Genomic DNA, 55,875 nt, shown 5'->3' on the forward strand with positions numbered 1-55,875 from the left:
GCAACCCGGCATGCCTGGCGTCGCAAAGGTGGGATTCTCGTACGCTGTGCCCGCGAAGAGTCCCCTCACGACGGTCGTGCCGGCCTGCCCCCCTTCCGCCGGCGCCCCGCGACAACCCCTCCGGCGGCCTGTCGGCCCCGGTCGGAAAGGACATGGTGCACTGATGAGAAGGCTGACCCGTACGGTCGCCGCCGCCGCGCTGGCCACCGCCCTCGCGTTCGCCGCCGGCTGCAGCGGCGACTCGGACTCGTCCGACGACGCTGCCGGTGGGAACGGTGGAGCGCTGGAGAAGGTGACCTACCTCACCTCCTTCGGCCAGTTCGGCCGTGACTCCTACGCCTGGGTGGCGAAGGACAAGGGCTTCTTCAAGGACGCGGGCTTCGACGTCGAGATCAAGGCCGGTCAGGGCACCGGCGGCGTGATCCAGACCGTCGTCGGGGGCCAGGCCGACTTCGGCCCGATCGACCTGACCGGTGGACTGCTCCAGCTCGGCAACGGCCAGGCCAAGGACTTCATCGCGGTGGCCGCGATCCAGCAGCGCACCATGGCCGGCATCGCCACCCTCGACGGCAAGGGCATCGCCTCCCCGAAGGACCTGGAGGGCAAGAAGCTCGCGGACACCCCCGGCTCCGTGGTCCGCAACCTCTTCCCGACGTACGCCCGGATGGCCGGCGTGGACGCGAGCAAGGTGACCTGGGTCAACGGTGAGGCGCAGACGCTGATCGGCACGCTCGCCACCGGCCAGGTGGACGGCATCGGGCAGTTCGTCGTCGGCCAGCCGACCATCGAGTCGGTGGCCAAGGGCAAGAAGGCCGTCATGCTGCCGTACAGCAACGTGATGCAGGACCTCTACGGCAACGTGCTGATCACCTCGGCGAAGAACGCCAAGGAGAAGCCGGAGATGGTCAAGAAGTTCACCGCCGCGCTGATGAAGGGCCTGGAGTACAGCCTGGCCAACCCGCAGGAGGCGGCGGAGATCCTGAAGAAGAACGTGGACGCGACCAACACCACCGCGGCCGCCGCCGAGCTGCAGCTGATGGCCGGCTACGTCCGGTCGAGCAACTCCGGCACCGTCCTGGGCACCCTGGACAGCGGCCGGGTGGCCAAGAGCATCGCGATCCTGCAGGGCGCCGGCGCCCTGAAGCAGAACATCACCCCCGACCAGATCATCGACTTCAGCCTCGCGCCGAAGGCCTGATCGTCGAGGTCATCCGGGGCGCGTCCCGCCGGGCTCCGGCGGGGCGTGCCCCGGCTCCGTGCCGGCCCGTGGGCCGGCGGAACCGAAGGAGGACACCATGACCGAGGTCCGGTCGGCGGAGCCGGCGGCCGAAGCCACCCCGGCAACCGCCGGGCCCGCGGCGGGCGCGCGCCGGGGTGCCGGGGTACGTGCCGGCGCGGGCGCCGCCCTGCCCACGGTCGGTCTGCTGGTCGCCCTCGCGGTGTGGTGGCTGGTCGCCCGGCTGGAGCTGGTGCACCCGGCGGCGCTGCCGCCACCGGCGGACGTGCTGACCGCGTTCGTCGACAAGCCGGCCCTGATGCTGGAGCACACCGGCGACACCACGCTGGAGATCCTGATCGGCTTCGCGCTCTCGGCGGCGGCCGGTGTCCTGATCGGGCTGACCCTGGCCTCGTCCCGGATGGTGGAGCGGATGTTCACCCCGCTGCTCGTCGCGGTGAACGCGGTACCGAAGATCACGCTGGGCCCGCTGCTCGTGGTGGCGCTCGGCTGGGGCCAGCGGCCGATCCTCACCATGGTCTTCCTGCTCTGCTTCTTCCCGATCGTGCTCTCCACCGCGACCGGGCTGACCACCACCCCGGCCGACCTCGCCGAGCTGGTCCGCTCCTGGAACGCGTCGCGCTGGCAGGCGTTCCGCAAGGTGCGCTTCCCGGCCGCGCTGCCGCAGATCTTCGTCGGGCTCAAGGTGGCCATGCCACTGGCCGCGATCGGCGCGGTGATCGGCGAGTTCCAGGCCGGCGAGGGCGGCCTCGGCTACGTCATCCAGCAGTACGCGGGAATCGGCGACACCGCCACCGCCTGGGCGGCGATCATGCTGGTCGCGCTGGTCAGCATCCTGCTCTACACCGCCCTCGTGGTGGTCGAGCGCTTCGCGCTGCCGTGGGTCCGCGAGACCACCAGCAGCCGGTAGCCCAGCCGCGGCGACGCGGGCCGGCCCCCGATCCGGGAGGCCGGCCCTTCGCGTTCAGCCCGCCAGCCGCCAGCGCCCGTTGCGCGCCACCAGGGTGGTGAGCGCCTGCGGCATCAGGCCGGAGTGGTTGTCCGGGGTCATCCGGATCGGCCCGGAGAGGCCGTCCAGCTGCGAGGTCTCGAGCACGTCGCGGATGCCGTCCCGGTCGACCCGCTCGGCCGGGCTGCCGGTGCGCAGCTCGGCGTCGGCGATCAGCTGCACCGCGTCGGCGGCGAACGACGAGGCGCCGTTGTAGCCGCCGAAGCGGGCCGTGTAGTCCTGGAACCACTGCCGGCGGGCCGCCTTGGCGGGCGTGGTGGCGATGACGTCGTCGATTACCATGGTCTGGGTGAAGACCAGCGTCGCCCGCTCGGTGGCCCGGGCCGCCGAGCCGAGGAAGAGGTCACCGGCGGCCCCGGCGTCGAAGTAGAGCGAGCCGCTGAAGCCGGCCTGCTGCGCGCCGGTGGCGGCCAGGGCGGCCTGCTCCGGCGGGGTCCAGACGACCAGGGCGTCGGGCTTGCGGGCGGTGAGGGTCCGGACCGGCTGGCTGATCTCGGTGTCGGTGATCCGCACGGCCGCCGGGCGCAGCTTGATGCCGACCTTGTCCAGCTCCCGGTCGAGCGCGGTCAGTCCCTCGCGACCGTAGTCGTCGTCGCTGTGCAGCAGCCCGACGTTCCGGACACCCTTGCGGCGCAGTTCGGTGGTGAGGGCGGCGGCGCTGTCGGCCGCGTTCGGGCCCAACTTGAACACGTACCGCCGATCAGCCACCGGGTTGGATATCGCACCGGACCCGGCGAGCGCGATGGTCGGGATCTTCTTCTCGTTGATGGTCCGCACCGCGCCGATCGCGCATTCGTTGCAGCCGCCCATGATGATGGCGCTGACCCGGGAATCGTTGCTGAAGTCACCGATGTTGCGTAGTGATTCGCTGGCGTCGGAACGGTTGTCCTTCACCTTCAGGTCGATCCGCCGGCCGTTCAAAGCGCCGGAGGAGTTCAGTTGTTCGACCTTCAGTTCCAGGGCGCGCTGGTAAGCCTTCCCGACCGGGGCCGCGGCGCCGGAGAGTTCGAGGTCCGCGGCGATCACGATCGGACTCGCCGCCTCGTCCTCCGCGCCGAACTGGCAGCCGGTGAGGGTGCCGGCCAGCACGACGGATGCGAGCGCCGCGATGGTCGCGGAGCGGATGGGGGTCAAGTCGTCCTCCAGGTGCGGGCGCGGGCGCTGCCCGGTCACCGCCGCTAGTCCGTCCTCAGTAGAGCGACGGGAAGAGTCTGCCGTACGGTGTGCGCGAAGCCTGCAAAACCTTGCCAACGGCGGGCGCTGCGGTCAAGCGCGGGCTCGGTGGGCCGTTTCGGGACGGGCATCCCACATGGTGGGGTCACACGATGTTTGCAAACGGTCACTGTCCATACACGGGTGACCACTCTGGAGTCACATGCCCTGTTCACGGGCTTGCGGAAATGAAGGTATCAGTTGACCGGAACACGGGTTGCGTGCCGTCCGACCGTTTCCTGCCCCGCTGCGGCTTCCCAAACAGATCCTTCTCTGATGAAATCGCGGCCGTGCCGCGCGTGCCGCCGCCCACCGGGCCCGGCACTTTTCGACGGGTCAGGCGTGGAAGAAACGACGGAGGCGATGTCGTGAGCACCGGACCGACGACCCTGCCCGCGAAACGTGCGGACAACCGGCCGACCCGTCGTCGGATGCCTCGGCTGCGGGACGCCCGGATCCGTTCGAAGCTGGCGCTGATCCTGGTGGTGCCGGTCGCCGCGGTGATCGCGCTGGCCACCGTCCGACTCATCTCGGTCGGCGAGGGCGCCTACGAAGCGAGTCAGGCCCGGTCGCTGACCGCGCTCTCCATCGACGTCTCCGCGCTCACCCAGGATCTGCACGCCGAGCGGATGGCCGCCGCGGCCTACCTGGCCGTGCCGCAGCAACCCGCGGACGCGTACAACCTGCGGGTGCGCCAGAGCGACCAGCGGATCGCCGCGTACCGCGAGGAGCGGGACCGGATCAGCGACGTGCCGGCCGCGGTCGGGGAGCGGTTGACCGCCATCGACGACCACCTGGAGACGCTGACCGGCACCCGGCAGGAGGTGCTCGACCGCCGGCAGATGGCCGTCGCCGAGGCGGTTCTGCGCTACGGCGTCATCCTCGCCGACCTGGTCTCCTACGGCGACGGCCTCGCCCAGCTGCCCGGCGGCGAGAGCCTGGCGGACAGCCGGCGAGCGGTCGCCGCGTTCGCCCGGGCGAAGTCCGCGGTGGCCGAGGAGGAGGCGGTCGCCTTCACCGCGCTCAGCGCCGGTCAGCTCGACGAGGAGCAGTTCTCCTCGTTCGTCGCCACCCAGACCAGCCAGCAGGAGGCGCTGCTCGCCTTCTCGTTGGCGGCCGGCCCGGCGCAGCGCGCCCTGGTCAACAGCACCGTCTCCGGCGACGCGGTCGGTCTCGCCGACCGGGTGGCGTCGGACATCACCCGCTCGGTCGGGCAGCGTCCGCTGGTCACCGCGCGGGACGCCACCGCCGCCATCGGCGCCGTCAACGACCTGATGCGCTGGGCCGAGATCCAGCTGCAGGACCAGCTCTTCGCCCAGACCGACCAGACCCGGTCGGACGTCATCCGGCAGGCCGTCGTCGAGTCGGTGCTGGTGCTGCTGACCCTGCTCATCGCGGTGTCGCTCGCGGTGGTGCTGGCGCGGTCGCTCAACCACTCGCTGCGCCGGCTGCGCGAGGGCGCCCTGTCGGTGGCCAACCACGACCTGCCGGACGCGGTGCAGCGGCTGCAGAACATGGGCAGCGTCGGCGAGGGCGGGGTGGACGAGATCGTCCGGCAGGTCCGCGACCCGATCAACCTGCAGAGCCGGGACGAGGTCGGCCAGGTCGCGCTGGCCTTCAACGTCGTACACCGGGAGGCCGTCCGGGTCGCCGCCGAGCAGGCCGCCCTGCGGACCAGCGTCTCGGCGATGTTCCTCAACCTGGCCCGGCGCAGTCAGACCCTGGTCGACCGCATGATCGGCGAGCTGGACGCGATCGAGCGCAGCGAGGAGGACCCGAAGCGGCTGGCCCAGCTCTTCGAGCTCGACCACCTGGCCACCCGGATGCGTCGCAACGACGAGAACCTGCTGGTCCTGGCCGGGGCCGACTCGGCCGTGCCGCGCCGTGACGACGCGCTGCTGGTCGACGTGCTGCGGGCCGCGCAGTCCGAGGTGGAGCTCTACAACCGCATCGAGTTCGGCACCGTGGACACCGACATCTCCGTCGCCGCGAACGCGGTCAACGACGTGGTCCGGCTCGTCGCGGAGCTGCTCGACAACGCCACCCGCTTCTCGCCGCCGAACACCACCGTGGTGGCCGACGGCCGCCGGATCCGCGACTACGTGCTGATCCAGATCGAGGACCGTGGGCTCGGCCTCAGCGACGAGCAGATGGACTCGCTGAACCGCCGGTTGGCCGCCCCGCCGAGCGTGGATGTCGCGGCGTTCCGGCTGATGGGTCTCGCGGTGGTCAGCCGGCTCGCGTCCCGCTACGGCATCCGGGTCGAGCTGCGCCGCAACGTCGAGGGTGGCACCGTCGCGCAGGTGACGCTGCCCGCCGCGACCGTGGTGCTGCCGTCGCAGCGGGGTCGCGAGCAGGTGCTCACCCGGCCCCGCCAGCCGATGGCGGTCGAGCAGGCACCGCACGCCCCGGTCGCCGTCGCCGAACCGCGTACCGGCCTGACGTCGGCTGCGACGCTGACCGACCAGTGGCGTACCAGCGCGCCGGCGCCGGCGCCGTGGCAGGCCCCGGTCGACGCCCGGGAGAGCGCCTCGCCGGTGTCGGCCGGCGGCCTCACCGACGCCTACCCGACCGTGCCGGCGCCCGCGGTCCCGCCGGCCGTGCCGTCGGCCCGCCCGGGATTCGGGGCGGGCATCGGCTTCAACGAACCGCCGACCCCCTCCCGGCCTCCGTTGCCGCGGCGCGGGTCGGCAGCCGAGCCGCCCGCCGCGCCGCCGCTCACGCCCGTCGCCACGTCGTCCATGCCGCCGGCTCCGCCCGCTCCGCCCGCGATGTCGCCGGCCCCGCCCGCGATGTCGCCGGCCTCGCCGGTGATGCCGCCGGCCCCGCCCGTCATGCCGCCGGCCCCGCCCGCGATGTCGCCGGCCTCGTCCGTCATGCCGCCGGCCCCGCCGGCCGCGGCGGCGCCAATCAAGGCCCGCCCCGAACCGGTGGGCGAGGCCCCGATCTTCCGGGAGATGGAGGCGGTCTGGTTCCGGTCGCACGGCGACGACGCCACCGCCATCTTCGCCCGGCCCCGGTTCGACGAGCCCGGTGGCGGCGCGTCGGGCAGCGAGGCACCCGCCACCCCCGCACCGGCCACCCCCGCACCGGCCACCCCCGCACCGGCCACCCCCTCGCCGGCCGCTCCGAGCGCCGGCCGGGCCGCGGCCAAGGCCAGCACTCCGCTGCCCACCCGGACGCCGGCCGGCAGCGGCACCGCACCGGCGAACGAGCCGCCACCGTCGTACACTCCGCCGGCGAGCACGCCCACCGCGGCGCCGGCGTCCGCGTCCGGCACCGATCCGGACGCCTGGCGGACCGCGGCCGACGAGGGCTGGTCACGCGCCAGCCGGGCGGCCGAGCCCGCCGCCGCCGGCACCACCCGCTCCGGGCTGCCGAAGCGGGTTCCGCAGGCGCAGCTCGTGCCGGGCGGCATCGAGCCGCGCGGCGGCCGGGAGCGCAGCCGGCGCACCCCGGATGAAGTACGTGGTCTGTTGTCGGCCTACCACCGCGGCGTTCAGCGCGGCCGGACGGCCGGAACGGACCAGACCCGCACCTCGACCAAGGAGAACCGATGAACAGGCCAGCGGCCATGCAGGACATGGGTTGGCTGCTCACCAACTTCGCCGACAGCGTGGCGGGCATCGCCCACGTGGTGGCGGTGTCCGCGGACGGGCTGCTGCTCGCCTCCTCCCGGGATCTGCCCGGGGACCGGGCGGACCAGCTCGCCGCGATCACCTCGGGCGTGGTGAGCCTGACCGAGGGTGCCGCCCGGATGTTCAGCGCCGGTGGTGTGCTGCAGACCGTCATCGAGATGGACAGCGGGTACCTCTTCCTGATGTCGATCAGCGACGGCTCGTCGATGGCGGTGCTCGCCGCCCGCAGCTGCGACGTGGGGCAGGTGGGTTACGAGATGGCGCTGCTGGTCGAACGGGTCGGCGCCGCACTGGTGCCGCTGCCCCGGGACGCGGTGCGCTCGTAGCGCCGCGGAGCGCGTCGGCCGCGCATCGACCAGGGACGGGGAGACCGGGGCCGGGGGGCTCCGGGGCGGAGAGGAGGTGATCGCGGATGGACCAGCGGCGTGACCCACGTGGTGCGCTGGTACGTCCGTACGCGGTCACCCGCGGCCGTACCGAACCACGGCAGGACATCGCCCTGGAGGCGGTCCTGATGGCCACCCCCACCCAGGTCGCCGAGTCCCGCTTCGCCGGGCATGACAAGTACCGCATCGCCACCGTCTGCGAGGGCCGGGCGCAGTCGTTGGCGGAGATCGCCGCGTACACCCGGATGCCGCTCGGCGTCGCCCGGGTGCTGGTCGCCGACCTGGTGACCGAGGGCCTGCTGACGCTACACACTGCTGCTCCCGCCGAAGGGTTCGAGGAGCGGATGGAACTGCTTGGAAGGGTGCTAAGTGGACTTCGCAGGCTATGACCCCGCCGGGGGGCGCCAGAGCCGCGGCATCGTATCCGCGAAGATCGTGATCGCGGGTGGATTCGGCGTCGGCAAGACGACCCTGGTCGGCTCGATCTCCGAGATCACTCCGCTGACCACCGAGGCGGTGATGACCGCTGCCGGCGTCGGGATCGACGATCCGTCCAAGGTGCCCGGCAAGGAGACAACCACCGTCGCGATGGACTTCGGCCGGATCACCATGGCCGACGATCTGATCCTCTATCTCTTCGGCACGCCGGGCCAGACCCGCTTCTGGTTCATGTGGGACGAGATCATCCGGGGCGCGGTGGGCGCCGCGGTGCTGGTGGACACCCGCCGGATCACCGACGCCTTCGCGCCCCTGGACTACTTCGAGAACCGCAACCTGCCGTACGTGGTCGCGCTGAACCGGTTCGACGACGCCCCGCAGTACGAGGTGGAGGAGATCCGCGAGGCGCTGGCCATCTCGCCCCAGGTGCCGCTTGTCATGACCGACGCCCGGCGGCGTGATCCGGTCAAGCAGGTGCTGGTCACCGTCGTCGAGCACGCCATGGCGCGGCTGCAGGCCGAGCACGGCCGGGGCTACCCCGCGCCGGTCGGCTGAACCGTCACCCGGAACCAGGTGGGCTGAACCGTCGCCCCGGCGCCGGTCGGCTGAGCCGCCGAGGTCGGGGTGCCGGCGCTCAGTCGACGCGCAGCCGGTAGCCGCGCTTGACGACGGTCTGCACCACGCGGGGAGCCCGCAGGCCGGCGCGGAGCCGGGCCACCGCCATCTCCACCGCGTGCTCGTCGGCGCCGCGTGGCAGCGTCCGCAGCAACGCGGTCCGGGACAGCACCCGCCCGGGCGACTGGGCCAGCGCCCGCAGCACCGCCATCGGGGCCGGTGCGAGCGGGCGCAGCTCGCCGTCGATCACCGCGGCGTGCCCGCGCAGGGTGAGCAGGTGCCCGGCCGCCTTGCAGGTGATCGTCCGCCGGGGCAGTTCCTCGACGATGGTGCGGACCAGCGAGCCCAGCCGGGCCCGGTCCGGCGCGCTGACCGGCACACCGCGGCGCAGCAGCGGATCCGCGGTGACCGGCCCGACCGAGGTGGCCAGCACGTGGGTGCGGAACGCGTCGAGCACCGCGTCGATGCGGTCTCCGGCGGCCCGTATGAGCGCCTCCACCGCGGGCGCCGAGGTGAAGGTGACCGCGTCCACCAGCCGGCCGGCGATCAGGTCGATGAGCCGGTGCAGCGGCGCCGGGTCGGTCGGCGGGGCCCACCGGTAGACCGGGACCTCGATCACCGTGGCGCCGGCCGCCTCCAGGGCGAGCGTGCACTCCGGCTGCCGCTCGCCGTGCAGCTGCACCGCGACCACCTGCCCGGCCACCCCGCGCCGGCGTAGGTGGTCGACCACCTCGTGGTAGCTCTCCGAGTCGGGGGACCACTGGTCCAGCAGGCCGGCGGCCCGGATCGCGCCGCGCGCCTTCGGCCCGCGAGCCACCACGTACGCCTCGGCCAGCACCGAGCGCAGCGGGTCGGCCAGGCCCCACCCCTCGGCCGCCTCCAGCCAGCCGCGCATGCCGATGCCGGTGTTCGCCATGAGGATGTCCGGCGGGCGGTCCAGGCAGGCGCGGGTGGCCTCGCGTAGTTGGGTGTCGTCGGCCAGCGGCACGATCCGTAACGCCGGGGCGAGCACCACCCGGGCGCCCCGGCTCTGGAGCAGCCCGGCCAGCTCGTCGCGCCGACGGTCGGCGGTCACGCCGATGGTGAAGCCGGCCAGTTCCTCCCGCATCACCCCTCCTGTCGCTGCCGTGCCTGGGTCTGCCGGTCCCGGCAGCGCGACTCGTGCCGGGGCGCGGCGAGCCCGGGCAGGTCGAGCCGGCGGGCGGAGCACGGGGCGTACGCCTGCTCGGATCGCGACGCGGTGACGCGCGGCGCCGTCCGCCGCCGGCGGAGCCCGCCGTGCCGGGTGCGCAGCGGCCGGGGGAGCGCGGTGGTGCAGCCGGCGCGTCCGAGCGGCAGCGGGCCGTGCCGGCCGGCACGGGACGGGCGGTGCGGCCCTGCCGTCCGAGCCGAGCACCCCGGTCGAGTCGTCGACCGTGCACCGTCTGTCATGTCGGCAAAGCGTGCCGCCGGGCGGTTTCCGGCCCGGGTCTGCGCCGTTTCCGTCCTGTCAAGAGGACCTCACACCGCTCGATGCCGCCGGGCCACTCAGTCTGGTTTAGGATGTGGGATGACATTCCTGCATTCTGGGAGGGTGCGATGACGGTCGCGGACGCCTTCGACGCCGTCGCCGGCAGCTACGACGAGGCGCGGCGCCGGCTGGTGCCCTGCTTCGACGCCTTCTACGGCACCGCGGTCGAGGTGGCCATGCCCCCGCTGCGGGCCGCGCTGGCGGCCGGGCGTACCCCTGAGGTGCTGGACCTCGGCGCCGGCACCGGGCTGCTGTCGCTGTTGCTCGCCGCGGCCGTGCCGGGAGTGCGGCTGACCCTGGTCGATGCCGCGCCGGCGATGCTGGCGGTCGCCGCCGACCAGTTGCGCGCGCGAGGTGTGGCGCACCGCACGGTCCCCGCCGACCTGGCCGACCCGTTGCCGGCGGGCCGGTACGACGCGGTGGTCAGCGCGCTGGCCATCCACCACCTCGACGACGCCGGCAAGCGGGCGCTCTACCGGCGGCTGCCGGCCGCCCTGCTGCCCGGTGGCGTCTTCGTCAACGCCGAGCAGGTGGCCGGCCCGACCCCCGACCTGGACCGGCGCTACCACGAGGTCTGGCTGGAACGGATCACCGCGCTCGGTTCGGACGCCGAGGAGATCGCGGCCGCGGGTGCCCGGATGGCGTACGACCGGCCGGCGCCGGTCGCCGCCCAGTGCGGGTGGCTGACCGAGGCGGGCCTGGTCGACGTGGACTGCTTCTTCAAGGAGTGGCGGTTCGCCGTGTTCGGTGGCCGGGTGGCGTGAGTCTTGCTCGGTGGCCGGGTGGCGTGAGCGGCACGGCGGTTGGTGGGGAATCCGCCCGGATGGGCGTTCTGGCGAACCCCGAGCGGGGGCGGATGACGCGCGGGATGACCGCTGGTCATACCGGGGGTAGCGTTCCGGGCATGACAGCCAAGGTGACACTTTCGTTCTCCGACGACACGATCGAGGAGGCCCGGCGGTTCGCCAAGCGCGAGGGGCTGTCGCTCTCGGCGTGGATGGACCAGGCGGCCCGGGAGAAGGCGCTGCGCGAGGTCTTCACCGCGCACGCCGCCGCCGTCGGCCGCGCCGGCCTGGATCTGGAGTCCGCCGCGCTCGCCGACGCCCGCGAGGTGGGCATGGTCGACGACCTGCTCTTCGGCGGACGCCCGAGTGCTGCGTAGAGGTGAGGTCTGGCGGATCGAGGGGGCCCGGGAGCGGCTCGGGTTGGTGATCAGCTCGGACGTCTACAACTCCACCGACGTGCCCATCGTGATCGTCGCCGAGGTGGTCGAGCAGGCGCTGCTGCGCGACTCGCCGCTCGCCGTGCCGATGGGCGGGTACGTGGTGATGCCCGACCGGGTCTCCTCGCCGATGAAGAAGTGGTTCACCGAGTGCGTGGACGTGGCCGACACCGAGACCATGGTCCGGGTCGGCCGGGCGCTGCGTATACTGCAACAGCTCTGAGCCAGCTCCACGGCGCCGGCCGGTCACCGGTGCGGTCCGCGTGCGCCGCGCGGGCCGGGACCCCGTTTTGACCAGCCGACCGGGCGCCGGGTATCGTTGCCTGCTGTTGTACGACATCCAGAGGCGTGCCACATCAGGTACGCTTGGTCGTTCGTGCGCGCCTGGTGACCTCGGCGCGCGACCCCAGACCGACGACGAGACAAGGTAGACCTGTGCGTACGTACAGCCCGAAGCCGGGTGAGATCGAGCGTCAGTGGCACGTCATCGACGCCTCTGATGTCGTGCTGGGCCGCCTGGCCACCCACGCCGCCACGTTGCTGCGTGGTAAGCACAAGCCGACTTTCGCGCCGCACGTCGACACGGGCGACTTCGTCGTCATCGTGAACGCGGGCAAGGTTGCGCTGACCGGCAACAAGCGCCAGACCAAGATTGCTTACCGGCACTCCGGCTACCCGGGTGGTCTGAAGCAGGTCGGCTACGAGGAGCTGCTCACCAAGCGTCCCGAGCGGGCCATCGAGCTGGCCGTGAAGGGGATGCTCCCGCACAACAAGCTCGGCCGTCAGCTCATCAAGAAGCTGAAGGTCTACGCCGGTGCCGAGCACCCGCACGGCGCTCAGCAGCCGGTGCCGTTCGAGATCAAGCAGATCGCGCAGTGAGCGCGGGCGAAGGAAGCAGCATGACCGACATCACCGCCACCGAGGTTGCCCCCGAGGCCACCGAGGCGCCGGCGCCCGTCGCCCGCGCGCCTCGTGGTGACCGGCCGATCCAGACCGTGGGTCGCCGCAAGGAAGCCATCGTCCGGGTCCGCATCGTGCCGGGCAGCGGCAAGATCACCTGCAACGGCCGGGACCTCGAGGCCTACTTCCCGAGCAAGGTGCACCAGCAGCTGATCAAGGACCCGCTGGTCACCGCCGAGAAGCCGGAGTCGTTCGACGTCATCGCCAACCTGCGCGGTGGCGGCATCACCGGTCAGGCCGGCGCGCTCCGCCTGGCCATCGCGCGGGCCCTGATCGTCAACGAGCCCGACGACCGCCCGGCCCTCAAGAAGGCCGGCTTCCTGACCCGGGACGCCCGGGTCAAGGAGAGCAAGAAGTACGGCCTCAAGAAGGCCCGCAAGGCTCCCCAGTACTCGAAGCGCTGATCTTCAACAGCGCCTTGTACGTCTGACGGACGGCCGGTCCGCCTCCCCTCGTCGGGAGGTGGGCCGGCCGTTTCGCTTTCTCCTCTTATCGGCAGGGTCATCGGAGGTTGGCGGGTATGGGTCGGTTGTTCGGCACGGACGGCGTCCGCGGGCGGGCGAACGTGGATCTCACGCCCGAGTTGGCGCTCGCGGTGGCGGTCGCTGCCGCGCACACGCTCGCCGAGACGGACCGGAGCCATCCGCCGCTCGCGGTGGTCGGCAGGGACACCCGGGCCAGCGGCGAGATGCTGGAGGCCGCGGTCGTGGCCGGGCTGACGAGCGCCGGCGCCACGGTGATCCGGGTCGGCGTGCTGCCCACCCCGGCGGTGGCCTACCTCACCGCGGAGGCCAAGGCCGACCTCGGTGTGATGCTCTCCGCGTCGCACAACCCGATGCCGGACAACGGGATCAAGCTCTTCGCCGCCGGCGGGCACAAGCTCCCCGACGAGCTCGAGATGAAGATCGAGGCAGCGGTCGAGGCGAACGCCACCACCGCCTGGGACCGGCCGGTCGGCGCGGGCGTCGGCCGGGTGCACGACCTGCTCGACGGCGCCGACCACTACGTCCAGCACCTGGTCGGCACCGTGCCGCACCGGCTCGACGGGATCAAGGTCGTGGTCGACTGCGCGAACGGCGCGGCGGCCGAGGTGGCTCCGGTGGCGTACCGGGAGGCCGGCGCCGAGGTGATCGCCATCCACGCCGAGCCGGACGGGCTCAACATCAACGACGAATGCGGCTCGAACCACATCGACGCGCTGCGCGCCGCGGTCGTCGAGCACGGCGCGCACCTGGGCATCGCGCACGACGGCGACGCCGACCGGTGCGTGGCGGTGACCGCCGACGGTGACGAGGTCGACGGCGACCAGGTCATGGCGGTCCTCGCGCTGGCCATGCGGGAAGCCGGCACACTCACCGACGACACCCTGGTCGCCACGGTGATGAGCAACCTCGGGCTGCGGCTGGCGATGTCCGCCGAGGGCATCCGGCTGATCGAGACGAAGGTCGGCGACCGGTACGTGCTGGAGGAGCTGCGCGCCTCCGGGCTGGCGCTCGGCGGCGAGCAGAGTGGGCACATCGTGATGCCGGCGTACGCCACCACCGGCGACGGCGTGCTGACCGGGCTGCACCTGATGTCCCGGATGGCGGCGACCGGCAAGTCCCTGGCCGAGCTGGCCGCCGTGGTGACCAAGCTCCCGCAGGTGCTGATCAACGTCCCGGTCGGCGACCGGACCGTCGGCGCCGCCGCGCCGGCCGTCCGGGCCGAGGTCGAGCGGGCCGAGGCCGAGCTGGGCGGGACCGGCCGGGTGCTGCTGCGTCCGTCGGGCACCGAGCCGCTGGTCCGGGTGATGGTCGAGGCGGCAACCGAGGCGACCGCCCGGTCGGTCGCCGAGCGGATCGCCGACCAGGTCCGCGCCGCCAGCCCCGCGAACGCCTGACCGCCCGCGTCGCGGCCGGTGCCACCCTGAGCCCGCCGGTCAGAGGCGGAGGCGGGCGGCCCGGTCGTACGTGTCGGCCGGGTCCTCGCCCTCGGTGAGGTCGCGGTCCTCGACCACGCTGCCGTCGCCGAGCCGGACCAACCGGTCGCAGCGGGCCGCGATCGACCGCTCGTGGGTGGCCAGCAGGATCGTCATGCCGTGCCGCTCCCGCAGGTCGAGCAGCAGGTCGAGGATCTGGGCGCTGGTGGTGGAGTCGAGGTTGCCGGTGGGCTCGTCGGCCAGCAGCAGCCCGGGCGCGCCCATCAACGCCCGGGCGACGGCGACCCGCTGCTGCTCGCCACCGGAGAACTGGGACGGCATCGCCCGCTCCCGTCCGGCCAGGCCGACGGCGTCGAGCAGCTCACGGGCCCGGGTCGCGTGGTCGGCCCGGCCGCGCCGCGGCAGCACCGGAGCGATCACGTTGTCCAGCACGGTCAGCGCCGGCAGCAGGTGATAGCGCTGGAAGACGAACCCGACCCGCCGCCGACACGTCGCCGCCCTCGCGGGCGGACGGCACCGGACCTGCCCGGGCGGCCGGCTGACCCACCGGTCGGGCCGCCGGGCCCGCCGGTCAGTGGCGTTCGTGCAGCCCACGCAGCCGGGTGACCGCCTCGGCGAGCACCTCGGGGCGTTTGCAGAAGGCGAACCGGACCAGCCGCCGGCCCGCCTCGGCGTCGTCGTAGAAGACCTGGGTCGGCACCGCCACCACGCCGCACCGCTCCGGCAGCGAGCGGCAGAACTCCACCCCGTCGCGCCCGCCAAGGGCGCTGACGTCGGCGGTGACGAAGTACGTCCCCTCCGGCGCGAGCACGTCGAAGCCGGCGTCGGCGAGGCCACCGACCAGTTGGTCCCGGCGGGCCTGCAGGCCCGCTCGGAACCCGTCGAAGTAGTCGTCCGGCAGGGCCAGCGCCACCGCGACCGCGGGCTGCAACGGCGCGGCGTTGACGAAGGTGAGGAACTGCTTCACCCGCAGCACCGCGGCGACCAACGCGGCGGGTCCGCTCGCCCAGCCGACCTTCCAACCGGTGCAGGAGAACGTCTTGCCGGCCGAGGAGATCCGCAGGGTGCGCTCCCGCATGCCGGGCAGGGTGGCCAGCGGCACGTGCGAGCTGGCGGCGTCGGTGAAGACCAGGTGCTCGTACACCTCGTCGGTCACCGCGTACACGTCGTGCTCCTGGCACAGCTCGGCGATCAGCGTCAGCTCGGCCGGGGTGAAGACCTTCCCGGTCGGGTTGTGCGGGGAGTTCAGCAGCACCAGCCGGGTCCGCGGCCCGAACGCCGCGCGCAGCGCGGCCGGGTCGAAGGCGTACCGGCCGTCGTCGGCGGGGCGCAGCGTGACCGGCCGGCGGACCGCGCCGGCCAGGGCGATCGAAGCGGCGTACGAGTCGTAGTACGGCTCGAAGCAGATCACCTCGTCGCCCGGCTCGCAGAGGGCGAGGATCGCGGCGGCGACCGCCTCGGTGGCTCCCGCCGTCACCACGATCTCGCCGTCCGGGTCGTAATCGAGCCCCCAGAAGCGGCGCTGGTGCGCTGCCACCGCCGCGCGCAGCGCCGGGATGCCGGGCCCGGGCGGATACTGGTTCTGCCCCGAGCGCAGCGCGTCGGCCGCCGCGGCGAGCATCTCCGGCGGGCCGTCGGTGTCCGGGAAGCCCTGCCCCAGGTTGACCGCGCCGGTGCGAACGGCCAGCGCGGACATCTCGGCGAAGATGGTCGTGCCGAACGGCCGCATCCGGGCCACCAGCGGGTCGACATCGGTGCTCGTCGTCACGTCCGCCAGCCTACGGCCCCACGTCCCGGGCTTGACCGGCCCGCTCAGCGGAAGCAGCTGGCCCGCCATCCGGTGCTGGTGGTCTCCTCCGTCAGCGGCTCGCCGCCGTCCACGGTGACCGAGCAGGCGATCGGCCGCTCACCGGAGTCCTTGGTCCTGCTCGCCTGCACCATCACCCGGTCCTGGCGGTCGGTGCGGATGCTCGCCCGCCACGGAAGCCGCGCCGCCTCCAGCCAGACCCGCTCCCCGTTCGCGTCGTAGTAGAGGATGTCGGCCCGCCCCTGCCCGGTCACCTCGTAGACCACGCTGCTCCGACCAGGACCGGTGGACGGAGTAGTCGCGGGCCGGGTCGAGGGCGTCGGAGGCTCCGGCGCGGCGGTGCTGGCCCCCGCGGCGTCGTCGCCCTCGTGCCAGGGGTCGTCGGCGGGTGGTGCGGCCTGGGGCTGGTCGCCCGGCCGGAGCAGTGCGTACCCGCCGAGCCCGACGCCGCCGCAGAGCAGCAGCGCCACCACGAGGACGAGGCCGGTCGCCAGCCGCCGGGTCCGTCGCTCACCGGCCGGAGGGTGGGCCGGGCCGGTGGTCGGACCGACGACGGGTGGCTCGGCGTCGGCGGTCAGCGAGTACGTCGGCGCGGCCGGGACCCACGGATCGGCGGCTGCCGCACGCGGATCGAGCGGGGCCCAGGACCCGTGCGTTGACGGATCGGACGAGGGTGGCTCGGCGGGGGAGGGCTCCTCGGGCATGCTTGCTTCACTCCTGCTTGACGGGTGCCTGTGGGGTGACTGTCAGACGACGGGTGGCGCGGAGGGGTGGGCCTGGGCCCGCCGGGTCGCTCAGCCGAAGCAGCTCGCTCCCCATTTGGGCGCCGACACCTCGTCGACGGTCTTCCCGTCGACGGTGATCCGGCAGGCCACCGGCCCCTCGTCGGCGGAGTTGTGGGCGAGCACCATGACCCGGCCGGCGTCGTTCACCCGAAGGGTCAGCCGCCAGGGCAGCTCCACGCTCGCATCCTGGACGAAGTCGCCGTTGGCGTCGTAGTACTCCAGGTCCACCGGGCCATCGCCGGTCACCTCGTAGCGCACCTGGATCGTGCCCGGCCCGCCGGACGGTGCCAGCGCGGGCTCGCTCGCCCACGGCGCGTCCTCCTCCTCGTCCCCCTCGTCGTAGTACGGGTCGGAGTAGGGCTCGTCGGCGATCGGCCCGGACGGGCCCGGCACGTACGTGTAACGCCGCAGGGCCACGACGCCGAGCGCGCCGCAGACGACCAGGACCAGGACGACCGCCGCACCGATGATCGCGCCCACCGCCCCCGGCCGGCTGCCGGAGCGGGCCGGGGGAGCGGTCGGCTGCGCGTACGGCCACGGTTGCGCGTACGGCCACGGATTCCCGTACGGCGGTTGACGGCCGGGTGCGACGGCGCCCGGCGCGGCCCAGCCGGCCGGCGGGACGGCGCCCGCGGGCGGCGTCGGGACGGCCGGCGGCGGACCGTAACCGGGGTTGCCCGACCCGACGCCGGGGTCGGGGGGCGCCCACGGGCCCGGGGCCGGCCCGGTCGGCGGGGTCGGGTCGTCGGAGGGTGACACCTCGGACATCTGCGTTGCTCCGGGGATGAAACGCGGCCGCGGTGGCGGCGGAGGGGATGCCGGCCGGCGAGGTTGTCGCCGGCCCGCCGGGTTGCGGCCCTCAATGTACGGGTAGGCGGGGAGCGATGAGCGCCCGCGTTGTCGCACCTCGGGCCGGAGATCCGGGCCGTTCGGCGGCCCGGCTCGGGCGTTCGCTCAAAATCAGTGTTCGATTACCGGACTTTCGCGCACGCGCGATGAGCGAAACTGGGTTAGGCTGCGGACCATGTGTGGAATCGTGGGTTACGCCGGCGCGCGGCCGGCGCTCGGCATCGTGCTGGACGGGCTGCGGCGGCTGGAGTACCGCGGCTACGACTCGGCGGGCGTCGCGATCGTCTGTGACGACGTGCTGCTGACCGAGAAGAAGGCCGGCAAGCTGGCCAACCTGGAGAAGGTGCTCTCCGAACGGGCCGCCGACGACCCCACGTCCTGCGCGGCCAGCCCGATCGGCATCGGTGACGGCACCACCGGCATCGGTCACACCCGCTGGGCCACCCACGGCGGTCCCACCGACCGCAACGCCCACCCGCACGTCGCCCCCGACGGCCGGGTCGCGGTGATCCACAACGGCATCATCGAGAACTTCGCGCGGCTCCGCACCGAGTTGGAGGCCGACGGCGTCCAGTTCACCAGCGACACCGACACCGAGTGCGCCGCGCACCTGCTCTCCGCCGCGCTCGCCGACCTGCGCGCGGCCGGCCACCCGGACGGCCCGCAGCTGCTCGCCGCCGGCATGCGGGTGGTCTGCCAGCGGCTGGAGGGCGCCTTCACGCTGCTCGCCGTCGACGCCTCGGTGCCCGGCGCGGTGGTCGGCGCCCGCCGCAACTCGCCGCTGGTGGTGGGCCGGGGCGACGGAGAAAACTACCTCGCCTCCGACGTGGCCGCGTTCATCGAGCACACCCGGGAAGCCGTCGAGCTGGGCCAGGACCAGATCGTGCTGATCACCGGCGACACCATCGAGATCACCGACTTCGACGGCCAGCCCGCCAGCGGCAAGGACTTCCACATCGACTGGGACTCGTCCGCCGCCGAGAAGGGCGGCTACGACTGGTTCATGCTCAAGGAGATCGAGGAGCAGCCGCAGGCCGTCGCCGACACGCTGCTCGGCCGGCTCACCGACTCCGGCGAGATCATGCTCGACGAGGTCCGCCTCAGCGACCAGGATCTGCGTGACGTCGACAAGATCTTCATCGTCGCCTGCGGCACCGCGTACCACTCCGGCCTGGTCGCCAAGTACGCGATCGAGCACTGGACCCGGATTCCCTGCGAGGTGGAGCTGGCCAGCGAGTTCCGCTACCGCGACCCGGTGCTCGACCGGTCGACGCTGATCGTGGTGATCTCGCAGTCCGGCGAGACGATGGACACCCTGATGGCGCTGCGGCACGCCAAGGAGCAGAAGGCCCGGGTGCTGGCCATCTGCAACACCAACGGCTCCACCATCCCGCGCGAGTCCGACGCGGTGCTCTACACGCACGGCGGTCCGGAGATCGCGGTCGCCTCCACCAAGGCGTTCCTCACCCAGCTGGTCGCCTGCTACCTGATCGGCCTGCACCTGGCCCAGGTGCGCGGGATCAAGTTCGCCGACGAGGTCGCCGCCGTGGTCGCCCAGCTCCAGGACGTGCCGGGCAAGCTCCGCGACCTGCTGGAGCGGATCGAGCCGGTACGTGAGCTGGCCCGCGAGCTGAAGTCCGAGCCGACCGTGCTCTTCATCGGCCGGCACGTCGGCTACCCGGTGGCGCTGGAGGGTGCGCTCAAGCTCAAGGAGCTGGCGTACATGCACGCCGAGGGCTTCGCCGCCGGTGAGCTGAAGCACGGGCCGATCGCGCTGATCGACAAGGGCACCCCGGTGGTCTGCGTGGTGCCCTCCCCGGCCGGCCGGGGAATGCTGCACGACAAGGTCGTCTCCAACATCCAGGAGGTGCGGGCGCGCGGCGCCCGGACCATCGTGATCGCGGAGGAGGGCGACGAGGCTGTGGTCCGCTACGCCGACCACCTGATCTACGTGCCGCGTACGCCGACACTGCTCGCCCCGCTGGTCACCACCGTGCCGTTGCAGATCCTGGCGGCCGAGATCGCCGCCGCCCGTGGCCACGACGTCGACCAGCCGCGCAACCTCGCCAAGTCGGTGACCGTCGAGTAGCCGACGACGTACGACCGGGCCCCGGCCGCCGTATCCCGGCGGTCGGGGCTCTGTCATGTCGCCGCCGCGCACGCGGCGGCCGGAGCGCGCGTGGTTCACCGGCCGAGCACGATGCGCGCCATGCCGTCCAGGGCCGGGTTGCCCGGCTCCCAGTAACCCGTGTGCCCGTGTCGGCCACTGGGGAAGACCTGGCCACCGAAGCTCGCGGCGGCCGGGTCCCGGCCGAACCAGAGTTCGTGCTCGCCACGCCCCGGCAGGCCGAGCGCGGCGGCCAACGGCGACACGTCGAGCAGCGGCGGCCGGAGCAGCTCGCCCGGCGGCCGGGCCAGCCGGATCGCGTCGTCCGGTGCGCTGCTCGCCCAGACCTGCTCGGGTGGCAGGCGCAGCTCGGCGGCGTGAGCGACGCCGACCCCCGGCGAGCCGACGAAGACCAGCGCGTCGGCCGCCAGCCCGTGATCCCGGGCGGCCGTGCCCACCACCAGCGACCCGTAGCTGTGCCCGAGCACCGTCTGCCGGGCCGGCGGGCCGTCATGGGTGGCCCGTAGCCCCTCCTGGAAGAGGTGCAGCGCCGGCCCGGCGTCCCGAGCCTGGCCGGCGGTGACCGCCTCGTGCAGGAAGTCCGGTGCGTCGTAGTCGAGCCAGAGCACGGCGGCGCTCTGCTCGCCAGGGTCGAGCGCGGCGCACCGCTCCAGCACCCGCGCCGCCCGGCCCAGCTCACCGGGCGCGTCGTCGAGGCCGGCGGTCATGCCCGGCACGTAGGTCAGCACCCGGTCGGCCTGGTCGGGGTCGCCCAGCGCCACCACCACCCGGCCCTCGCCGGCCGGATCCAGCCCGAGCAGGTAGGCGCGCGGCCCCGCCGACCCGGTCAGCCGGTCGGCGAGCGCGTCCAGGCCGGCCAGCCGCCCGTCGAGCGCGTGCAGGCGGATCGTCTCGACCGGCCCGGGTGGCACCCGGGTGAGCAGGCGGCCCCGCTCGGCGAGCAGCTCCGCGCGGCGGGCGCCGAGCAGCAGCCGGTTGGCCTGGTCCCGGGCTGCCACCGGCACGCCGTCCAGCCGGCCGACCAGGGCCGGCTCGTGCGCCACCAGCCAACGCCGCTCGGCCGGCGTCAGCCCCGCCCACCACGCCCGGACCTGTGCCGCGGTGGCGTCGGTCGCCGGCCGGCCGGACGACGGGGTGCCCGGCCAACCCGCCCCGACGGCGGTGGTCAGCTCGTCGAGCCGCGCGGTCACCGCCCGGTCGGCGGCCCCGGCCAGCCCCAGCGCCCCGCGCAGCGCCGCGGTCACCCGGGCGGCGGCCGGACCGTCCCGCTCGCTCGGCCGGGCCCGGGCCGGATCCGCGCCGACCCGACCGTCCCGGTCGACCAGCAACCCGGACGCGTCGGCCAGTGCCACCGCCGCGGCCAGCCGACCCTTCGCGGTGGCGAGCCGGGCCGCGTAGTCGGCGAGCACCTGGTCGGCCTCGATCAGCGCGGGAGCGATCGAGGTCAGCTCGCCGCGCAGCGCGGTGAGTCGGCCGCCGGCCGCCGTGGCCGCCGGGCCGGACCAGCCGGCGCGCAGCGCCGTCGCCCGCTCGGCCAGCTCGCCGGCGCGCCGCTCGACGAGGCCGGTCAGCCCCGCCCAGGCCGCGCCCGCGGCCCGCCACGCGCCGGGGTCGGCCGCCCAGAGCTGGTCGTAGCCGACCGCCGGCCCGGCCGTTCCGGACCGGGCGGTTCCGGGCCCGGCGCTCCCGACCCCGGCCGTCCCGACCCCGACCGTCCCGGGCCTGGCGGTTCCGGTCCCGGCCGTCCGCAGGAGGGCGGGATCGCCGGTCCCGAGCTGGGTGGTCACCGGGGCAGCGTGGCGAGGCGACGGGCCGCGCGCTCGTCGACGGCCTGATATGCCGTCACCGCCGCCCGCACCGCACCGCCGGTCGCGGCCACCCGGCCACCCAGCCCGCCCAGCCAGCCGTGCACCGCCGACTCCAGCCCGGCCAGCGCCGGGCCCGCCCGCCACTGCGGGGCGGGCACCACCAGGCCCGCCGCCCCGGCCAGCCCGCGCGCCAGCCGGTAGGCGTCGTCGTCCAGCGCCCGGGCCACGTCTCGCAACGCCTCCGGCTGGACGGTGAACGGCTCCTCGGTCATCCCCGCACCCCCGTGTGGATCGACATCGACACCGGTGACGTTAGGTGTCCGGCGGGCCGCCCCGGGCACCCTGTGGACAGCGGACGGTTGGCGCACGCCTCGGTCGTCCACAGGCGTTGCCCGGGGCCATGCCGGCCGCTAATGTGCCGGCTTCCGCGCCGGTAGGGTGAGCTGGTGATCGTCGCTGTCGGCATCGACGTCGTCCTGGTCGACCGGTTCGCCCGGGCGCTCGCCCGGACGCCGCTGCTCGCCGACCGGCTCTTCACCGAGGCCGAGCGCTACACCCGCTCCGGCAACCCACGCTCGCCCGAGTCGCTCGCCGCCCGCTTCGCCGCCAAGGAGGCGGTGGCCAAGGCGCTCGGCGCGCCGGCCGGGCTGAGCTGGCACGACTGCGAGATCGTGCCGGATCCGGACGGGCGACCCTGGCTGACCGTCTCCGGCACGGTGGCCGCGGCGGCGATCGAGCGCGGGGTGAGCCGCTGGCACCTCTCGCTGTCCCACGACGGCGGGATCGCCTCGGCGATGGTGGTCGCGGAACGCTGAGATCGGTCGGGCTGCCGACGGGCACGCCCGCGAGTGGAGACGGGGGCCGACGGCATGAGACCGGTGTGGCGGGTGGCGGACGTACGCGCGGCGGAGGCCGGCCTGATGGCCACCCTCCCGCCCGGGACGCTGATGCAACGCGCGGCCGGCGGGCTGGCGCGCCGCTGCGCGCTGCTGCTCGCCGACCGGGGCGGGGTGTACGGCTCCCGGGTGCTGCTGCTGGTCGGCTCCGGCGACAACGGCGGCGACGCCCTCTTCGCCGGCGCGCAACTGGCCCGGCGGGGCGCGGCCGTGTCGGCCCTGCTGGTCACCCCGGGGCGGGCGCACGCGGAAGGGCTGGCCGCGCTGCGGGCCGCCGGCGGACGGGTGGTCGACCGGCCGCCGGCCGTAGTCGACCTCCTGCTGGACGGGATCGTCGGGATTGGTGGCACCGGTGGGCTGCGGGAGACCGCGGAGCAGTTGGCGGCCAGCCTGGTCCGGCACCGCGGTCGGGACGGCGAACGGGCCACGGTGGTGGCGGTTGACGTGCCGAGCGGGGTCGCGGTGGACACCGGCCACGTGCCGGTGACCGCCGCCGGCCGGCCGAGCGCGGTCCGGGCCGACGTGACGGTGACCTTCGGGGCCTTGAAGCCGGCGCTGGTGGTGGGCCCCGCCGCGCCGCTGGCCGGCCAGGTCGAGCTGGTCGACATCGGGCTGGAGCCGTGGCTGCGCGGCAGTCCGGCGCTGCGGGTCACCGAGTGGTCCGACGTCGTCGACTGGTGGCCGACCCTGGGCCCGGCCTCGGAGAAGTACAGCCGGGGGGTGGTCGGGGTGGCCACCGGCTCGGCGACCTACCCGGGCGCGGCGGTGCTCTCCGTCGGCGGTGCGCTGGCCGGGCCGACCGGGATGGTCCGCTACGCCGGCGGCGCCCGGGCCGAGGTGGTGCACCAGCACCCGTCGGTGATCGCCACCAGCCGGGTCGCCGACGCCGGCCGGGTGCAGGCGTGGGTCTGCGGCTCGGGGCTGGGCACCGGCGACGACGCGGCGAGCGAGCTGCGTGCGGTGCTCGCCGCGCCGGTGCCGGTGGTGCTCGACGCGGACGCGCTCACCCTGCTGGTCGACGGCTCGCTCGCCGAGCAGCTGCGCCGTCGGGACGCGCCGATCGTGGTCACCCCGCACGACCGGGAGTTCACCCGGCTCAGCGGGGAGGAGCCGGGTGCGGACCGGGTCTCCGCCGCGTTGCGGCTCGCCGCCTGGATGAACGCGGTGGTGCTGCTCAAGGGTGACCGCACGGTGATCGGCACCCCGAACGGCCAGGCGTACGTCAACCCGACCGGCACCTCGGCGCTGGCCACCGGGGGCACCGGGGACGTGCTGGCCGGGCTGCTCGGCGCACTGCTCGCCGGCGGGGTGCCGGCGGCGAAGGCGGCCGCCGCGGCGGCGTACCTGCACGGGCTGGCCGGCCGGGAGGCGGCCCGGGGCGGACCGGTGACCGCGCCCGACGTGGCGACCGCGCTGCGTCCGGTCGTCGCCCGGCTGGGCTGACCGTCCCGCCGACGGCCCCGGCGACCGGTTCCGCGCGGTCGCCGTGCGTCGACCGGCGGGGTGATCACGGCGGAAAGTAGGCTGGGGACATGTGGCAGGCCGAGGTGCGCGTTGATCTCGACGCGATCCGTGAGAACGTGAGCCGACTCCGGTCCGGCACCACCGCCGAGCTGATGGCGGTGGTGAAGGCGGACGGGTACGGCCACGGCATGATCCCGGCCGCCCGCGCCGCGCTCGACGGCGGCGCGGACTGGCTCGGCGTCTGCACCCTCGACGAGGCGCTCACGCTGCGCCGGGCCGGGATCACCGTCCCGGTGCTGGCCTGGCTGCTCGCCCCCGGGCTGCCGCTGCACGAGGGGGTCACCGCCGGGGTCGACCTGGCCGCCGCCAGCCTGCCCCAGCTGGACGAGATGCTCGACGCGAGCCGTCGGGCCGAGCGCCCCGCCCGGCTGCACCTCAAGATCGACACCGGCCTCTCCCGCGGCGGGGCCACCGTCGCGGACTGGCCGGCCCTGCTCGACGCGGCCGCGAAGGCGCAGGCCGACGGCCTCATCGAGGTGGTCGGGGTGTGGAGCCACTTCGTCTACGCCGACATGCCCGGGCATCCGACCACCGACCGGCAGCTGGCTGTCTTCCACGAGGGGCTGGCCATGGTCGAGCAGGCCGGGCTGCGCCCGCGCTACCGGCACCTGGCCAACTCGGCGGCCACCCTGACCCGGCCGGACACCCACTTCGACCTGGTCCGGCCCGGGCTGGCCGTCTACGGGCTCTCGCCGATCGCCGGGGAGACCTTCGGGCTGCGCCCCGCGATGACCGCCCGGGCCCGGGTGATGCTCACCAAGCGGGTACCGGCCGGCACCGGCGTCTCGTACGGGCACACCTACACCACCGACCGCGAGTCGAACCTCGCGGTGGTGCCGCTCGGCTACGCCGACGGGGTGCCCCGGCACGCCTCCAACAGCGGACCGGTGCAGCTCGGCGGCGCCCGGCGGGTCATCTCCGGCCGGGTCTGCATGGACCAGTTCGTGCTGGACTGCGGCGACGACCCGGTGGCCGCCGGCGACGTGGCGACGCTCTTCGGCAGCGGCGCGGACGGTGAGCCGACGGCCGACGACTGGGCCGACGCGGTGGGCACCATCAACTACGAGATCGTCACCCGGTTCGGCGGCACCCGGGTGCCGCGGGTCTACGACGGCGAGCGCCCGTGAGCGCGAGGAGTGAGCCGGTTTTGCGAGCCCCGCAGTCGCGAGCCAAGGTAGCCCCGTGAGCGCGAGGAGTGAGCCGGTTTTGCGAGCCCCGCAGTCGCGAGCCAAGGTAGCCCCGTGAGTCGGTACCGCATTCCCCGCCCGCGGACGGCCACCGGCCGGGTCGCCGGGGTGGTCGGCGCCGCGGTGGGCGTGGCCGCCGCCGGGCTCGCCGCCGGCGTCGCCACCGAGCGGGCCCTGGTCCGCAAGCTCAAGGCCGACCCGTCCGATCCCTGCGCGCTCGAGCCCTTCGACCAGCTGCGGTACGACGAGGCGTTCCGGCTGGAGCTGCCGGACGGCACGGACATCCACGTCGAGGTGGTCGAGCCGACCCGCCCGGTGCCCGGCAACCCGACGGTCGTGCTGGTGCACGGCTTCTGCCTGGACATGGGGACGTTCCACTTCCAGCGCCGGATGCTCACCGAGCGGGGCGAGCACCGGGTGGTCGCCTACGACCAGCCCGGGCACGGCCGCTCCGGTCGGCTGGAGACCGGGGAGTACGACCTCGCCGCGCTGGGCCACACCCTGCGCCGGGTGATCGACCGGACCGCCCCCGAGGGACCGCTGGTGCTTGTCGGCCACTCGATGGGTGGGATGACCATCATGGCCTTCGCCGAACTGTTCCCGGAGATGTTCGGCGACCGGGTGGTCGGCACCGTGCTGATGGCCACCTCGGGCGGGCTGCTCGCCGAGACGAAGCTGGTGGCGCCGGCGCTGCTCGGCCGGGTCGGCGGGCCGGTGCTGTTCATGATGAGCAACGCCACCCGGTACGGCGGCACGGTCATCGACAAGGCCCGCAAGTCGACGTCGAACGTGGCCTGGCTGCTGACCCGGAAGTACGGCTTCGGAACCCGCAAGCCCAGCCCGGCCCTGGTGTCGTACGTGGAGACGATGAACTCGCGCACGTCCGCGGACACGGTCACCCGTTACCTGCGGACGCTGGCGACGCACTCCCGGTATCCCGCGCTGGCCGCGCTCGCCGACACACCGGTGCTCGTGGTGGTCGGCGACAAGGACATGATCACCCCGGTGACCCACTCCGAGGAGATCGTCCGGCGGCTGCCGCACGCCGAGTTCGTCAAGATCTCCGATAGTGGGCACGTGGTCATGCTGGAACACGCGGTCGAGGTCAACGCCGCGTTGGCGAGTTTCCTGGAGGGGCTGTGAGTCAGGTCGTGAAGCTGCCGACCCTGGCCGACACGCACGAGTTCGGCCATCGCCTCGCCGGCGTGCTGCGCGCCGGCGACCTGGTCCTGCTGACCGGGCCGCTGGGTGCCGGCAAGACCGCGCTGACCCAGGGCATCGGTGCGGGGCTCGGCGTGCTCGGCGACATCACGTCGCCGACCTTCGTGATCGCCCGGGTGCACCGGCCGGACCGGGCCCGGGGCGGGCGGGTGGCGCTGGTGCACGCCGACGCGTACCGGCTGGGCGAGGCCGCCGACCCGCGGGCCGAGATCGACGACCTGGACCTGGACGCCTCGGTGGACGAGTCGGTGACCGTGGTCGAGTGGGGCGAGGGCATGGTCGAGCAGTTGGTCGACGCCCATCTGCGGGTCCGCATCGACCGCCGCGACGACGACACCCGGATCGTCGAGCTGGACCCGGTCGGCGGCGACTGGGCCCAGCGCCTGGCCGCCCTGCGCTGACCGGAGCCCGGGCCGCCGGCACGCTGTCGGAGCGGGCTGGTAGGAAGGGCCGACCGACTGCGAAAGGTTGCCGATGCCCGACATACCCGCCCTGGATCTGCTCGCGCTACTGCCGGAGGAGTGGCGGGCCGCCCTCACCCCGCACCTCGATCCGGCCCGCACCGCGGCCTTGGCCGAGTTCGTCGCCCGGGAATACGCCACCGGGACCGTCTTCCCGCCCCTGGCGGACCTCTTCTCCGCCTACCGGCTCTGCTCGCCGCAGGCGTGCCGGGTGCTGATCCTCGGGCAGGACCCCTACCACCGGGCCGGGCAGGCGCACGGGCTCAGCTTCAGCGTCCGCGAGGGGGTGAGCGTCCCGCCGTCGTTGCGCAACGTCTTCAAGGAGCTCGGCGAGGACCTCGGGGTGCCGAAGCCGCGCAGCGGCAACCTCGACGGCTGGGCGGCCCAGGGTGTGCTGCTGCTCAACTCGGTGCTGACCGTTCGCCAGGCCACCCCCGGCTCGCACGCCAACTCCGGCTGGGAGGAGTTCACCGACGCCACCATCCGGGCGCTCGACGCGTCGCCGGGCCGGGTGGTCTTCCTGCTCTGGGGCGGCTACGCCCGCAAGAAGGCGGCGCTGGTGACCAACCCGCAGCACGTGGTGCTGGAGGCGGGTCACCCGAGCCCGATGAACCCGCGCGGCTTCCTCGGCAGCCGGCCGTTCAGCGCGGCCAACAAGGCTCTCGCCGACGCCGGCCTGCCCACCATCGACTGGGAGAAGTCAGCCGGCTGACCGCTCACCCCGCCGCGGCTGCCGGGTCCGCCCCACCGCCCGCGGCGGCACGTTCGCGGTGGACCCGCAGCAGCCCCGCCACGCGCGGGTTGGCCACCTCCAGCGCGACCAGCGGCACCACCGGATAGCTCCGCTCGCCGTGCCGCACCTCGACGGCGTCGGGCAGCTCGTCGCACATGCTCGCCCGGATCTCGCCGTGGCGGGTCTGCCAGCGGTGCTCGCCCTGCTCCTCGGGCTCCAGGTGCACGCCGCCGAACTCGCCCCACCGGGCGTTCCAGCGCTGCCCGTAGGCGGCCTCGAGCCACCGGGTGAAGCGGGCCGAGTCGCGCCAGCGGATCGCGACCTCCACCGCGTCGACCGGGAGTGGGGCGCCCTGGAGCAGCGCGGCGGTGCCGCCCGCGATCACGTACGGCAGGTCACCGAGGTTGTCCAGCAGCCGGTGCAGGCCCAGCTCGTCGATCCGGTCGGCCAGTGGGCGCGCGGCCAGCTCGGCCAGCGTGGCGTCCAGGTGCGCGTCGAGCGGCTCGACCGCCACGGTGAGCTGCACGTCCATCGCGGCGAGCAGCCGCTCCAGCAGCGGCAGGCCCGCCGCCCGGTCGCCGCGTTCGATCCGGGCCACGGTGGCCTGGCTGACGCCGGCCAGGCTCGCCAGCTCACGCTGGCTGAGCTCGCGCGACTCGCGCTGCCGCCGGACGGTACGGCCGAGGAGGTGGACGAGGCGGGTTGGCATCCCGGCATGGTCGGGCATGTCGCGGTGAGCGCGATACCGCAGAGGCATATTGATGACTCAGCGGTATCACGCTCGCCGGGACAGGCGGGGGGAGCAGCCCGCCCGTCGGCACCGCCCGGAACGGTCGTCGGGCTGGCGCTCGGTGCGGGCCGGCCGCGGTCGTCGAGCCGACGCTCGGTGCTTCCCGGGTGTCGGTGGGGGCGGGGCGTCACCGGGCGTGACGGCGGGGGCGGCTAGGCTGGCTTACCGTGCTCGTACTCGTGGTGGACAGCTCGACCCCTGCGGTGACCGCGGCGCTGGTGGAGGTTTCGGCGGACGGTGTGACGTCCCGGGCGCACCGGTGCACGGTCGATGCCCGGGCGCACGGCGAACTGCTCGCGCCCCAGGTCGACGCGGTCCTGGCCGACGCCGACGCCCGCCCGGGCGACCTGGGCGCCATCGTCGCCGGGCTCGGCCCGGGGCCCTTCACCGGGCTGCGGGTGGGCCTGGTCACCGCCGCCACCATGGGTCAGGTGCTCGGCATCCCCACGTACGGCGTCTGCTCGCTGGACGGCATCGGCCACCCGGCGGCGGCCGGCGAGCCGGTGCTGGCCGCCAGCGACGCCCGCCGCAAGGAGCTCTACTGGGCCGTCTACGACGGCGCCGGCCAGCGGATCGTCGGGCCCGAGGTGTCCACGCCGGCGGTGGCCGCCGCGCGCGCCCGCGAGCTGGCGGCGACCGTCGCGGTCGGCGACGGGGCGCACCGCTACGCCGAGGCGCTGGGCCTGCCGGTCCGGGTCGAGCCGCGCTACCCGGACGCCACCGTGCTGGCGCTGCTCGCCGGCGAGCGGATCCGGGCCGGCGCGCCCAGCGAGCGACTCACCCCGCTCTACCTGCGGCGTCCGGACGCGGTGGCGACGATCGCGCGCAAGCCGGTGCTGCCGTGAGCGCGGTCCGCCTGAAGCGGTTCCGGTGGTGGCACATCGACGACGTGCTCCCGATCGAGGCGGACCTCTTCGGCGCCGAGCAGTGGTCGCCGGCGATGTTCTGGAACGAGCTGGCCAACGGGCACCACTACCGGGTCGCCGTCGACGCCGACGGCGCGGTGCTCGGCTACGCCGGGCTCGCCGGTGCCCCGCCGAACGAGGTGTGGGTGCAGAACATCGCGGTCCGCCGCGACGTCCAGCGGCGTGGCGTCGGCCGGGTCCTGCTGGAAGAGCTGCTCGCCGAGGCCACCCGGCGCGGCGCGCGCAGCACTCTGCTTGAGGTCGCCGTGGACAACGCCGCCGCCCAGCGGCTCTACGCCACGTACGGGTTCGAGCCGATCGGGGTGCGGCGCGGCTACTACCAACCGAGCAACACCGACGCGCTGGTCATGCAGCGGGACGAGGACTGATCCCATGGCCGACGAACCGCTCATCCTCGGCATCGAGACCTCGTGCGACGAGACCGGTGTCGGCATCGTCCGCGGGCACACCCTGCTCGCCGACGCGCTCGCCTCCAGCGTCGAGGAGCACGCCCGATTCGGCGGCGTGGTGCCCGAGGTGGCCAGCCGGGCCCACCTGGAGGCGATCGTGCCGACCATGGACCGGGCGCTCGCCGAGGCCGGCGTCACCCTCGCCGACATCGACGCCATCGCGGTCACCTCCGGCCCCGGTCTGGCCGGCGCGCTGCTGGTCGGGGTGGCCGCCGCCAAGGGGTACGCGCTCGCCGCCGAGAAGCCGGTCTACGGGGTGAACCACCTGGCCGCGCACGTGGCGGTGGACACCCTGGAGCACGGTCCGCTGCCCGAGCCGGCGATCGCGCTGCTCGTCTCCGGCGGGCACTCGTCGCTGCTGCTCGTCGACGACCTGGCCCGCGGCGTCACCCCGCTCGGCGCCACCATCGACGACGCCGCCGGTGAGGCCTTCGACAAGGTCGCCCGGCTGCTCGGGCTGCCGTTCCCGGGCGGCCCGCCGATCGACCGCGAGGCGCGGGCCGGTGACCCGGCGGCCATCGGCTTCCCGCGCGGGCTGACCGCCGCCAAGGACCTCGCCGCGCACCGGTACGACTTCTCGTTCTCCGGTCTGAAGACCGCGGTGGCCCGCTGGGTGGAGGCCCGGCAACGGGCCGGCGAACCGGTGCCGGTCGCGGACGTGGCCGCGTCCTTCCAGGAGGCGGTCTGCGACGTGCTGGTCAGGAAGGCGCTGGACGCCTGCCGCAGCAACGGGATCGAGACGCTGGTCATCGGCGGGGGAGTGGCGGCGAACTCGCGGCTGCGGGCGATGGCCGAGCAGCGCGCCGAGAAGCACGGCATCCGGGTCCGGGTGCCCCGCCCCAAGCTCTGCACCGACAACGGGGCGATGGTGGCCGCGCTCGGTTCGCACCTGGTCGCCGCCGGCGTCGCACCGAGCCGGCTGGACCTGCCGGCGGACTCGGCACTGCCGCTCACCACGGTCAGCGTGTGACGGGGGCGGCCGACATGATCGTCAGGATGTGGGAGGTGCGCGCGGAGTCGTACGCCGTCGCTGACCTGATCACCTGGGTCTGCGACACCGCGCTGCCCGACTTCGAGCACGACCCGATGCACGTGTCCAGTGAGGTCTACTCCTCCACCGACCACCGGGTCGTGGTCATCTCGAAATGGCGCAACAGCCCGCGGCCGCTGCCCGACCCGCCCGCCCTGCTGGTCGCCCGGCCGCCCCACTCGTGGGACTTCACGCAGGTCGACCGCTGATCAGAGGGCGGTAATTGGTTCGCGCCGCCGCCCGCCGGCCGCCTAACGTCGAAGGGCCATGCGCTTCTCACCGGCCGGGGAACCCGGCGTACCCGATTCCCGGTCGGCGACCCGCTACCTGATCTGGCTGGCCGCCCGGCACAAGCTGCTCTTCAGCGCCGGGCTGCTGCTCGGTGTCACCTGGATGGTGGCCCAGGCGCTGATGCCGGCCGCCGTCGGGCGGGCCGTGGACGGGCTCAGCCGCCGGGACTCCGACGCGCTGGTCACCTGGGGTCTGGTGCTCCTCGGCCTGGGCGTGCTCCAGGCCGTCGCCGGGATCCTGCGCCACCAGTGCGCGGTGCGGAACTGGCTGGCCGCCGCCTATCGGACGGTGCAGCTCACCGTGGAGACCGCGAACCGGCTCGGTGCGGCCCTGCCCCGCCGGGTCGCCACCGGCGAGGTGGTGAGCATCGGCACGTCGGACATCGAACAGATCGGCCACGCGATCGACATCACCGCCCGGGGCACCGGCGCGCTGGTCGCCATCGCGACCGTCGCGGTGATCCTGCTGGACGCCTCGATGCCGCTCGGCCTGGTCGTGGTCCTGGGCGTACCGGTGCTGATGGCGGTGGTCGGGCTGCTGATCCGGCCGCTGCACAGGCAGCAGCACGCGTACCGCGACGCGGAGGGGGCACTGACCACGCGGGCCGGCGACATCGTCTCCGGGCTGCGGGTGCTGCGGGGCGTCGGCGGCGAACCGGTGCTGTCGGCCCGCTATCGCGACGAGTCGCAGGCGCTACGTACGCACGGCGTCCGGGTGGCCCGGGTCCAGGCGCTGCTGGAGGCGGCGCAGGTGCTGCTGCCCGGCGCGTTCCTGGTGCTGGTCACCTGGCTCGGTGCCCGGTTCGCGCTGGCCGGCCAGATCAGCGCGGGGCAGCTCGTCGCCTTCTACGGCTACACGGCGTTCCTGGTCAGCCCGCTGCGGCAGCTCACCGAGGCGGTGGACAAGCTGACCCGGGGGCACGTGGCGGCACGGCGGGTGGTCCGGCTGCTCCAGCTCACCCCGGAGCTGGCCGACCCGGCCCGCTCGGCGACCGTGCCGGGCGGCCCGGGCGAGCTGGTTGACGTCGAGTCCGGGGTGCGGGTGCCGCCGGGCCGGTTCACCGCGCTCGCCGCCACCGCGCCCGAGGACGCCGTCGCGATCGTCGACCGGCTCGGCCGGTACAACGACTCGGACGCGTCGCTGCACGGCGTACCGCTGCGGGAGCTGGCGCTGGCGACGGTGCGGGAGCGGATCCTGGTGGCCGACAACGACGCGCGGCTCTTCACCGGGCAGCTCCGCACGGAGCTGGACCCGCACGGGGCGGCCGACGACGCGGCGCTCGACGCGGCGCTGCGGGCGGCCAGCGCCACCGATATCGTCGACGCGCTGCCGGACGGGCTGGACAGCCTCGTCGCCGAGCGTGGCCGGGAGTTCTCCGGCGGGCAGCAGCAGCGGCTGCGGCTGGCCCGGGCGCTGGTCGCCGACCCGGAGACCCTGCTGCTCGTCGAGCCCACCAGCGCGGTCGACGCGCACACCGAGGCCCGGATCGCGGCGCGGCTCGGCTCCGCCCGGGACGGCCGCACCACCCTGGTCTGCACCACCAGCCCGCTGCTTCTCGGGCACGCCGACCACGTGATCTTCGTGGAGGACGGCAAGGTGGTCGCCGAGGGCAGCCACGCCGACCTGCAGGACACCGAGCCGCGCTACCGGAGCACGGTCAGCCGAGGGGAGGACTGATGGCCGTCGCGCTGCCGGTCGCCGACGCGGCGCAGGTGCGCCGCTACGCGCGTACGCTGATCCGCCGCCATCCGCGCGCCCTCGCCGCCGCGCTCGGCCTGCACGCGTTGGGCGCGGCGGCCGGCCTGGTCGCCCCGCGCCTGCTCGGCGACCTGGTCGAGGGCATCTCCCGGGGCACGTCCCGGGTGACGGTGGACCGGATCGCCCTGCTGATCGCCGGCTTCGTGCTGGTGCAGGCGGTGCTGGTGCGGTTCGCCCACCTGGCGTCGGCGCGGCTCGGTGAGCGGGTGCTCGCCGAGCTGCGCGAGGAGTTCGTCGACCGGGTGCTCGCCCTGCCGTTGGCCACTGTGGAGCGGGCCGGCACCGGCGACCTGCTCACCCGCACCTCCCGGGACGTCTCGGCCCTGTCCCGGACGGTCCGCCTCGCGGTGCCCGAGACGCTGATCGCGATCGTCACCGCCGGCTTCATCATCGGCGCGTTGCTACTGGTCGGCCCGCTGCTCGCGGTGCCCTGCCTGATCGCGGTGCCGGTGCTCTGGGCCGGCACCCGCTGGTACCTGCGCCGGGCGCCCGCCGGATACCTGCGGGAGAACGCGGCCTACTCGGACATCACCGACGGGATCAGCGAGGCCGTCGAGGGGTCGCGGACCACCGAGGCGCTGCGCCAGCAGGCGCGCCGCCGGGCCCGCACCGACGCCGACATCCGCCGGTCGTACGCGGCCGAGCGCTACACGCTCTATCTGCGGACCATCTTCTTCCCGGTGGCCGAGATCGGCTACGTGGTGCCGGTGGTGGCGACCCTGATCATCGGTGGCTGGTTCTATCTGAAGGGCTGGGTGAGCCTCGGCCAGGTCACGGCCGCCACGCTCTACGTGCAGCAGCTCGTCGACCCGGTGGACCGGTTGCTCTCCTGGCTGGACGAGTTGCAGGTCGGCGGCGCCTCGATGGCCCGCCTCCTCGGCGTGGCCGAACCCGGCACCGCCGCCGCACCGGCTCGCGCATCCGCCCCGCCGGCTGCCGCTCCCGACCCGCTGGCTGCCGCCGGTGCCGTTGTCGTTGCTGGCGGCGGATCGGGCGACCGGGAGCGGCAGTTGGTCGCCCGGGACGTCCGCTACGCCTACCGGGCGGGTCGGGACGTGCTGCACGGGGTGACCCTGGCGCCCGAGCCGGGGGAGAAGCTGGCCATGGTCGGCCCGTCGGGCGCCGGCAAGTCGACGCTCGGCCGGCTGCTCGCCGGGGTGCACGCGCCGGGCAGCGGCTCGGTCACCGTGGCCGGTCGCCGGCTCGACACGCTGCCCCTGGCCGAGCTGCGTTCGCACGTCGCCCTGGTCACCCAGGAACACCACGTCTTCATCGGTACGCTCCGCGAGAACGTCGCCATGGTCCGGCCCGCCGCGACCGAGGCGGACGTCCGGGCGGCGCTGGCCGCGGTGGCGGCCCTGGACTGGGCGGACGCGCTGCCGAACGGGCTGGACACGATGGTCGGCTCCGGCGGACACCCGCTCAGCCCGGCGCAGGCCCAGCAGCTCGCGCTGGCCCGGCTGGTGCTGGCCGACCCGCACACCCTGGTGCTGGACGAGGCCACCTCGCTGATCGACCCGCGTGCCGCCCGGGCGCTGGAGCGGTCCCTCGCGGCCGTGCTCGAAGGGCGGACGGTGATCGCCATCGCGCACCGGCTCTTCTCGGCTCACGACGCGGACCGGGTGGCGGTGGTCGAGGACGGCCGGATCACCGAGCTGGGCTCGCACGACGAGCTGGTCGCGGCCGACGGCTCCTACGCCGCCCTCTGGCACTCCTGGCACGGCCCGACCCCCACCCCTTCGGGGTGATCAAGAGACCCGCGTCAGATGACGGGCTCGATCCGACGCGGATCTCTTGATCACCGGAGGATTCCGGGCGGGGAGAAGGGCCAGGGTGGGGTCAGGTGCGGCGCAGGAGGCGGTAGGTGGCCAGGCCGCCGGTGCCGAGGGCGGCGAGGAAGACCAGCCAGACCACCGTGCTGCTGACCCCGACTCCGGGGCCGGTGTTCGCGGAGGCGGCCGCGAGCAGCCCGTCCTTGCCGGGCGCGGGGAGGGCCGCCGGCGGCAGCTCGGGCCAGCGGACCAGGCCGGTGCTCTCCAACATCTGCATGTGGTGCAGCACGAACCGGTTGGCGTCGTCGCAGAGCTTGCGCACGGTGGCGTCCCGGGTGCTGGCCCGGACCGCGCCGATCACCGGGAAGATCTTGCCGTGGGCGACCCGGAGCCGGGTGACGAAGATCTGGTCGAACCGGGCGCCGGAGGCGTTCTGCATCTCCGACAGCCAGCCCTTCTGCTCGGCGGTCGGCTCGGTGGGGATGCTCGCGCCCAGCTTGTTGGCCGCGTCGACCACGAGCTGGTCCAGCTCCTGGTGCTCGCCGGCGATGCCCGCCCCGATCTCCCGGACCTTGGCGGACTGGCCCTTCTCGGCGGCCATCTGGCCGGCGGGCATCTCCCAGAGCCCGGCCAACCGCACCCCGTTGAGCAGCGTCATGTCGGCGGCGTTGAGCTGTTGCCCGCCGGCCGGCGCGGCGACGGCCACGCCGGGCAGCACACCGAGGCCGGCCACGATCGCGACGAGCAGCACCGCCGCGCGGTGAACCCGATGTCCCGACCGGCGACGGGCGGATCTGAGCGGTGCCATGTCTGCGGTGCCTCCTCGGTCCGGACCGAACACGTTGACCGGGCGGCCACCCCGCGGGCCGCCCGTCCGCCCACTGGTACGGACTGCTCGCCCGATCAGTTCATCGGGACGCCGCGTTTCTGGTCCCGTCGACGGTCTTGCAAAGGTTTCTTTGCACAGATAGCTTTGCAAGCGTGCCCGCCGACGAGATCCGCCCCGATCCGACCGCCCTGCGCGGCCTCGCCCACCCGCTGCGGGTGCGCCTGCTCGACCTGCTGCGCGAGCACGGCCCGGCGACCGCCACCGGCCTCGCGACCCGGCTCGGCCAGTCCACCGGGGCCACCAGCTACCACCTGCGTCAACTCGCCCGCTACGGGTTCGTGGTCGACGAGCCCGGGCGGGCGGTGGGCCGGGAGCGCTGGTGGCGCGCCGCACACCGGAACACCGTGCTGGACGGCGTGGTCGGGCACGCCGCACCGGCCGCGGCCGAGACCTATCTGCGCGCCGTCGCCGCGATGTACGCCGACCGGATCGACCGGTGGCTCGGCGAGCTGCCCGCCCTGCCCAGCCAGTGGTCCGGCGCGCCGACGCTGAGCGACTGGCGGCTCCGGCTGACCCCCGCCGAGGCGACCGAGCTGCACGGCCGGATCGGTGCCCTGCTCGACGCGTACCGGCGGGACGAGCCGGGGGTCGGCGCCCCACCCGACGCGGCGACGGTGGTGGTGCAGGCGCAGCTGATGCCGTTCCTCGGCGTACCACCGGCGGCGGAGACCGACGACCCGCCGGCGGAGGAGCCGCTCCGACCCGCGCCGGCCGACGACGCGGGGGCGGTGGGCGGGCCCGAGGGGCGGCGATGAGCGGCCGCCGCCCGTTGGTCGGGCTGCTCACCGCCGAGCTCGTCTCGTTGCTCGGCTCCCGGATGAGCATGGTGGCGCTGCCCTGGTTCACCCTGGTCACCACGGGCAGCGCCGGCCGTACCGGGCTGGTGGCGTTCGTCGAGATGCTGCCGTACGTGCTGGCCTGCGGCCTGGGCGGCCCGCTGCTGGACCGGGTCGGTGCGCGCCGGGCGAGCATCGTCGCCGACCTGGCCAGTGGGCTGGCGTTGGCCGCCGTGCCGCTGCTGCACGTGCTGGACCGGCTCGACTTCGGCACGCTGCTGCTGCTGATCGGCGCGGTCGGGCTGCTCCGCGGCTTCGGGGACACCGCCAAGCGGGTGCTCTTCCCGGACACGGTGGCCGGCTCCGGCATGGACCTGACCCGCGCCACCGCCCTGCACGACGGGCTGGGCCGGCTGGCCACCCTGCTCGGCGCCGCGCTGGCCGGCGTGCTGATCGCCACCCTCGACGCCGCGCTGGTGCTGGCGCTGGACGCGGCGAGCTTCCTGGCCGCCGCCGCGCTGGTGACGGCCACCGTCCGCCCCCGACCCCCGGCCGCGACCCGGCGGCCCGCGCCGACCGGTTATCTGCGCTCGCTCGCGGCTGGGCTGCGCTACCTGCGCCAGGACCGGCTGATGGGCGCGATCACCCTGCTGCTCTTCGCCACCAACCTGGCCGACGCCGCGTACTTCTCGGTGCTGGCGCCGGTGTGGGCCCGCGAGGCGACCGGGGGGCCGGCGGCGCTGGGCGTGCTCTCCGGGGTGTTCGCGGTCGGCGCGGTGCTCGGCAACGTGGTCTTCACCGCGTTGGCGCCGCGGGTGCCCCGCTTCGCCGCGTTCGCGGTCGGCCTGCTGCTCGCCGGTGCGCCGCGCTTCCTGGTCCTGGCGGTCACCGACCGGCTCTGGGCGGTCTACCTGGTCTCCTTCGTGGCCGGTCTGGCGATCGCCGCGGTCAACCCGATCCTCGGCGCGGTGGTCTACGAGCGGGTGCCGGAGCCGTTGCGGGCCCGGGTCCTCGGCCCGGCGCACGCCATCTCCTGGGCGGGTATTCCGCTCGGCGGGCTGCTCGCCGGTCAGGCGGCCGGTCAGGCCGGGCTGCCGATCGCCTGCCTGCTCTTCGGCACCGCCTACCTGCTGGTGACTCTGATTCCGTTCACCGGCCGGACCTGGCGGCAGCTGGACCGCCGGTCAGCGGCTGACGGCCATGAACACGAAGAGCAGAAGCAGGGTGAGCGCGGCGACCGCGAAGAGGATCAGCAATTCCCGGCGGCCCTGCCCGGTGGCCGGGCCGGTGGCGGGCGCGCCGGCCGGGCCGGGTAGGTCGCGGGTCAGCGCGGCGAGGTCGTTGAGCGTCCGAGCGGTCCAGACCGCGCCCACCCGCTCGGAGAACTCGTCGAGGGTGAGCCGTCCGGCGGCGGTGTGCCCCTGAAGCTCGGTCACGACCCGATGCCGGTCGTCGTCGGAGGCGCGCAGCTCGACGTCCACGACGGACAGGGTACGCAGCGCAGCGCCCCGGCGGGCTCCGCCGGTCGGCCGGACACACGTCGAGGGGTCCGGAGGTCGCCCGGTGAGCGGCGAAGCCCTGGCCGATCGCCCGCTTGCTGCGGGGTCGCTCAGCCGACGTCGAGCGGATCGGCGAGGAGGCGCTCGAAGGCCAGCTCGGCGGCGCCGATCAGGGCGGCGTCGTCACCGAGCTTCGGGGTACGCAGCCGGACGTGCTCCAGGCAGGCGGGCAGCGCGTTGGCGTTGAGCCGGCTGCGCATCTGGGCCGCCGCGGCGAGGTAGAGATCCCGCATGGTGCCGCCGAAGATGACCATCTCCGGGTTGAAGATGTTGACCAGGTTGGCCACGCCGAAGCCGAGCCAGTCGCCGGCCTGGCGTACCGCCGCGGTGGCCCGGGCGTCTCCGCGGTCCGCGGCGTCGAAGAGGGCCAGCAGCGACTCGCGGCCCCGGGCGTCCGAGCGGCCGGCGTTGCGGAGCAGCCCGTGCTCGCCGATCTCGGTCTCCCAGCAGCCCCGGGAGCCGCATTCGCAGGGCTCGCCGCCCCGGACCACCTTCATGTGGCCGACCTCGCCGCCGTACCCGCCGTGCCCGGTCAACCGGCGCCCACCGGCGATGATGCCGGCACCGACGCCGACGTCCCCGTACAGGTAGATGACGTTGTCGCAGCCGGCGGCGGCCCCGCGGGCGTACTCGGCGAAGGCGGCCACGTCGGCCACGTTGCCCACCGTGACCGGTGCGTCGATGCCCAGTTCGGCGCCGAGCGCCGCGCCGACCGGTTCGTCCACCCAGCCGGTGGTCGGGGCGAGCCGGACCAGGCCGTCGTCCCGGCGGACCATGCCGCAGACCGCCACCCCGGTGCCCACGCAGATCGACCCGGCTGGCACCGACTGCTGCATCTCCTTGGCCGCGCCGGCCAGCAGCGGCGCGGCGTCCGTGGCGACCAGGCCCCGGGGCCGGTCCAGCTCCCGGCGGTCGAGCACCGCGCCACCGAGGCCGACCCGCGCGGCCCGCAGCCGGTCCACCTCGATGCTGTACGCGTACGCGTAGATCCGGGCCGACTCGGGCCGGACGACCAGTGAGGGTCGCCCGGCCCGGCCGGTCTCCTTCGGCGTCCCCTCGCTGACCAACCCGGCGCCGGCCAGGTCGGCGGTCAGCGCGCCAATGGTGCTGCGGTTCAATCCGAGTGCGGTGGTCAGCTCCGCCCGGGTGGTGGCCCCGTGCACGTGCACGTGACGCAGCAGCGCACCGAGATTCTGTCGACGGATATCGTCCTGACTCGGTCCCACGCGCATGGTGTTGTTCCGGTGCTGCGGCGGTCAGCGGGCGCCGGTCGTCACCGACCGGCGGCGGGAGAAGGCGTCCACGGTCGCGGCAAGGAGCAGCACGACACCGGTGAGGACGTACTTCACGCCGGAGCTGTACCCCATCAGACCCATGCCGTTGTCGATGACGGCGATCACCGCGCCACCGAGCACCGCGTCGAGGACCCGGCCCTTGCCGCCGAAGAGGCTGGTGCCACCGATGACCGCCGCGCCCACCGCGTAGAGCAGGACGCTGCTGCCGCCGGTGTTCGGGTCCACCGAGTTGGCCCGGCTGGCCGCCACGATGCCGCCGACCGCCGCCATCGTGGAGCAGATCACGAAGACCGAGATGCGGATCCGGTCGACGTTGATGCCGGCCCGGCGGGCCGCCTCCTTGTTGCCGCCGACCGCGTAGACGTGCCGGCCGTAGCTGGTGCGCTGGAGCACGAAGGTCCAGACGACCAGCAGCAGCGCGATGATCGGCACCACGATCGGCACGCCCTTGAGCGACGTGATCAGGACGTTGCGGCTGCGCTCCAGGTTGAGGATGAAGACGGCCAGTCCGAGGATCAGGGCCAGGCCACCGATCCGGGCGAGCACCACCGCGAGCGGGTCGGTGAGCAGCCCTCGGGCCGCCCGGTTGCGGTGCCGGAGCAACTGCACGGCGGCGTAGCCGACGACCGCTACGAGGACGAGAATCCAGCCGAGCAGCGGGGGAAGGTTGCGGTTCGAGATGGCCACCAGCGTCTCGTCGCGGACGGAGATGTTGCTGCCCTCCTTCATGAGCATCAGCGCGATGCCCTGGAAGGCGAGGAAGCCGGCGAGGGTGACCACGAAGGACGGGATGCCGATCTTGGCGACCAGGAAGCCGAGGGTGGCGCCGATGACCACGCCGGTGCAGATCGCGGCGAGCGCCGCCACGTACCAGGGGTAGCCGAGCACGGTCACCACGTTGGCCAGCACGGCCGCGCAGACGCCGCTGGCGTAGCCGGCGGAGAGGTCGATCTCGCCGAGCAGCAGGACGAAGACCAGCCCCATCGCGATCAGCGTGATCGCCGCCCCCTGGGTGAAGAGGTTGGCGAAGTTGCCCGCGGTGAGGAACGACGGCCGCGCGATCGAGAAGACCGTGCAGAGCACGAGCAGCCCGAGCACGGCCGGCAGCGCGCCGATGTCGCCGCCGCGTACCCGGCTCCAGTAGTTGCGCGCGTGGCCGCCGACGGTCGGCGCCGGTGTGACGGCCGCCGGCCCTTCCTGCTGCACGACGGTCGTGGTCATCGGGTGCCTCCTGTGCTCGATTCGGCCCGCTGCGCGCCGTTGCCGTTGCCGCCCGCGGAGGCCGGATCCGTGGCGAGACCGAGGTTGCCGGAGCGGCCGGCGGTGATCAGCTCGACCACCTGCGAATGGGTGATGTCGGTGGTCTTGACCTGGGCGACCATCTGGCCGAGGTAGAGCGCGGCGATCCGGTCGGAGACGGCGAAGACGTCGTTCATGTTGTGCGAGATGAGCACGACGGCCAGGCCGTTGTCGGCGAGCCGGCGGACCAGTTCGAGGACCTGCGCGGTCTGCGCCACGCCGAGCGCGGCGGTCGGCTCGTCCAGGATGACGAGCCGGCTGTTCCAGAGGACCGCCTTGGCGATCGCCACCGTCTGGCGCTGGCCGCCGGAGAGGCTGGAGACGTGCTGCCGCAGCGACTTCACGGTACGCACGGAGAGGCCGGCCAGCGTCTCCGCGGCCATCTGTTCCATGGTCGGCTCGTCGAGGACGATGCCGCTGCGCTTCTCCCGGCCGAGGAACATGTTCTGCACGATGTCGAGGTTGTCGCAGAGCGCGAGGTCCTGGTAGACGACCTCGATGCCGAGCGCGGCCGCGTCCCGTGGGCTGTTGATGCTCACCGGCTGGCCGTCGAAGAGGAACTCGCCGGCGTCGGTCGGGTAGATGCCGCTGATGCACTTGACCAGGGTCGATTTGCCGGCGCCGTTGTCGCCGACCAGCGCGGTCACCTCGCCCGGATGTGCGGTGAGGGCGACGTCGCGGAGGACCTGGACGGGACCGAAGCTCTTGTCGATCCCGCGTAGCTCCAGCAGTGGTGTTGCTGACACGGGGTGTCTCCTTTGGATGGAGGGGAGATCTCGGAGCCCGTCCGGCGAGTGCCGCCCGGCACGGGAGGGGTAACTCCCGTGCCGGGCGGCGGGCTGCGCCTCGGCGGGTACGGCGTCAGCTCAGCTGATGCCGGCCTCGGTGCAGAGCTTCGCGAAGGCGCCGGTGCAGACCTCTTCCTTGGTGACGAAGCCGTCCGCGATGACGTCCTTGACGTTCTCCTTGTAGATCGCCTTCGGGGTCAGCAGCACCGAGGCGACGTCCCGACCGCCCTCCGGGTCCTTGACCGTCTGGCCGGTGTCCTTCTTCTCACCCTTGGCGAGCGCGATGGCCAGGTCCGAGGCGGCCTTCGCCTCCTCCTTGATCGCCTTGTAGACGGTCATGCACTGGTCGCCGGCGAGGATGTTCTGCAGGCCCTCGGTGGTGGCGTCCTGGCCGGTGACCGGGACCTTCCCGTTGAGCTTGTTCTTCTTCAGGATGGAGATGGCCGCGTTGCCGAGGCCGTCGTTCGCGGCGAGCACGCCGTCGATCTTGCCGCTGGCCTTGGTGAGCTGCTGCTCGAAGATCGTGGCGGCCTGCGCGTTGTCCCACTCCGGCACGGAGTCGTCCGCGACCTGGGTGTACTCCTTGGCGTCGAACTTCGGCTTGAGCACCGAGTCGTACCCGTTCTTGAACAGGGTCGCGTTGTTGTCGGTCGGGGAGCCGTTGAGGTACGCGATCGACGGGTTCTTGGCGCCCTTGTCGGTGAGGCACTTGACGAGGCCCTCGCCCTGGAGCTTGCCGACGGCCTCGTTGTCGAAGCTGACGTAGTACTCGGCCGAGCCGCCGAGGGTCAGCCGGTCGTAGTCGATGGTCGCGACACCCTGCGACTTCGCCTTGTCCAGCACGGCCTTGCCGGTGCCGGAGTCCAGGTTGACGATCATCATGGCGGTGACGCCGTTGGTGATCATCTGGTCGGCGATGGTCTGGAACTGGGTCTTGTCGCCCTGCGCGTTCTGGATGTCGTACTGGACGCCGGCGGCCTTGAAGGCCTCCTCCAGGAACTTGCGGTCCGCGCCCTCCCAGCGGGCGGAGGACTTGCTGTCCGGCAGGATCACGCCGATCTTGGGGGTCTTGTCGGAGCCGGCCTGGTCGTTGCCACCGGAGTCGTCGCCGCAGGCGGCCATGCTGCCGGTGGCCAGGAGGCCCACGGCGGCGAAGGTGAGGAGCCCCTTACGCATGTGCAGGGTCCTTTCGGGGTGGGGGAAGGTGTTTCTTTTGTTGTGCCCGGCAACGTATTCCGGTGCGTGGTTGGGGCACAAGAGTGCCGAGGTGGCGACTTTTGTTGGTGGCGGTAACAATTCAGCAACGCGCTCGTCACTCCCAGGTCACCTGACGAGAAAACGCTCTCCAGTGACCACTGTGGTCACGTAGGAAAGCGCCATTCCCACGCCTGACGGCGGGCGATGACAGGCGTTGCGGGCCCGCGTGACGAAGGGGCCGCACCACGCTCCACAGTGGAGATCGTTCGTGTGGCAGGAGAGTCAGCGGGCGGCGAGCGGGGCGGTCTGCGCGCCGGTCAACGTGACCAGGTCGGCCGGGGCGAGTTCGAGCTGGAGGCCGCGCCGACCGGCCGAGACGTAGATGGTCGGGAAGTCCAGCGCGGAGGCGTCCAGCACGGTGGGCAGCCGCTTGCGCTGCCCCAGCGGGCTGATCCCGCCCCGGACGTAGCCGGTGGTCCGCTCGGCGACCACCCGGTCGGCGAGCGCCGCCCGCTTGCCCCCGACGGCGGCGGCCAGCGCCTTGAGGTCGAGTTCCCCGGTGACCGGCACCACCGCCACGGTGAGCCCGCCGTCGACCTCGGTGACCAGCGACTTGAACACCCGCTCCGGCGGTACGCCGAGCGCCGCCGCGACCAGCGCGCCGTAGTTCGGAGCGTCCGGGCTCACGTCGTACGGATGGGTGCTGTGCGCGATCTTCCGCTTCGTCAGCAGTGCCGTCGCCGGCGTGCCCTGTCCCGCCACGGTCGACAACCTAGTCCCCGGCCGGCTGGCACACCAGCACGGTGGGCGCGCCGGCGACCCGGGTGAGCACCAGGCTGGCGGCCGCGGCACCGGACAGCCGCAGGTCCCGCCGGAGCTGTTCCGGGGTGAGCGCCGAGCCCCGCTTGAGGATCTCCACCCGGCCCACGCCGCGCTCGCGGAGCAGGGCGCGCAGCCGCTTCAGCGAGAACGGCAGCACGTCGGTGATCGCCAGGCAGCGGGTGAACGGGCTGCGCGCCGGGGTGTCCGCGTAGAGGTAGGCGATGGTCGGGTCGGCCAGGTTCGCGCCGAGCCGGTCGGCCAGTTCGGCGACGAGGTGGGCGCGGACGACGGCCCCGTCCGGGTCGTGCAGATATCCCCGGACCGGCCCGACGGCCGCCTCCTCGGCGCCCGAGCCGGTGAGCTGGTCGGCGTCGCCCGGGTGGGCCTCGCGCAGGACCGTGGCCCGGCGGGGGACCTCGGCCAGTCGGCCGCACCAGAGCGCCGCCTCGACCAGGTCGCCGTCGACGCTGACCCACTCGGCCTCGGCGCCGGCCGGGATGAGCCCGTGGTCGAGCCCGGGCGCCACCTTCACCACCGTCCGCGGCACCCGCTCGGCCAGCTCGGTCACGAAGTCCCACGGGGGTGAGTAGGCCTTCGGGTCGAAGATCCGCCGGCCGGTGCCGGTGGCGCGCCGCGCCGGGTCGCAGAAGACCGCGTCGACCCGGGAGACGTCGAAGGCGGTCGCGTCGCCGCACTCCACGCTGACCAGCTCGGTCAGCCCGGCCGCCTCGGCGTTCGCGGCGGCCATCGCGGCGGTCAGCGGGTCGGCCTCCACCGCGTACACCCGGATGCCGGCGCGGGCGGCGGCGAGCGCGTCCGCGCCCAGGCCGCTGCCCAGGTCGGCCAGCGTGCGTACGCCGGCCGCCCGCAGCCGCGCGGCGCGCCGGGCCGCGACCGGGCCGCGAGTCGCCTGCTCCAGCCCGGCCCGGGTGAGGAACATCCCGGCCGCCGCCGGACCGAACTTGCCGGCCGCCCGGCGGCGCAGCTCGGCCTGGGTCAGGGCCGCCGCGGCCAGCCCGGCCGGCACGCCGGCCGACCGCAGGGCGGACGCCGCGGCCAGCGGGTCGCCGCCGGCCACCCGGGTCGCGGCGTCGAGCGCGGCCGTCCCCTCGGCGGTACGCAGGGCGGCGAGCTGTTCCAGGTCCACGCGCACATTGTCCGGGCCGTGCCGGACGGGTCGGACGGTGGTGTCAGTGCGAGGTGGGGGTGGCGGCGACGAAGGCCCGCCAACTGGCCGGTGGAAAGGTGAGCGCCGGCCCGGCCGGGTCCTTGCTGTCGCGGACGGCGACCACGCCGGGCAGGTCGTCGGCGACCTCCACGCAGGCGCCGCCGTTGCTGTTGCTGCGAGAGGACTTGCGCCAGGTTGCGTGGGTCAGGTCCATGTCTGCACCACTTCCTCGATCAGCCGGGCGGACTGCCGGCATGGCAGCGCCTCGCCGGTCACAGTCTCCCAGCGCCGCTCCAGGGCGGCAACGTCGTTCGGGCTGTCCACGGTCTGCCCCCGGAGCTGGTTGTCCAGGTGGGCCAGCTCGGCGCCGCTGTCGAGCCGGGCCAGGATGAACGGGCCGTTGAGCCCGACGTGCCAGGGGGCTTCGGCCGGCACCACCCGGACCTGCACGTTCGGTGCGCTGCCGGCGGCGAGCAGGTGCTGGAGCTGCTCGTGCATGACCTTCCGGTCGCCGAGTTGCCGGCGCAGTGTCTGTTCCTCCAGCACCGCGACGAAGTGCGGGCGCGGGTCGCCGGTCAGCGTGGCCTGCCGGGCGAGCCGGGCCACCACCCGGGTCTCCACCTCCTCGGCGGTCAGCTCACCGCCCACGCCGAGCATCGCCCGCGCGTACCCCTCGGTCTGGAGCAGGCCGGGGATCACCGTGGGGTCGTACCAGCGCAGCGCCGCCGCCTCCCGCTCGTTCTCCTCCCACGGGCGGAACCAGGCGGGCGCGGCGTGGAAGCGGATCAGCTCCAACATGCCGACGAAGAGGCCACCGGTGTCCAAGGTTGAGTCGACGCGGGCGAGGTAGTCCGGCTTGACCGGGCTCTGCCCCGTCTCGACCGCGCTCACGTACGACGATGAGTAGTTGACCAGCTTGCCCAGCTCCTCCTGGCTGAGCCCCCGTGCCTGGCGTGCCCGGCGCAACTGTTCGTGCAGGAACGTCAGGGTCGGTATCCGGGACACTCGGCTCCCTTTCCTCGGCATCCGATGCGGGCTGTGCGGAGAGTAGGTAGCCGGTCACCGGGTGGCGAGACGTCTCCGGCGTGTTGCGTCAACCTGTGGCGGAGCTGTGGCGACACGAGGGGCGGTGCGTTGGCACTCTCCTTGACGGAGTGCTAGCCACGGAATAACCTGCGATTAGCACTCTCACCCCGAGGGTGCCAGCTTCCGGGCCACTCGGCCCGGGCGCTGAACGCCAGGCGGACCGGCACCCGCGACGACGGCCCCGCCCGGTGGCATGTGGCAGATGACGCTGGTCGGCTCAGGCCGGCCGGCACAGAAACCAGTACCCCAGGAGGGTATGCCCGTGACTACCGCGACCAAGGTTGCGATCAAGCCGCTCGAGGACCGCATCGTGGTCCAGGCGAACGAGGCTGAGACCACCACGGCGTCGGGCATCGTGATCCCCGACACCGCCAAGGAGAAGCCGCAGGAGGGCACCGTCCTCGCTGTGGGCCCGGGGCGCGTCGACGACAACGGCAACCGGGTTCCGGTTGACGTCAAGGTCGGCGACACCGTCCTCTACTCGAAGTACGGCGGCACCGAGGTCAAGTACGCCGGCGAGGAGTACCTGGTGCTCTCCGCCCGCGACGTCCTCGCGGTCATCGAGAAGTAAGCAACCGATCAGTGTCGTTGCCCCGGTCCGGCTCGCCGGGCCGGGGCAGCGGCGCTTCGAAGGGACATTCATGGCGAAGATCCTGAGCTTCTCGGACGACGCCCGGCACCAGCTGGAGCACGGTGTCAACGCCCTCGCGGACACGGTCAAGGTCACCCTCGGACCGCGCGGGCGCAACGTCGTCCTGGACAAGAAATTCGGTGCGCCGACGATCACCAACGATGGTGTGACCATCGCCAAGGAGATCGAGCTCACCAACCCCTACGAGAACCTCGGCGCGCAGCTGGTCAAGGAGGTGGCGACGAAGACCAACGACGTCGCCGGCGACGGGACCACCACCGCGACCGTGCTGGCCCAGGCGATGGTCCGTGAGGGCCTGCGCAACGTGACCGCCGGGGCCAACCCCGCCGGCCTCAAGCGGGGCATCGACGCGGCGGCCGCCAAGGTCTCCGAGGCGCTGCTCGGCCGGGCCGTCGAGGTCGCCGACAAGGAGTCGATCGCGCACGTGGCGACGATCTCCGCGCAGGATTCCACCATCGGTGAGCTGATCGCCGAGGCGATGGAGCGGGTCGGCCGCGACGGTGTCATCACCGTCGAGGAGGGCTCCACCCTCACCACCGAGCTGGACGTGACCGAGGGTCTCCAGTTCGACAAGGGCTTCATCTCGCCGAACTTCGTCACCGACGTGGAGGGGCAGGAGTCCGTCCTCGAGGACGCGTACATCCTGATCACCACGCAGAAGATCTCGGCGATCGAGGAGCTGCTGCCGCTGCTGGAGAAGGTCCTCCAGAACAGCAAGCCGCTGCTGATCATCGCCGAGGACGTGGAGGGCCAGGCGCTCTCCACCCTGGTGGTCAACTCGATCCGCAAGACCGTCAAGGTCTGCGCGGTCAAGGCCCCGGGCTTCGGCGATCGGCGCAAGGCGATGCTCCAGGACATCGCGATCTCCACCGGCGCCGAGCTGGTCGCCCCGGAGCTGGGCTACAAGCTCGACCAGGTCGGCCTGGAGGTGCTCGGCACCGCCCGGCGCATTGTGGTCGACAAGGAGAACACCACGATCGTCGACGGCGGCGGCCAGAGCGCCGACGTCGCCGACCGGGTGGCCCAGATCCGCAAGGAGATCGAGGCCTCCGACTCCGAGTGGGACCGGGAGAAGCTGGCCGAGCGGCTGGCGAAGCTCTCCGGCGGCATCGCGGTCATCAAGGCGGGCGCGGCGACCGAGGTCGAGATGAAGGAGCGCAAGCACCGCATCGAGGACGCCATCGCCGCGACCAAGGCCGCGGTCGAGGAGGGCACCGTCCCGGGTGGTGGCGCCGCCCTGGCGCAGATCCTGCCGGTGCTCGACGACGACCTCGGCTTCACCGGTGACGAGAAGGTCGGTGTCTCGATCGTGCGCAAGGCGCTGGTCGAGCCGCTGCGCTGGATCGCCCAGAACGCCGGCCACGACGGCTACGTGGTGGTGCAGAAGGTCGCCGGCAAGGAGTGGGGCAACGGCCTCGACGCCGCCGCCGGCGAGTACGTCGACCTGGTCAAGTCCGGCATCCTGGACCCGGTGAAGGTGACCCGCAACGCGGTCACCAACGCCGCTTCCATCGCCGGCCTGCTGCTCACCACCGAGAGCCTCGTGGTGGAGAAGCCGGCCGAGCCGGAGCCGGCCGCCGCCGGTGGCCACGGCCACTCGCACGGCCACGGTCACCAGCACGGCCCGGGCTTCTGACCCACGTCGTACGCCCGGTCGGGGCACACCGTCACTCGGCGGTGTGCCCCGACGCGTTCGTGCCGATGGTTACCGAACGCTGACGTCCCTACCGGCCGGCCCGCTCGATCGGAAACACTGGGCCGATGAGCACCACCACCCCTCGCTTCGCCGCCCTGGCCGGGATCACCGCCGCCGCCGTGGCGATCGGCGTCGCCGAACTCACCGCCGTCCTGACCGGCCCCCGATCGGCCCCGCTGGTCGCGGTCGGGGGCGTGGTGGTGGACACCGTGCCGGAGCCGCTCAAGCAGTTCGCGATCGACCTCTTCGGCCGGTACGACAAGCTCGCCCTGCTGACCGGCACGGCGCTGCTGCTGGCCGCCTTCGCCGCGCTGCTCGGCGTGCTCTCGGTGCGCCGGCTCGCCGTCGGCCTCGCCGGGATCGCCGGCTTCGCCGCCCTCGGCGTCGCCGCCGCCCTCACCCGGGTCGACGCGGACGCCGCCGACGCGCTGCCCTCGCTGCTCGGCGCCGCGCTCGGGGCGGCCGTGCTGTGGGCCTTCATCGCCGGCCCGCTGGAGCTGGACCCGTGGCCCTGGACCCCGCCCACGCCCGCCCCGGCGGTCCCCGCACCGGCGACGACGACCGGGGACACCGCGCCGCCGCCGGCCGGAGGGGCGCCGCTGGAGGTCACCGATCCGGGATCCCGGCGACGGTTCCTCACCGGGACCGGGGCGCTGCTCGGCGCGGCGGCCGTGACCGGCCTCGGCGGGCACTGGCTGGCCGGCCGGCGTGGCGTGTCGGCCGCCCGGCAGGCGGTGGTGCTGCCGGCCCCGGCCTCGCCCGCCCCCGCGCTACCGGCCGGGGCGGATCTCTCCCTGACCCAGCTCGCGCCCTACGTCACTTCGAACGTCGGCTTCTACCGGATCGACACCGCCCTGGTGGTACCGCAGGTGGACCCGGAGACCTGGCAGCTGCGCATCCACGGCCGGGTCCGCCGCCCGCTCACGATCAGCTTCGCCGAGCTGCTGGCCCGACCGATGGTGGAGCGGTACGTCACGCTCGCCTGCGTCTCCAACGAGGTCGGCGGGGACCTGATCGGCAATGCCCGCTGGCTGGGCGTACCGATCCGGGACCTGCTGGACGAGGCCGAGCCGGAGGAGGGCGCGGACCAGGTGGTCGGCCGCTCGGTCGACGGCTGGACCTGCGGCACCCCGACGGCGGCGCTGCGCGACGGGCGGGACGCGCTGCTGGCGGTGGGGATGAACGGCGAGCCGTTGCCGATCGAGCACGGGTTCCCGGTCCGGATGGTGGTGCCCGGCCTCTACGGCTACGTGTCGGCCTGCAAGTGGGTGACCGAGCTGGAGCTGACCAGCTTCGCCGACTTCGACGCGTACTGGGTGCCGCGGGGGTGGTCGGCGCAGGGGCCGATCAAGACCCAGTCGCGGATCGACGCGCCCCGGGCGCGCAACCGGCTGACCGCCGGCCGGGTGGTGGTGGCCGGGGTGGCCTGGGCGCAGCAGCGGGGGATCCGGCGGGTCGAGGTCCGCGTCGACGACGGGCCCTGGCAGGACGCGGTGCTGGCCCCCACGGTCTCGGTGGACACCTGGGTGCAGTGGTCGTGGGGCTGGGACGCCACGCCCGGCGAGCACCGGCTCCAGGTCCGGGCCACCGACGCCGCGGGCGAGACGCAGACCGCGCGCGAGCAGGACGTCGCGCCCGACGGCGCCACCGGCTGGCACACGGTCACCGTGACCGTCCGCTGACCAGCCTGGTCACACGTCGAACCGCGCCCCTGGTCGGGGCGCGGTTCGCGGAATCGGCGGTGTGCGGTGGGCTCAGGCGACGTTGCGCTGGGCCGGCAGGGTCGACTTGTGCGGCCGGCCCAACCGGGCCTCCAGCCGGGCGACGTCGACCCGGCTCTGCCGGCGGTCGGCCAGGTCCTCCCAGCCGACGGCGAGCAGGCGCAGCCGCTCGGCCTCGCTGAAGCCACCCCAGACGCCGTACGGCTCGCGCACCGACAGCGCGTGCGCGGCGCATTCGGCCCGGACCGGGCAGGTACGGCAGACGGCCTTGGCGCTGGACTCGCGGCGCAGCCGCGAGGAGCCCCGCTCGCCGTCGGGGTGGAAGAACTGGGCACTGTCGCGCCCCCGGCAGGCGCCGAGTCGCTGCCAGTCCCAGAGATCGACGATGGGTCCGGGCAGTCTACGTACGTTCGACATCAGCACCCCTCCTCCCGCGCGGCACCGCGAGGTTCTGTTGGCCGGTTTCGGGCGGCGGGCCGCGCAGGCGCACCGTTTCCGGCCTGGACCTCCGGTACCCGGCCGGTTCGTGACTCACACTTCTGTGATCGAAAACGTCCGGCGACTTGCGTCAAATGCGCCATCTGTCGTAAAAGTTCGGAGGATTGCCGGGAACCTCCTCCCCAGCCGACCCCGTCATGGTCTGCTCGTTGGCGGAGAGGAGAGCACAGTGCGTAACGTTCTTGTGTGCGTCCGGACACCGCTCGCGGCGCAGCACCTGACCTCTGCGGCGGCCCGGCTGGGACTGTCCGCGGTCGTCCGTACCGCGGTCTCCGATCCCGAGGTGATGTTGCGCCTCGCCGAGCGGCAACCCGACGTGGTTCTCGCCGACACGGCGCTCACCCGCCCCGACAGCGCCGGCTTCGTGCGCCGGGTGCTGGCCCGCGCGCCGCAGGCCGCGGTGCTGCTCTTCGGCGCGGAGGAGTCCGAGGCGGCCGCAGCCACCATCAACGCCGGCGCCCGCGGTCTGATCCAGGGCACCGACCACGACCTGACCAGCGCGGTCGCCAAGGCGCTGCTGCTGCTCTCCGCCCCCGGGCGGGCCGCCCGGCACCGGGTCAACGACCCGGCCCGGGACACCGCCTCGGTCGGCGGCTCGGGCCGCTCCGTGCCGCCCGGCCGGCCCTCGGGCGAGTCCGGCCCCGGCTGGCCGGCCGGGCCGGCGGAGGGACCCAACGGCGTACCGGCGGTGGTGCCGGTGCAGCGCGGCGACGACGGGGCCGAGACGGGCGGCGAGGCGGAGGGTACGCCGCCGGACGGGCAGCGGCCGGCGCCGAACGTCCGGGCCGCCCGTGCCGCCATCGGGCTGACCGAGCGTGAGCTCCAGGTGCTGCTCGGCATGGCGGAGGGCAAGAGCAACGCCGAGATCGGGCGCGAGCTGTTCGTCTCGGAGGACACCGTCAAGACGCACGCCCGCCGGCTGTTCCGCAAGCTGGGCGCGCGGGACCGGGCGCACGCGGTGGCCGCCGGCTTCCGCGCCGGGCTGGTGGCCTGAAGGGCCCACCATCGCGAGTCGTCGGCCGGGCCGCGGAGTGATCTGCCGCACCGGTCGACGTCGTGCCGCGGCGTGATCCCTCCCACCGTGGGCCGTGCCGCCCGAGCCTCAGGCGTCGGCGCTGGGCTCCTCGTCGGCGCCCTCGGTGAGGGTGTCGTGCACGCCGTCGGCGTAGCCCCGGGCGTACTCCCAGGTGACGTAGTGATCCGGGTCGGGGTCGTAGGCCGGCTCGTGCACCCGCGGCCGGCCGGAGCTGAGCAGGTGGCGCAGGTTGCCCCGGAGCAGATCCCAGTCGAAGTAGTGCGGCTCCCGGCAGTCTTCGCACTCGATGACCAGCCCACGGACCCCGATCGGCGCCAACAACGCCTGGTAGATCTCCAGGTCGGCGAGGTCCTCGAGCACGTCCTGCCGCTCGATCTCGGTCAGCGGGTCCAGCGGTGCGTCGTCGCCGGGGTCGTGCAGGCCCGCGGCCGGATCGGCCGGGTCGCCGTTGAACGGGTCGATGGGCTCGTCGTGCACCCCCTCACCGTAGACCCAACGCCGCCGCGACGCCCGCCCCCGGGCGCGTGCCGGCCGGCCCGCCGCGACGAGGCCTTGCCCAGCTCACTGGGTACGATGAGACGACGCGTCGCGCCTGGCGCGTTCCGGTGCCTACCCGCGCCACCTCGCTGAAGCCGATCCGAGCAGCTCAGGAGAGCAATCGTGGAAATTTCGCCCAGCACCGATCTTCCGACCGGCGCCGACCACGGCGAGCTGGGCGGTCACCTGCCGGAGCTGCCCGCCGGCTCGGCCCGGGTGGTCCCGCTCGGCCTCACCTTCGACGACGTGCTGCTCCAGCCCGGCGAGTCGGACGTGGTGCCCAGCCGGGTCAACACGGTCACCCGGCTGACCCGCAACGTCACCCTCTCCGTGCCGCTGCTCTCCAGCGCGATGGACACGGTGACCGAGGCGCGGATGGCGATCGCGATGGCCCGCCAGGGTGGCATCGGCGTGCTGCACCGCAACCTCTCCGTGGACGACCAGGCGCTCCAGGTCGACCTGGTCAAGCGCTCCGAGTCCGGCATGATCACCAACCCGGTGACGGCCAGCCCCGACGACACGCTGCGCGACGTCGACGCGCTCTGCGGCCGCTACCGGATCTCCGGCGTGCCGGTGGTCGACCGGGACGGCGAGCTGGTCGGCATCGTGACCAACCGCGACATGCGGTTCGTGTCCGACCCGGCCACCCCGGTCCGCGAGATCATGACCAAGGCTCCGCTGATCACCGCGCCGGTCGGGGTCAGCAAGGACGAGGCGCTGGCCCTGCTGCGCCAGCACAAGGTGGAGAAGCTGCCGATCGTGGACGGCTCCGGCCGGCTGCGCGGGCTGATCACCGTCAAGGACTTCACCAAGAGCGAGCAGTACCCGGACGCCACCAAGGACGACGCCGGCCGGCTCCGGGTGGCCGCCGCGATCGGTGTCGGCGAGGACTCGTACAAGCGGGCCCGGGCGCTGGTCGACGCGGGCGTGGACGTGCTGATCGTGGACACCGCGCACGGCCACCAGCGGGCCGTGCTGGACATGGTCCGCCGGCTCAAGAAGGACGTGAGCGTCGACATCGTCGGCGGCAACATCGCCACGTACGCCGGGGCCAGGGCGCTGGTCGAGGCGGGCGCCGACGGCGTCAAGGTCGGGGTCGGCCCGGGTGCCATCTGCACCACCCGGATCGTCGCCGGGGTCGGCGTACCGCAGATCACCGCGATCATGGAAGCGGCCCGGGCCGCCCGCCCGGCCGGCGTGCCGGTGATCGGTGACGGTGGCATCCAGTATTCGGGCGACATCGCCAAGGCCCTGGTCGCCGGCGCCGACACGGTGATGCTCGGCAGCCTGCTGGCCGGCTGCGAGGAGAGCCCCGGCGAGCTGATCTTCGTCAACGGCAAGCAGTTCAAGGCGTACCGGGGGATGGGCTCGCTCGGTGCGATGCAGTCCCGCGGGCAGGCCAAGTCCTACTCCAAGGACCGCTACTTCCAGCAGGACGTGCTCAGCGACGAGAAGCTCGTCCCGGAGGGCGTCGAGGGTCAGGTGCCCTACCGCGGGCCGCTCTCCCGGGTCGCCCACCAGCTGGTCGGCGGCCTGCGGCTGGCGATGGGCTACGCGGGCGCGGAGAACATCCCCCAGCTCCACGCGCGCGGCCAGCTGATCCGGATCACCGCGGCCGGGCTCAAGGAGAGCCACCCGCACGACATCCAGATGACCACCGAGGCGCCCAACTACCACACCCGCTGACTTCCCCCACCACCCCCGAAGACAACTGGAGTGACCCATGCGTGACGTGGTCGAGATCGGGTTGGGCAAGACCGCGCAGCGCGGTTACCACCTGGACGACATCGCGATCGTGCCGAGCCGCCGGACGCGGGACGTCGACGACGTCTCCACCGCCTGGCAGCTCGACGCCTACCAGTTCGGCATCCCGTGCGTCGGGCACCCCTCGGACGCCACCATGAGCCCCGCCTCCGCCGTCCGGCTCGGCCAGCTCGGTGGTCTCGGCGTGCTCAACGTCGAGGGGCTCTGGACCCGCTACGAGAACCCGGCCAAGGTGCTGGAGGAGCTGGCCGGCCTCGACGAGGACGACCGGGCCACCAAGCGCCTCCAGGAGGTCTACGCCGAGCCGATCCGCCCCGACCTGATCGCGGAACGGGTCCGCGAGCTGCGCGCCGGTGGCGGCACGGTGGCGGTGCGGGTCTCCCCGCAGCACACCCTGGCGCTCGCCCCGGTGATCCTGGACGCCGGGGTCGACATCCTGGTCATCCAGGGCACCATCGTCTCCGCCGAGCACGTCTCGACCACCGACGAGCCGCTGAACCTCAAGGAGTTCATCGCCGACCTCGACCTGCCGGTCATCGTCGGCGGCTGCACCGACTACAAGACCGCGCTGCACCTGATGCGTACCGGCGCGGCCGGCGTGATCGTGGGCATCGGCGGGGACGACTGGTCGACCACCGAGTCGGTGCTCGGGATCCGGGTGCCGATGGCGACCGCGATCGCCGACGCGGCGGCGGCCCGCCGGGACTACCTCGACGAGACCGGCGGGCGGTACGTGCACCTGATCGCCGACGGCGACATGCAGACCTCCGGCGACATCGCCAAGGCGCTCGGCTGCGGCGCGGACGCGGTGATGCTCGGCGAGCCGCTATCGCTCTGCGAGGAGGCGCCCGCCGGTGGCACCTGGTGGCACTCGGCGGCCAGCCACCCGTCGCTGCCGCGCGGCGCGTTCGAGTCCGCCAGCGAGCCGCTCGGCTCCATGGAGCAGCTCCTCTTCGGCCCGGCCGACGAGCCGGACGGCCAGCTCAACCTCTTCGGTGGGCTGCGCCGGGCGATGGCCAAGTGCGGCTACCGCGACCTCAAGGAGTTCCAGAAGGTCGGGCTGGTCCTGGACCGCTGAGGCGTACGTCGCACGACGGAAGGTCGGCCCCGCCACGGTGCGGGTCCGGCCTTTCGTCGTAGCCGGGGGAAACTCGGCATCCGGCGATCCGCGCCTCGCGCCCGGTCGCCCTGGCTAGGCTCGTCCTGACCGGCGATCGTCGCGGGAGGAGTGTGCATGGTCCTGACCGGACGGACCCCGCCCCGCCGCGGGCCGGCCGCCGTAGTCGCCGCGCTGACCTGCACGATCGCGCTGGTCGCGGTTGGTTGCACGGGCGACGACGAGGGTGGGTTTCGGCCCGGCGCCGCCGACGCCGGCGACCCGTACGTGCCGGGGCGCGGCAACGGCGGCTACGACGTCACCCACTACGGCCTCGACGTCCGCTACGACCCGGCGACCGACCGGCTGACCGGCCGGGCCACCATCTCGGCGACGGCCACCCAGGACCTGTCCCGGTTCAATCTGGACCTGGCCGGGCTCGACGTCGGCGCGGTCACCGTCGGTGGCGCCCGGGCTGAGCACCGCCGCGGCGACGGCGAGCTGGTGGTGACCCCATCCGACGGGCTGACGCGCGGCCAGCCGTTCAGCGTGGCGGTCGAGTACGCCGGCGTGCCCGCCCCGGTCGCCGACGGCGCGCTGGGCGTCGGTGGCTTCCTGCACACCGACGACGGTGCGATCGCGCTCGGCCAGCCGGACTCGGCGGCCACCTGGTTCCCGGTCAACGACCACCCGTCGGACAAGGCCAGCTACGACATCGCGGTGACCGTCCCGGACGGGCTCGCCGCACTGAGCAACGGGGTACCCGGGCCGAAGCGCAGCGCGGGCGGCTGGACCACCTGGCGGTGGGCCGAGCGGCAGCCGATGGCCAGCTACCTGACCACGCTGGTGATCGGTGACTACCGGGTCACCACGGGCACGCACGCCGGGCGGCCGATGGTGACCGCTGTCCCGTCGAGTGAGCCGGCCGGCGGTGCCGCCGCCGCGTCGCTGGCCCGCACCGGGGCGATCGTCGACTTCCTCGCCACCCGGTTCGGGCCGTACCCGTTCGAGTCGTACGGGGGGATCGTGGTCGCCGACCCGCGGATCGGCTACGCGCTGGAGACGCAGTCCCGGCCGGTGTACGGCCCCGGGTTCTTCCTCGACGACCGGCCCAATCCGGCGGTGGTGGCGCACGAACTGGCCCACCAGTGGTTCGGCGACAGCGTGTCGCTGAGCCACTGGCGCGACATCTGGCTCAACGAGGGCTTCGCCAGCTACGCCGAGTGGCTCTGGGAGGAGCACGACGGCGGCCGGACCGCGCAGCGTGCCTTCGAGGCCCAGTACGCGACCACCGACTGGTCGCAGCCCTCGGTGGACCCGGGCCGGGCAGCGATGTTCGGCAACGCCGTCTACAAGCGCGGCGCGCTGGCCGTGCACGCGCTGCGCCGCACGGTCGGCGACGACGCGTTCTTCCGCATCCTGCGGGCCTGGACGGC

At 73.7% G+C, this 55,875-nt stretch carries 54 protein-coding genes and 1 pseudogene (1 of these 55 running past the window's edge); 34 read left to right on the top strand and 21 right to left on the bottom strand.

Annotation, left to right across the window (positions count from 1 at the left end; genetic code table 11):
• Positions 1-163: 163 nt before the first annotated feature.
• Positions 164-1,198, top strand: coding sequence for an ABC transporter substrate-binding protein (locus tag AB0C04_RS09590; RefSeq protein ID WP_357050901.1), 1,035 nt, complete (start codon positions 164-166; stop codon positions 1,196-1,198).
• 97 nt (positions 1,199-1,295) lie between these two features.
• Positions 1,296-2,147 carry an ABC transporter permease gene (locus AB0C04_RS09595; protein ID WP_357050904.1) on the top strand — a complete coding sequence of 284 codons (852 nt, stop codon included), beginning with the start codon at positions 1,296-1,298 and terminating at the stop codon, positions 2,145-2,147.
• Between the two features lie 54 nt (positions 2,148-2,201).
• On the opposite strand, the gene AB0C04_RS09600 is transcribed toward AB0C04_RS09595, so the two are convergent.
• A complete protein-coding gene (locus tag AB0C04_RS09600) occupies positions 2,202-3,380 on the bottom strand; it encodes an ABC transporter substrate-binding protein (protein WP_357052189.1) in 1,179 nt (392 codons plus the stop codon).
• 446 nt (positions 3,381-3,826) lie between these two features.
• On the opposite strand from AB0C04_RS09600, the gene AB0C04_RS09605 reads away from it, so the two are divergent.
• The 4 genes from AB0C04_RS09605 to AB0C04_RS09620 all read left to right on the top strand — a co-directional run bounded on the left by AB0C04_RS09605 (position 3,827) and on the right by AB0C04_RS09620 (position 8,475).
• A complete protein-coding gene (locus tag AB0C04_RS09605) occupies positions 3,827-7,018 on the top strand; it encodes a nitrate- and nitrite sensing domain-containing protein (RefSeq protein ID WP_357050907.1) in 3,192 nt (1,063 codons plus the stop codon).
• On the top strand, positions 7,015-7,422 hold the full coding sequence (locus AB0C04_RS09610) for a roadblock/LC7 domain-containing protein (protein WP_007465177.1): 408 nt from the start codon (positions 7,015-7,017) through the stop codon (positions 7,420-7,422). Before AB0C04_RS09605 ends, AB0C04_RS09610 begins: the two co-directional genes overlap by 4 nt.
• A gap of 86 nt (positions 7,423-7,508) precedes the next feature.
• On the top strand, positions 7,509-7,871 hold the full coding sequence (locus AB0C04_RS09615) for a DUF742 domain-containing protein (protein ID WP_350871274.1): 363 nt from the start codon (positions 7,509-7,511) through the stop codon (positions 7,869-7,871).
• Entirely contained in the window at positions 7,852-8,475 is a 624-nt protein-coding gene (locus AB0C04_RS09620) for an ATP/GTP-binding protein (protein ID WP_350871277.1), read from the top strand. The genes AB0C04_RS09615 and AB0C04_RS09620 overlap by 20 nt, the downstream gene beginning before the upstream one ends.
• Positions 8,476-8,554: 79 nt before the next feature.
• On the opposite strand, the gene AB0C04_RS09625 is transcribed toward AB0C04_RS09620, so the two are convergent.
• The gene (locus AB0C04_RS09625) at positions 8,555-9,643 is read right to left on the bottom strand and encodes a uroporphyrinogen-III synthase (RefSeq protein WP_357050912.1); all 1,089 of its coding nucleotides are present in this window, start codon (positions 9,641-9,643) and stop codon (positions 8,555-8,557) included.
• A gap of 470 nt (positions 9,644-10,113) precedes the next feature.
• Between AB0C04_RS09625 and AB0C04_RS09630 the strand changes: the two genes are divergently transcribed.
• The 6 genes from AB0C04_RS09630 (at position 10,114) to glmM (ending at position 14,106) form a co-directional block, all read left to right on the top strand.
• The gene (locus AB0C04_RS09630; protein WP_357050915.1) at positions 10,114-10,809 is read left to right on the top strand and encodes a methyltransferase domain-containing protein; all 696 of its coding nucleotides are present in this window, start codon (positions 10,114-10,116) and stop codon (positions 10,807-10,809) included.
• Positions 10,810-10,949: 140 nt separating this feature from the next.
• Complete coding sequence (locus tag AB0C04_RS09635; protein ID WP_350871286.1) at positions 10,950-11,207, top strand: DUF6364 family protein; 258 nt, start codon at positions 10,950-10,952, stop codon at positions 11,205-11,207.
• Positions 11,197-11,490 carry a type II toxin-antitoxin system PemK/MazF family toxin gene (locus AB0C04_RS09640; RefSeq protein WP_350871288.1) on the top strand — a complete coding sequence of 98 codons (294 nt, stop codon included), beginning with the start codon at positions 11,197-11,199 and terminating at the stop codon, positions 11,488-11,490. Before AB0C04_RS09635 ends, AB0C04_RS09640 begins: the two co-directional genes overlap by 11 nt.
• A 212-nt stretch (positions 11,491-11,702) precedes the next feature.
• Positions 11,703-12,146, top strand: coding sequence for a 50S ribosomal protein L13 (gene rplM, locus AB0C04_RS09645; protein ID WP_350871291.1), 444 nt, complete (start codon positions 11,703-11,705; stop codon positions 12,144-12,146).
• 20 nt (positions 12,147-12,166) lie between these two features.
• Entirely contained in the window at positions 12,167-12,631 is a 465-nt protein-coding gene (gene rpsI / locus AB0C04_RS09650) for a 30S ribosomal protein S9 (protein ID WP_350871293.1), read from the top strand.
• A 116-nt stretch (positions 12,632-12,747) separates the two neighbouring features.
• A complete protein-coding gene (gene glmM, locus AB0C04_RS09655; RefSeq protein WP_357050920.1) occupies positions 12,748-14,106 on the top strand; it encodes a phosphoglucosamine mutase in 1,359 nt (452 codons plus the stop codon).
• Positions 14,107-14,145: 39 nt separating this feature from the next.
• Here the strand turns inward: glmM and AB0C04_RS09660 are convergent, their stop codons facing one another.
• The 4 genes from AB0C04_RS09660 to AB0C04_RS09675 form a co-directional block, all read right to left on the bottom strand.
• On the bottom strand, positions 14,146-14,739 hold the full coding sequence (locus tag AB0C04_RS09660; RefSeq protein WP_357050924.1) for an ATP-binding cassette domain-containing protein: 594 nt from the start codon (positions 14,737-14,739) through the stop codon (positions 14,146-14,148).
• Entirely contained in the window at positions 14,717-15,874 is a 1,158-nt protein-coding gene (locus tag AB0C04_RS09665; protein ID WP_357052192.1) for a pyridoxal phosphate-dependent aminotransferase, read from the bottom strand. Before AB0C04_RS09665 ends, AB0C04_RS09660 begins: the two co-directional genes overlap by 23 nt.
• Positions 15,875-15,957: 83 nt before the next feature.
• The gene (locus tag AB0C04_RS09670) at positions 15,958-16,656 is read right to left on the bottom strand and encodes an MmpS family transport accessory protein (protein WP_357050927.1); all 699 of its coding nucleotides are present in this window, start codon (positions 16,654-16,656) and stop codon (positions 15,958-15,960) included.
• Positions 16,657-16,746: 90 nt separating this feature from the next.
• Complete coding sequence (locus AB0C04_RS09675) at positions 16,747-17,505, bottom strand: MmpS family transport accessory protein (protein ID WP_357050931.1); 759 nt, start codon at positions 17,503-17,505, stop codon at positions 16,747-16,749.
• Between the two features lie 256 nt (positions 17,506-17,761).
• Here AB0C04_RS09675 and glmS point away from each other — a divergent pair, with 256 nt between their 5' ends.
• On the top strand, positions 17,762-19,675 hold the full coding sequence (gene glmS / locus AB0C04_RS09680) for a glutamine--fructose-6-phosphate transaminase (isomerizing) (RefSeq protein WP_350871308.1): 1,914 nt from the start codon (positions 17,762-17,764) through the stop codon (positions 19,673-19,675).
• Positions 19,676-19,770: 95 nt separating this feature from the next.
• On the opposite strand, the gene AB0C04_RS09685 is transcribed toward glmS, so the two are convergent.
• Both AB0C04_RS09685 and AB0C04_RS09690 read right to left on the bottom strand, forming a co-directional pair.
• Positions 19,771-21,501 carry an alpha/beta hydrolase gene (locus AB0C04_RS09685; RefSeq protein WP_357050935.1) on the bottom strand — a complete coding sequence of 577 codons (1,731 nt, stop codon included), beginning with the start codon at positions 21,499-21,501 and terminating at the stop codon, positions 19,771-19,773.
• Positions 21,498-21,794, bottom strand: coding sequence for a hypothetical protein (locus AB0C04_RS09690; RefSeq protein ID WP_357050938.1), 297 nt, complete (start codon positions 21,792-21,794; stop codon positions 21,498-21,500). The genes AB0C04_RS09685 and AB0C04_RS09690 overlap by 4 nt, the downstream gene beginning before the upstream one ends.
• Positions 21,795-21,968: 174 nt before the next feature.
• On the opposite strand from AB0C04_RS09690, the gene AB0C04_RS09695 reads away from it, so the two are divergent.
• The 6 genes from AB0C04_RS09695 to ung all read left to right on the top strand — a co-directional run bounded on the left by AB0C04_RS09695 (position 21,969) and on the right by ung (position 27,523).
• The gene (locus AB0C04_RS09695; protein ID WP_357050941.1) at positions 21,969-22,337 is read left to right on the top strand and encodes a holo-ACP synthase; all 369 of its coding nucleotides are present in this window, start codon (positions 21,969-21,971) and stop codon (positions 22,335-22,337) included.
• A gap of 54 nt (positions 22,338-22,391) precedes the next feature.
• A complete protein-coding gene (locus AB0C04_RS09700; protein ID WP_357050944.1) occupies positions 22,392-23,861 on the top strand; it encodes an NAD(P)H-hydrate dehydratase in 1,470 nt (489 codons plus the stop codon).
• Positions 23,862-23,950: 89 nt separating this feature from the next.
• Positions 23,951-25,069 (top strand): alanine racemase, encoded by a 1,119-nt coding sequence (gene alr, locus AB0C04_RS09705; protein ID WP_357050947.1) that lies wholly within the window; start codon positions 23,951-23,953, stop codon positions 25,067-25,069.
• A 114-nt stretch (positions 25,070-25,183) separates the two neighbouring features.
• Complete coding sequence (locus AB0C04_RS09710) at positions 25,184-26,272, top strand: alpha/beta hydrolase (protein ID WP_357050950.1); 1,089 nt, start codon at positions 25,184-25,186, stop codon at positions 26,270-26,272.
• On the top strand, positions 26,269-26,751 hold the full coding sequence (tsaE, locus tag AB0C04_RS09715) for a tRNA (adenosine(37)-N6)-threonylcarbamoyltransferase complex ATPase subunit type 1 TsaE (RefSeq protein WP_357050953.1): 483 nt from the start codon (positions 26,269-26,271) through the stop codon (positions 26,749-26,751). The genes AB0C04_RS09710 and tsaE overlap by 4 nt, the downstream gene beginning before the upstream one ends.
• A gap of 73 nt (positions 26,752-26,824) precedes the next feature.
• Complete coding sequence (gene ung, locus AB0C04_RS09720; RefSeq protein WP_357050956.1) at positions 26,825-27,523, top strand: uracil-DNA glycosylase; 699 nt, start codon at positions 26,825-26,827, stop codon at positions 27,521-27,523.
• Positions 27,524-27,527: 4 nt separating this feature from the next.
• On the opposite strand, the gene AB0C04_RS09725 is transcribed toward ung, so the two are convergent.
• Positions 27,528-28,253, bottom strand: a complete 726-nt coding sequence (locus AB0C04_RS09725) for a helix-turn-helix transcriptional regulator (protein ID WP_357050959.1) — start codon at positions 28,251-28,253, stop codon at positions 27,528-27,530.
• A gap of 248 nt (positions 28,254-28,501) precedes the next feature.
• On the opposite strand from AB0C04_RS09725, the gene tsaB reads away from it, so the two are divergent.
• Genes tsaB through AB0C04_RS09755 form a run of 6 tightly spaced genes read left to right on the top strand, consistent with a single transcriptional unit; the run spans position 28,502 to position 34,536 of the window.
• Positions 28,502-29,179: a tRNA (adenosine(37)-N6)-threonylcarbamoyltransferase complex dimerization subunit type 1 TsaB gene (tsaB, locus tag AB0C04_RS09730; RefSeq protein WP_350871325.1), complete on the top strand. Its 678-nt coding sequence runs from the start codon at positions 28,502-28,504 to the stop codon at positions 29,177-29,179.
• Complete coding sequence (gene rimI, locus AB0C04_RS09735) at positions 29,176-29,628, top strand: ribosomal protein S18-alanine N-acetyltransferase (protein ID WP_357050963.1); 453 nt, start codon at positions 29,176-29,178, stop codon at positions 29,626-29,628. The genes tsaB and rimI overlap by 4 nt, the downstream gene beginning before the upstream one ends.
• Positions 29,629-29,632: 4 nt before the next feature.
• A complete protein-coding gene (tsaD, locus tag AB0C04_RS09740) occupies positions 29,633-30,679 on the top strand; it encodes a tRNA (adenosine(37)-N6)-threonylcarbamoyltransferase complex transferase subunit TsaD (protein ID WP_357050966.1) in 1,047 nt (348 codons plus the stop codon).
• A 14-nt stretch (positions 30,680-30,693) separates the two neighbouring features.
• A complete protein-coding gene (locus AB0C04_RS09745) occupies positions 30,694-30,948 on the top strand; it encodes a hypothetical protein (RefSeq protein ID WP_357050969.1) in 255 nt (84 codons plus the stop codon).
• A gap of 58 nt (positions 30,949-31,006) precedes the next feature.
• Positions 31,007-32,707, top strand: a complete 1,701-nt coding sequence (locus AB0C04_RS09750) for an ABC transporter ATP-binding protein (protein WP_357050972.1) — start codon at positions 31,007-31,009, stop codon at positions 32,705-32,707.
• A complete protein-coding gene (locus tag AB0C04_RS09755) occupies positions 32,707-34,536 on the top strand; it encodes an ABC transporter ATP-binding protein (RefSeq protein WP_357050975.1) in 1,830 nt (609 codons plus the stop codon). Before AB0C04_RS09750 ends, AB0C04_RS09755 begins: the two co-directional genes overlap by 1 nt.
• Positions 34,537-34,627: 91 nt before the next feature.
• On the opposite strand, the gene AB0C04_RS09760 is transcribed toward AB0C04_RS09755, so the two are convergent.
• Positions 34,628-35,368, bottom strand: coding sequence for a DUF4142 domain-containing protein (locus AB0C04_RS09760; protein WP_357050978.1), 741 nt, complete (start codon positions 35,366-35,368; stop codon positions 34,628-34,630).
• A gap of 173 nt (positions 35,369-35,541) precedes the next feature.
• On the opposite strand from AB0C04_RS09760, the gene AB0C04_RS09765 reads away from it, so the two are divergent.
• Complete coding sequence (locus tag AB0C04_RS09765) at positions 35,542-36,204, top strand: winged helix-turn-helix domain-containing protein (protein ID WP_357050981.1); 663 nt, start codon at positions 35,542-35,544, stop codon at positions 36,202-36,204.
• Positions 36,201-37,367: pseudogene (locus AB0C04_RS09770) on the top strand (MFS transporter); the annotation flags it as partial. The gene AB0C04_RS09765 and the pseudogene AB0C04_RS09770, both read left to right, overlap by 4 nt.
• 42 nt (positions 37,368-37,409) lie before the next feature.
• Here AB0C04_RS09770 and AB0C04_RS09775 read toward each other — a convergent pair.
• From AB0C04_RS09775 to AB0C04_RS09815, 9 genes are all read right to left on the bottom strand, one after another.
• Positions 37,410-37,706, bottom strand: coding sequence for a DUF1707 domain-containing protein (locus AB0C04_RS09775; protein ID WP_357050984.1), 297 nt, complete (start codon positions 37,704-37,706; stop codon positions 37,410-37,412).
• Between the two features lie 128 nt (positions 37,707-37,834).
• On the bottom strand, positions 37,835-39,016 hold the full coding sequence (locus AB0C04_RS09780; protein ID WP_357050987.1) for an ROK family protein: 1,182 nt from the start codon (positions 39,014-39,016) through the stop codon (positions 37,835-37,837).
• A gap of 24 nt (positions 39,017-39,040) precedes the next feature.
• Positions 39,041-40,300 (bottom strand): ABC transporter permease, encoded by a 1,260-nt coding sequence (locus tag AB0C04_RS09785; RefSeq protein ID WP_357050989.1) that lies wholly within the window; start codon positions 40,298-40,300, stop codon positions 39,041-39,043.
• Positions 40,297-41,124 carry an ATP-binding cassette domain-containing protein gene (locus AB0C04_RS09790; protein ID WP_357050992.1) on the bottom strand — a complete coding sequence of 276 codons (828 nt, stop codon included), beginning with the start codon at positions 41,122-41,124 and terminating at the stop codon, positions 40,297-40,299. The genes AB0C04_RS09785 and AB0C04_RS09790 overlap by 4 nt, the downstream gene beginning before the upstream one ends.
• A gap of 120 nt (positions 41,125-41,244) precedes the next feature.
• Positions 41,245-42,342, bottom strand: coding sequence for a sugar ABC transporter substrate-binding protein (locus AB0C04_RS09795; RefSeq protein ID WP_357050995.1), 1,098 nt, complete (start codon positions 42,340-42,342; stop codon positions 41,245-41,247).
• Positions 42,343-42,645: 303 nt separating this feature from the next.
• Positions 42,646-43,125 (bottom strand): Cys-tRNA(Pro) deacylase, encoded by a 480-nt coding sequence (gene ybaK / locus AB0C04_RS09800; protein ID WP_357050998.1) that lies wholly within the window; start codon positions 43,123-43,125, stop codon positions 42,646-42,648.
• 10 nt (positions 43,126-43,135) lie between these two features.
• Positions 43,136-44,332 carry a methyltransferase domain-containing protein gene (locus AB0C04_RS09805; RefSeq protein ID WP_357051001.1) on the bottom strand — a complete coding sequence of 399 codons (1,197 nt, stop codon included), beginning with the start codon at positions 44,330-44,332 and terminating at the stop codon, positions 43,136-43,138.
• A 43-nt stretch (positions 44,333-44,375) separates the two neighbouring features.
• Positions 44,376-44,567 (bottom strand): DUF397 domain-containing protein, encoded by a 192-nt coding sequence (locus AB0C04_RS09810; RefSeq protein ID WP_357051004.1) that lies wholly within the window; start codon positions 44,565-44,567, stop codon positions 44,376-44,378.
• On the bottom strand, positions 44,558-45,358 hold the full coding sequence (locus AB0C04_RS09815; RefSeq protein ID WP_357051007.1) for a helix-turn-helix transcriptional regulator: 801 nt from the start codon (positions 45,356-45,358) through the stop codon (positions 44,558-44,560). The genes AB0C04_RS09810 and AB0C04_RS09815 overlap by 10 nt, the downstream gene beginning before the upstream one ends.
• A gap of 337 nt (positions 45,359-45,695) precedes the next feature.
• On the opposite strand from AB0C04_RS09815, the gene groES reads away from it, so the two are divergent.
• The 3 genes from groES to AB0C04_RS09830 all read left to right on the top strand — a co-directional run bounded on the left by groES (position 45,696) and on the right by AB0C04_RS09830 (position 49,469).
• Positions 45,696-46,010: a co-chaperone GroES gene (gene groES / locus AB0C04_RS09820; RefSeq protein ID WP_130404589.1), complete on the top strand. Its 315-nt coding sequence runs from the start codon at positions 45,696-45,698 to the stop codon at positions 46,008-46,010.
• 70 nt (positions 46,011-46,080) lie between these two features.
• The gene (gene groL / locus AB0C04_RS09825) at positions 46,081-47,727 is read left to right on the top strand and encodes a chaperonin GroEL (RefSeq protein ID WP_357051010.1); all 1,647 of its coding nucleotides are present in this window, start codon (positions 46,081-46,083) and stop codon (positions 47,725-47,727) included.
• A gap of 125 nt (positions 47,728-47,852) precedes the next feature.
• On the top strand, positions 47,853-49,469 hold the full coding sequence (locus AB0C04_RS09830) for a molybdopterin-dependent oxidoreductase (RefSeq protein ID WP_357051013.1): 1,617 nt from the start codon (positions 47,853-47,855) through the stop codon (positions 49,467-49,469).
• A gap of 72 nt (positions 49,470-49,541) precedes the next feature.
• Here AB0C04_RS09830 and AB0C04_RS09835 read toward each other — a convergent pair whose 3' ends face one another.
• Positions 49,542-49,925: a WhiB family transcriptional regulator gene (locus AB0C04_RS09835; RefSeq protein ID WP_357051016.1), complete on the bottom strand. Its 384-nt coding sequence runs from the start codon at positions 49,923-49,925 to the stop codon at positions 49,542-49,544.
• Positions 49,926-50,175: 250 nt separating this feature from the next.
• On the opposite strand from AB0C04_RS09835, the gene AB0C04_RS09840 reads away from it, so the two are divergent.
• A complete protein-coding gene (locus AB0C04_RS09840; protein ID WP_357051019.1) occupies positions 50,176-51,000 on the top strand; it encodes a helix-turn-helix transcriptional regulator in 825 nt (274 codons plus the stop codon).
• 108 nt (positions 51,001-51,108) lie between these two features.
• On the opposite strand, the gene AB0C04_RS09845 is transcribed toward AB0C04_RS09840, so the two are convergent.
• The gene (locus tag AB0C04_RS09845; RefSeq protein ID WP_350871370.1) at positions 51,109-51,519 is read right to left on the bottom strand and encodes a DUF5319 domain-containing protein; all 411 of its coding nucleotides are present in this window, start codon (positions 51,517-51,519) and stop codon (positions 51,109-51,111) included.
• A gap of 183 nt (positions 51,520-51,702) precedes the next feature.
• Here AB0C04_RS09845 and guaB point away from each other — a divergent pair, with 183 nt between their 5' ends.
• The 3 genes from guaB to AB0C04_RS09860 all read left to right on the top strand — a co-directional run.
• A complete protein-coding gene (gene guaB / locus AB0C04_RS09850; RefSeq protein WP_350871372.1) occupies positions 51,703-53,265 on the top strand; it encodes an IMP dehydrogenase in 1,563 nt (520 codons plus the stop codon).
• A gap of 37 nt (positions 53,266-53,302) precedes the next feature.
• Positions 53,303-54,421, top strand: a complete 1,119-nt coding sequence (locus AB0C04_RS09855; protein ID WP_357051023.1) for a GuaB3 family IMP dehydrogenase-related protein — start codon at positions 53,303-53,305, stop codon at positions 54,419-54,421.
• A 156-nt stretch (positions 54,422-54,577) separates the two neighbouring features.
• Positions 54,578-55,875, top strand: the 5' portion of a protein-coding gene (locus tag AB0C04_RS09860) for a M1 family metallopeptidase (RefSeq protein WP_357051026.1). The gene runs 127 nt beyond the window's last position; only the first 1,298 of its 1,425 coding nucleotides appear in the window; it begins with the start codon at positions 54,578-54,580; its stop codon lies off the right edge, out of view.

Source organism: Micromonospora sp. NPDC048909 (assembly GCF_040649635.1).
Taxonomy (GTDB): domain Bacteria; phylum Actinomycetota; class Actinomycetes; order Mycobacteriales; family Micromonosporaceae; genus Micromonospora.

What these genes read in the sequence shown, in the direction of transcription:
- AB0C04_RS09590 (WP_357050901.1), top strand. Translation starts at nt 164, where the DNA reads ATGAGAAGGCTGACCCGTACGGTCGCCGCCGCCGCGCTGGCCACCGCC.
- AB0C04_RS09595 (WP_357050904.1), top strand. Translation starts at nt 1,296, where the DNA reads ATGACCGAGGTCCGGTCGGCGGAGCCGGCGGCCGAAGCCACCCCGGCA.
- AB0C04_RS09610 (WP_007465177.1), top strand. Translation starts at nt 7,015, where the DNA reads ATGAACAGGCCAGCGGCCATGCAGGACATGGGTTGGCTGCTCACCAAC.
- AB0C04_RS09615 (WP_350871274.1), top strand. Translation starts at nt 7,509, where the DNA reads ATGGACCAGCGGCGTGACCCACGTGGTGCGCTGGTACGTCCGTACGCG.
- AB0C04_RS09625 (WP_357050912.1), bottom strand. Translation starts at nt 9,643, where the DNA reads ATGCGGGAGGAACTGGCCGGCTTCACCATCGGCGTGACCGCCGACCGT.
- AB0C04_RS09630 (WP_357050915.1), top strand. Translation starts at nt 10,114, where the DNA reads ATGACGGTCGCGGACGCCTTCGACGCCGTCGCCGGCAGCTACGACGAG.
- AB0C04_RS09635 (WP_350871286.1), top strand. Translation starts at nt 10,950, where the DNA reads ATGACAGCCAAGGTGACACTTTCGTTCTCCGACGACACGATCGAGGAG.
- rpsI (WP_350871293.1), top strand. Translation starts at nt 12,167, where the DNA reads ATGACCGACATCACCGCCACCGAGGTTGCCCCCGAGGCCACCGAGGCG.
- glmM (WP_357050920.1), top strand. Translation starts at nt 12,748, where the DNA reads ATGGGTCGGTTGTTCGGCACGGACGGCGTCCGCGGGCGGGCGAACGTG.
- AB0C04_RS09665 (WP_357052192.1), bottom strand. Translation starts at nt 15,874, where the DNA reads ATGCGGCCGTTCGGCACGACCATCTTCGCCGAGATGTCCGCGCTGGCC.
- AB0C04_RS09670 (WP_357050927.1), bottom strand. Translation starts at nt 16,656, where the DNA reads ATGCCCGAGGAGCCCTCCCCCGCCGAGCCACCCTCGTCCGATCCGTCA.
- AB0C04_RS09675 (WP_357050931.1), bottom strand. Translation starts at nt 17,505, where the DNA reads ATGTCCGAGGTGTCACCCTCCGACGACCCGACCCCGCCGACCGGGCCG.
- glmS (WP_350871308.1), top strand. Translation starts at nt 17,762, where the DNA reads ATGTGTGGAATCGTGGGTTACGCCGGCGCGCGGCCGGCGCTCGGCATC.
- AB0C04_RS09690 (WP_357050938.1), bottom strand. Translation starts at nt 21,794, where the DNA reads ATGACCGAGGAGCCGTTCACCGTCCAGCCGGAGGCGTTGCGAGACGTG.
- AB0C04_RS09700 (WP_357050944.1), top strand. Translation starts at nt 22,392, where the DNA reads ATGAGACCGGTGTGGCGGGTGGCGGACGTACGCGCGGCGGAGGCCGGC.
- alr (WP_357050947.1), top strand. Translation starts at nt 23,951, where the DNA reads ATGTGGCAGGCCGAGGTGCGCGTTGATCTCGACGCGATCCGTGAGAAC.
- ung (WP_357050956.1), top strand. Translation starts at nt 26,825, where the DNA reads ATGCCCGACATACCCGCCCTGGATCTGCTCGCGCTACTGCCGGAGGAG.
- AB0C04_RS09725 (WP_357050959.1), bottom strand. Translation starts at nt 28,253, where the DNA reads ATGCCAACCCGCCTCGTCCACCTCCTCGGCCGTACCGTCCGGCGGCAG.
- tsaD (WP_357050966.1), top strand. Translation starts at nt 29,633, where the DNA reads ATGGCCGACGAACCGCTCATCCTCGGCATCGAGACCTCGTGCGACGAG.
- AB0C04_RS09745 (WP_357050969.1), top strand. Translation starts at nt 30,694, where the DNA reads ATGATCGTCAGGATGTGGGAGGTGCGCGCGGAGTCGTACGCCGTCGCT.
- AB0C04_RS09750 (WP_357050972.1), top strand. Translation starts at nt 31,007, where the DNA reads ATGCGCTTCTCACCGGCCGGGGAACCCGGCGTACCCGATTCCCGGTCG.
- AB0C04_RS09755 (WP_357050975.1), top strand. Translation starts at nt 32,707, where the DNA reads ATGGCCGTCGCGCTGCCGGTCGCCGACGCGGCGCAGGTGCGCCGCTAC.
- AB0C04_RS09760 (WP_357050978.1), bottom strand. Translation starts at nt 35,368, where the DNA reads ATGGCACCGCTCAGATCCGCCCGTCGCCGGTCGGGACATCGGGTTCAC.
- AB0C04_RS09780 (WP_357050987.1), bottom strand. Translation starts at nt 39,016, where the DNA reads ATGCGCGTGGGACCGAGTCAGGACGATATCCGTCGACAGAATCTCGGT.
- AB0C04_RS09785 (WP_357050989.1), bottom strand. Translation starts at nt 40,300, where the DNA reads ATGACCACGACCGTCGTGCAGCAGGAAGGGCCGGCGGCCGTCACACCG.
- AB0C04_RS09795 (WP_357050995.1), bottom strand. Translation starts at nt 42,342, where the DNA reads ATGCGTAAGGGGCTCCTCACCTTCGCCGCCGTGGGCCTCCTGGCCACC.
- AB0C04_RS09810 (WP_357051004.1), bottom strand. Translation starts at nt 44,567, where the DNA reads ATGGACCTGACCCACGCAACCTGGCGCAAGTCCTCTCGCAGCAACAGC.
- groES (WP_130404589.1), top strand. Translation starts at nt 45,696, where the DNA reads ATGCCCGTGACTACCGCGACCAAGGTTGCGATCAAGCCGCTCGAGGAC.
- groL (WP_357051010.1), top strand. Translation starts at nt 46,081, where the DNA reads ATGGCGAAGATCCTGAGCTTCTCGGACGACGCCCGGCACCAGCTGGAG.
- AB0C04_RS09830 (WP_357051013.1), top strand. Translation starts at nt 47,853, where the DNA reads ATGAGCACCACCACCCCTCGCTTCGCCGCCCTGGCCGGGATCACCGCC.
- AB0C04_RS09835 (WP_357051016.1), bottom strand. Translation starts at nt 49,925, where the DNA reads ATGTCGAACGTACGTAGACTGCCCGGACCCATCGTCGATCTCTGGGAC.
- AB0C04_RS09855 (WP_357051023.1), top strand. Translation starts at nt 53,303, where the DNA reads ATGCGTGACGTGGTCGAGATCGGGTTGGGCAAGACCGCGCAGCGCGGT.